This is a genomic window from Pseudomonas sp. 91RF (genome assembly GCF_003576265.1).
GTDB lineage: Bacteria > Pseudomonadota > Gammaproteobacteria > Pseudomonadales > Pseudomonadaceae > Aquipseudomonas > Aquipseudomonas kribbensis.
Genome location: NZ_QWFC01000026.1, coordinates 56,097 through 99,569, shown reverse-complemented (window position 1 = coordinate 99,569; position 43,473 = coordinate 56,097). Strand labels below are relative to the sequence as shown.

General features: G+C 62.1%; 40 protein-coding genes (1 of these 40 cut by a window edge). 20 read left to right on the top strand and 20 right to left on the bottom strand.

Annotated features, from left to right (window positions below):
- The first annotated feature begins 132 nt into the window (after window positions 1–132).
- Window positions 133–492 carry a DUF6124 family protein gene (locus DXT77_RS14165; protein WP_119428041.1) on the top strand — a complete coding sequence of 120 codons (360 nt, stop codon included), beginning with the start codon at window positions 133–135 and terminating at the stop codon, window positions 490–492.
- Window positions 493–564: 72 nt separating this feature from the next.
- Here the strand turns inward: DXT77_RS14165 and DXT77_RS14160 are convergent, their stop codons facing one another.
- Entirely contained in the window at window positions 565–2,262 is a 1,698-nt protein-coding gene (locus tag DXT77_RS14160) for an AMP-binding protein (protein ID WP_119428040.1), read from the bottom strand.
- 201 nt (window positions 2,263–2,463) lie between these two features.
- On the opposite strand from DXT77_RS14160, the gene DXT77_RS14155 reads away from it, so the two are divergent.
- Genes DXT77_RS14155 through DXT77_RS14140 form a run of 4 tightly spaced genes read left to right on the top strand, consistent with a single transcriptional unit; the run spans window position 2,464 to window position 8,025 of the window.
- Entirely contained in the window at window positions 2,464–3,627 is a 1,164-nt protein-coding gene (locus DXT77_RS14155; protein ID WP_039767508.1) for an isovaleryl-CoA dehydrogenase, read from the top strand.
- A 12-nt stretch (window positions 3,628–3,639) separates the two neighbouring features.
- Window positions 3,640–5,247 carry a carboxyl transferase domain-containing protein gene (locus DXT77_RS14150; protein ID WP_119428039.1) on the top strand — a complete coding sequence of 536 codons (1,608 nt, stop codon included), beginning with the start codon at window positions 3,640–3,642 and terminating at the stop codon, window positions 5,245–5,247.
- Between the two features lie 13 nt (window positions 5,248–5,260).
- Complete coding sequence (locus DXT77_RS14145; RefSeq protein ID WP_085712437.1) at window positions 5,261–6,076, top strand: gamma-carboxygeranoyl-CoA hydratase; 816 nt, start codon at window positions 5,261–5,263, stop codon at window positions 6,074–6,076.
- Window positions 6,076–8,025 (top strand): acetyl/propionyl/methylcrotonyl-CoA carboxylase subunit alpha, encoded by a 1,950-nt coding sequence (locus tag DXT77_RS14140; RefSeq protein ID WP_119428038.1) that lies wholly within the window; start codon window positions 6,076–6,078, stop codon window positions 8,023–8,025. Before DXT77_RS14145 ends, DXT77_RS14140 begins: the two co-directional genes overlap by 1 nt.
- 39 nt (window positions 8,026–8,064) lie before the next feature.
- Here DXT77_RS14140 and DXT77_RS14135 read toward each other — a convergent pair whose 3' ends face one another.
- Window positions 8,065–8,721 carry a LexA family transcriptional regulator gene (locus tag DXT77_RS14135; protein WP_119428044.1) on the bottom strand — a complete coding sequence of 219 codons (657 nt, stop codon included), beginning with the start codon at window positions 8,719–8,721 and terminating at the stop codon, window positions 8,065–8,067.
- A gap of 129 nt (window positions 8,722–8,850) precedes the next feature.
- Between DXT77_RS14135 and DXT77_RS14130 the strand changes: the two genes are divergently transcribed.
- Window positions 8,851–9,189 (top strand): DUF6124 family protein, encoded by a 339-nt coding sequence (locus DXT77_RS14130; protein ID WP_119428037.1) that lies wholly within the window; start codon window positions 8,851–8,853, stop codon window positions 9,187–9,189.
- A gap of 151 nt (window positions 9,190–9,340) precedes the next feature.
- Here the strand turns inward: DXT77_RS14130 and DXT77_RS14125 are convergent, their stop codons facing one another.
- Window positions 9,341–9,559 (bottom strand): hypothetical protein, encoded by a 219-nt coding sequence (locus tag DXT77_RS14125; protein WP_119428036.1) that lies wholly within the window; start codon window positions 9,557–9,559, stop codon window positions 9,341–9,343.
- A 97-nt stretch (window positions 9,560–9,656) separates the two neighbouring features.
- Between DXT77_RS14125 and DXT77_RS14120 the strand changes: the two genes are divergently transcribed.
- Both DXT77_RS14120 and DXT77_RS14115 read left to right on the top strand, forming a co-directional pair.
- On the top strand, window positions 9,657–10,808 hold the full coding sequence (locus tag DXT77_RS14120) for a M14-type cytosolic carboxypeptidase (protein WP_119428035.1): 1,152 nt from the start codon (window positions 9,657–9,659) through the stop codon (window positions 10,806–10,808).
- Between the two features lie 150 nt (window positions 10,809–10,958).
- On the top strand, window positions 10,959–12,167 hold the full coding sequence (locus DXT77_RS14115) for an MFS transporter (protein WP_119428034.1): 1,209 nt from the start codon (window positions 10,959–10,961) through the stop codon (window positions 12,165–12,167).
- A gap of 9 nt (window positions 12,168–12,176) precedes the next feature.
- On the opposite strand, the gene DXT77_RS14110 is transcribed toward DXT77_RS14115, so the two are convergent.
- The gene (locus DXT77_RS14110; RefSeq protein ID WP_119428033.1) at window positions 12,177–12,722 is read right to left on the bottom strand and encodes a cytochrome b; all 546 of its coding nucleotides are present in this window, start codon (window positions 12,720–12,722) and stop codon (window positions 12,177–12,179) included.
- Window positions 12,719–13,813, bottom strand: coding sequence for a catalase family peroxidase (locus tag DXT77_RS14105; protein WP_119428032.1), 1,095 nt, complete (start codon window positions 13,811–13,813; stop codon window positions 12,719–12,721). The genes DXT77_RS14110 and DXT77_RS14105 overlap by 4 nt, the downstream gene beginning before the upstream one ends.
- A gap of 157 nt (window positions 13,814–13,970) precedes the next feature.
- Between DXT77_RS14105 and DXT77_RS14100 the strand changes: the two genes are divergently transcribed.
- The gene (locus tag DXT77_RS14100; RefSeq protein WP_119428031.1) at window positions 13,971–14,477 is read left to right on the top strand and encodes an RNA polymerase sigma factor; all 507 of its coding nucleotides are present in this window, start codon (window positions 13,971–13,973) and stop codon (window positions 14,475–14,477) included.
- Window positions 14,474–15,226: an anti-sigma factor gene (locus tag DXT77_RS14095; RefSeq protein ID WP_119428030.1), complete on the top strand. Its 753-nt coding sequence runs from the start codon at window positions 14,474–14,476 to the stop codon at window positions 15,224–15,226. Before DXT77_RS14100 ends, DXT77_RS14095 begins: the two co-directional genes overlap by 4 nt.
- Before the next feature lie 5 nt (window positions 15,227–15,231).
- Here DXT77_RS14095 and DXT77_RS14090 read toward each other — a convergent pair whose 3' ends face one another.
- The 7 genes from DXT77_RS14090 to DXT77_RS14060 form a co-directional block, all read right to left on the bottom strand.
- Entirely contained in the window at window positions 15,232–16,203 is a 972-nt protein-coding gene (locus DXT77_RS14090; protein WP_119428029.1) for a spore coat U domain-containing protein, read from the bottom strand.
- Window positions 16,200–18,557: a fimbria/pilus outer membrane usher protein gene (locus DXT77_RS14085; protein WP_119428028.1), complete on the bottom strand. Its 2,358-nt coding sequence runs from the start codon at window positions 18,555–18,557 to the stop codon at window positions 16,200–16,202. The genes DXT77_RS14090 and DXT77_RS14085 overlap by 4 nt, the downstream gene beginning before the upstream one ends.
- A gap of 108 nt (window positions 18,558–18,665) precedes the next feature.
- Window positions 18,666–19,448 (bottom strand): molecular chaperone, encoded by a 783-nt coding sequence (locus DXT77_RS14080; RefSeq protein ID WP_119428027.1) that lies wholly within the window; start codon window positions 19,446–19,448, stop codon window positions 18,666–18,668.
- Between the two features lie 23 nt (window positions 19,449–19,471).
- On the bottom strand, window positions 19,472–19,972 hold the full coding sequence (locus DXT77_RS14075; protein WP_119428026.1) for a spore coat U domain-containing protein: 501 nt from the start codon (window positions 19,970–19,972) through the stop codon (window positions 19,472–19,474).
- 4 nt (window positions 19,973–19,976) lie between these two features.
- Entirely contained in the window at window positions 19,977–20,513 is a 537-nt protein-coding gene (locus tag DXT77_RS14070; protein WP_119428025.1) for a spore coat protein U domain-containing protein, read from the bottom strand.
- 19 nt (window positions 20,514–20,532) lie between these two features.
- Entirely contained in the window at window positions 20,533–21,066 is a 534-nt protein-coding gene (locus DXT77_RS14065; RefSeq protein WP_119428024.1) for a spore coat U domain-containing protein, read from the bottom strand.
- A gap of 72 nt (window positions 21,067–21,138) precedes the next feature.
- Entirely contained in the window at window positions 21,139–21,660 is a 522-nt protein-coding gene (locus tag DXT77_RS14060) for a spore coat U domain-containing protein (RefSeq protein ID WP_119428023.1), read from the bottom strand.
- Window positions 21,661–21,945: 285 nt separating this feature from the next.
- Here DXT77_RS14060 and zapE point away from each other — a divergent pair, with 285 nt between their 5' ends.
- Window positions 21,946–23,076 carry a cell division protein ZapE gene (gene zapE, locus DXT77_RS14055; RefSeq protein ID WP_119428022.1) on the top strand — a complete coding sequence of 377 codons (1,131 nt, stop codon included), beginning with the start codon at window positions 21,946–21,948 and terminating at the stop codon, window positions 23,074–23,076.
- A 64-nt stretch (window positions 23,077–23,140) separates the two neighbouring features.
- Window positions 23,141–24,454, top strand: coding sequence for a leucine-rich repeat-containing protein kinase family protein (locus DXT77_RS14050; RefSeq protein ID WP_119428021.1), 1,314 nt, complete (start codon window positions 23,141–23,143; stop codon window positions 24,452–24,454).
- A 128-nt stretch (window positions 24,455–24,582) separates the two neighbouring features.
- On the opposite strand, the gene DXT77_RS14045 is transcribed toward DXT77_RS14050, so the two are convergent.
- On the bottom strand, window positions 24,583–25,287 hold the full coding sequence (locus DXT77_RS14045) for a YebC/PmpR family DNA-binding transcriptional regulator (RefSeq protein WP_085712455.1): 705 nt from the start codon (window positions 25,285–25,287) through the stop codon (window positions 24,583–24,585).
- Window positions 25,288–25,506: 219 nt separating this feature from the next.
- Here DXT77_RS14045 and DXT77_RS14040 point away from each other — a divergent pair, with 219 nt between their 5' ends.
- Complete coding sequence (locus DXT77_RS14040) at window positions 25,507–26,913, top strand: type VI secretion system Vgr family protein (RefSeq protein WP_119428020.1); 1,407 nt, start codon at window positions 25,507–25,509, stop codon at window positions 26,911–26,913.
- Window positions 26,914–26,916: 3 nt separating this feature from the next.
- Here the strand turns inward: DXT77_RS14040 and DXT77_RS14035 are convergent, their stop codons facing one another.
- Both DXT77_RS14035 and DXT77_RS14030 read right to left on the bottom strand, forming a co-directional pair.
- A complete protein-coding gene (locus tag DXT77_RS14035) occupies window positions 26,917–28,314 on the bottom strand; it encodes an FAD-dependent oxidoreductase (RefSeq protein ID WP_119428019.1) in 1,398 nt (465 codons plus the stop codon).
- 66 nt (window positions 28,315–28,380) lie between these two features.
- Window positions 28,381–29,706 carry an MFS transporter gene (locus DXT77_RS14030; protein WP_085712458.1) on the bottom strand — a complete coding sequence of 442 codons (1,326 nt, stop codon included), beginning with the start codon at window positions 29,704–29,706 and terminating at the stop codon, window positions 28,381–28,383.
- Window positions 29,707–29,994: 288 nt separating this feature from the next.
- Between DXT77_RS14030 and DXT77_RS14025 the strand changes: the two genes are divergently transcribed.
- Window positions 29,995–30,867 carry a LysR family transcriptional regulator gene (locus DXT77_RS14025; protein ID WP_119428018.1) on the top strand — a complete coding sequence of 291 codons (873 nt, stop codon included), beginning with the start codon at window positions 29,995–29,997 and terminating at the stop codon, window positions 30,865–30,867.
- A gap of 106 nt (window positions 30,868–30,973) precedes the next feature.
- Here DXT77_RS14025 and DXT77_RS14020 read toward each other — a convergent pair whose 3' ends face one another.
- Window positions 30,974–31,834, bottom strand: a complete 861-nt coding sequence (locus DXT77_RS14020; protein ID WP_119428017.1) for a LysR substrate-binding domain-containing protein — start codon at window positions 31,832–31,834, stop codon at window positions 30,974–30,976.
- Window positions 31,835–31,947: 113 nt separating this feature from the next.
- On the opposite strand from DXT77_RS14020, the gene DXT77_RS14015 reads away from it, so the two are divergent.
- The 3 genes from DXT77_RS14015 (at window position 31,948) to DXT77_RS14005 (ending at window position 34,686) form a co-directional block, all read left to right on the top strand.
- Complete coding sequence (locus DXT77_RS14015) at window positions 31,948–33,057, top strand: 2-aminoethylphosphonate--pyruvate transaminase (RefSeq protein WP_119428016.1); 1,110 nt, start codon at window positions 31,948–31,950, stop codon at window positions 33,055–33,057.
- Between the two features lie 57 nt (window positions 33,058–33,114).
- Window positions 33,115–33,942: a phosphonoacetaldehyde hydrolase gene (gene phnX, locus DXT77_RS14010; protein WP_119428015.1), complete on the top strand. Its 828-nt coding sequence runs from the start codon at window positions 33,115–33,117 to the stop codon at window positions 33,940–33,942.
- Window positions 33,943–34,131: 189 nt separating this feature from the next.
- Window positions 34,132–34,686, top strand: coding sequence for a cytochrome b (locus DXT77_RS14005; RefSeq protein WP_119428014.1), 555 nt, complete (start codon window positions 34,132–34,134; stop codon window positions 34,684–34,686).
- On the opposite strand, the gene DXT77_RS14000 is transcribed toward DXT77_RS14005, so the two are convergent.
- Window positions 34,677–35,591: a 1-aminocyclopropane-1-carboxylate deaminase/D-cysteine desulfhydrase gene (locus DXT77_RS14000; protein ID WP_119428013.1), complete on the bottom strand. Its 915-nt coding sequence runs from the start codon at window positions 35,589–35,591 to the stop codon at window positions 34,677–34,679. The two genes, DXT77_RS14005 and DXT77_RS14000, sit on opposite strands and share 10 nt — an antisense overlap.
- Before the next feature lie 41 nt (window positions 35,592–35,632).
- Window positions 35,633–37,669: an NADPH-dependent 2,4-dienoyl-CoA reductase gene (locus DXT77_RS13995; protein WP_119428012.1), complete on the bottom strand. Its 2,037-nt coding sequence runs from the start codon at window positions 37,667–37,669 to the stop codon at window positions 35,633–35,635.
- Window positions 37,670–37,874: 205 nt separating this feature from the next.
- On the opposite strand from DXT77_RS13995, the gene DXT77_RS13990 reads away from it, so the two are divergent.
- Both DXT77_RS13990 and DXT77_RS13985 read left to right on the top strand, forming a co-directional pair.
- The gene (locus DXT77_RS13990; RefSeq protein WP_119428011.1) at window positions 37,875–39,005 is read left to right on the top strand and encodes a carbon-nitrogen hydrolase family protein; all 1,131 of its coding nucleotides are present in this window, start codon (window positions 37,875–37,877) and stop codon (window positions 39,003–39,005) included.
- Between the two features lie 3 nt (window positions 39,006–39,008).
- Window positions 39,009–40,049, top strand: coding sequence for an AraC family transcriptional regulator (locus tag DXT77_RS13985; RefSeq protein ID WP_119428010.1), 1,041 nt, complete (start codon window positions 39,009–39,011; stop codon window positions 40,047–40,049).
- A gap of 315 nt (window positions 40,050–40,364) precedes the next feature.
- On the opposite strand, the gene DXT77_RS13980 is transcribed toward DXT77_RS13985, so the two are convergent.
- Both DXT77_RS13980 and DXT77_RS13975 read right to left on the bottom strand, forming a co-directional pair.
- Window positions 40,365–41,237, bottom strand: a complete 873-nt coding sequence (locus DXT77_RS13980) for a DUF2242 domain-containing protein (protein WP_119428009.1) — start codon at window positions 41,235–41,237, stop codon at window positions 40,365–40,367.
- Between the two features lie 92 nt (window positions 41,238–41,329).
- The gene (locus DXT77_RS13975; protein WP_119428008.1) at window positions 41,330–42,229 is read right to left on the bottom strand and encodes a LysR family transcriptional regulator; all 900 of its coding nucleotides are present in this window, start codon (window positions 42,227–42,229) and stop codon (window positions 41,330–41,332) included.
- A gap of 121 nt (window positions 42,230–42,350) precedes the next feature.
- On the opposite strand from DXT77_RS13975, the gene DXT77_RS13970 reads away from it, so the two are divergent.
- On the top strand, window positions 42,351–43,473 hold the 5' portion of the coding sequence (locus tag DXT77_RS13970) for an MFS transporter (RefSeq protein ID WP_119428007.1). 83 nt of this gene lie beyond the right edge of the window; 1,123 of the gene's 1,206 nt are visible here — the first part of the coding sequence; its start codon is at window positions 42,351–42,353; its stop codon lies beyond the right edge, outside the window.

The following is a 43,473-nucleotide window of genomic DNA, read 5'->3' as shown; positions in this document are numbered from 1 at the left end:
ATCGGTGAATTGCTCAAGCAGCTCTTTCGGGATTTTCGGCAGCTCTCGCAACGCGGGTTTCTTTTTGGTTGGCATACATGCACCTCTTGCTCATGTTATGCCCGAACACAAAATTTCTGACACCCCCAGCTGATGTCCACGACCGTCATTCCACCGTTAGAAGACCCGGTGTCCCCGTACGAATTTCCCGATTCAAGAAAACTCCACGACGCGGCCGAACGCGCCCTCGACTATTACCTGACACCCGCAGCCCGGATCATGGCCACGCCCTACACCCCAAACGACATGTTCATGGTCAACCCGCAAACCGACACGGAGTCTTTGCTGGCCAACGCCTGCGAATCCCTCGCGTCAGCCACGGTCATGCTCGGTGACTTTGCCGGCCTGCTGGAAGGGCCGAACCGCAAGACCCTGTTGGGCATTGCGCAAGTCGTGATGTTGGGGGAATTGGCAGTTAATCAGGCGTTGGAAAATTTAGAAGCGAAGCAATAAGCGATGCTTTCGAAGCCAGGGTCTGCGCCCTGGCTTCGAAGGCTCTGATCGATATAGAAAGTTGAAACTGTGTCAGCCCTCGTTGCTACGCAACTCCTCAATACTGATTTCACGCATCCGGAATTTCTGGATCTTTCCCGTCACCGTCATCGGAAACTCCTCGACGAACTTGAAATGACGCGGTGTCTTGAAGTGGGCGATGCGCTCCTTGCACCACGCTTGCAGCTCTTGTTCGGTGGCGCTGTGGCCAGGATGGAATTTGATCCAGGCGACGATTTCCTCGCCGTAACGCGAGCAGGGAATGCCGATCACCTGCACGTCCGCCACCGCCGGGTGAGTGAAGAAGAACTCTTCCAGTTCACGCGGGTAAATGTTTTCGCCGCCACGGATGATCATGTCTTTGTTACGGCCGGCGATGCACACGTAACCCTCGTCGTTCATGCTCGCCAGGTCGCCGGTGTGCATCCAGCCTGCTGCGTCGATAGCTTCGGCGGTGGCATTCGGGTTGTTCCAGTAGCCGAGCATCACGCTGTAGCCACGGGTGCACAGCTCGCCAACGGTGCCGCGTGGCACCGGGTTACCAGCCTCGTCGATGATTTTGCTTTCGAGTTGCGGCTGGGTGCGACCGACGGTGGTGACGCGCAGTTCCAGTTCGTCCGATGGGCCGGTCTGCAGGGACACGGGGCTGGTTTCGGTCATGCCGTAGGCGATCTGCACTTCACTCATGTGCATTTCGCTGATGACCCGGCGCATCACCTCGATCGGACAAGTGGCGCCGGCCATGATCCCGGTGCGCAGGGTCGACAGGTCGAACTCGGCACGTTGCGGCTGATCGAGCATGGCGATGAACATGGTCGGCACGCCGTACAGCCCCGTAGCCTTTTCTTCGGCGACGGTGTTCAGGGTCAGCAGCGGATCGAAGGCATCGTTGGGATAAATCATGGTGCTACCGTGAGTGATACAGCCCAGGTTGCCCATGACCATGCCGAAGCAGTGATACAGCGGCACCGGGATCACCAGGCGATCGGCGGCGGTCAGGCCGAGGCTTTCGCCGACCATGTAACCGTTGTTGAGGATGTTGTAGTGACTGAGGGTCGCGCCCTTGGGGAAACCGGTGGTGCCGGAGGTGTACTGGATGTTGACCGGTTGATCGAAGTGCAGGCTGTCGCTGCGTTCACGCAATTGTTCTGGAGAGACACTGGCGGCCAGATCTGCCAGTTGCGACCACGGGAGAAAACCCGAAGGCGGCTGCGGATCGAGGCTGATCAGACCGCGCAGCTCCGGCAGGCGCTCGCTGTGCAGTTCGCCGATGGATTGCTCGGCCAGTTCCGGCAGCAAGCCTTGCAGCATGCCGTGATAGTTCGAAGATTTGAAGGCGCCGGCGCAGACCAGCCATTGGCAGCCGGATTGCTTGAGTACGTATTCGAGTTCGGAGCTGCGGTAGGCCGGGTTGATGTTGACCAGAATCACGCCGAGCTTCGCGGTGGCGAACTGTGTGATGCACCACTGCGCACAGTTCGGCGCCCAGATGCCGAGCCGGTCACCGGCCTGCAAACCCAACGCCAGCAGCGCTCTGGCATGCACGTCCACCGCGTCGGCCAGTTGCCGCCAGGTGTAACGCAACTGCTGATGGCGCACCACCAGCGCCTCGCCGTCCGGGTACTGCGCGACGGTCTCGTCGAACTTCTGCCCGATGGTCATCGCCAGCAAGGCTTTGTCCTGGGAACCACGGGTGTAGCTGCGCTGCGGGTTTGCACTGGGTTGATCCATGACGACCCCTATTGTCTTTATTAGTGGGTGTTGGACCGGAGCCATATAAGCTCCGACCGCTCAGAACTGGCCCTACTCTCGCTCAAGTTGACGTTAACGTAAAGGGTGATTGACAGCCATTCGTCACAGGCTTACGTTAACGTAAAGGTGAGAGCCAAACCGCCGCCCTCCCCGCCCTACAAAAAAGCCAAAAGGTGACCCATGAGCTACCCATCCCTGAACTTTGCCCTCGGTGAAACTATCGACATGCTGCGCGATCAGGTTCAGTCCTTTGTCGCCAAAGAGATCGCCCCGCGCGCCGCGCAGATCGACAGCGACAACCTGTTCCCGGCCGATCTGTGGCGCAAGTTCGGTGACATGGGCCTGCTCGGTATCACCGTTCCGGAAGAGTACGGCGGTGCTGGCCTGGGTTACCTGGCGCACGTCGTGGCGATGGAAGAAATCAGCCGTGGCTCGGCTTCCGTGGCGTTGTCCTACGGCGCCCACTCCAACCTCTGCGTGAACCAGATCAACCGCAACGGCAACCACGAACAGAAAGCCAAATACCTGCCGAAGCTGATCAGCGGCGAACACGTCGGCGCACTCGCCATGAGCGAGCCGAACGCCGGTTCCGACGTGGTCTCGATGAAACTGCGCGCCGATAAACGGGGCGACCGTTTCGTGCTCAACGGCAGCAAGACCTGGATCACCAACGGCCCCGACGCCAACACCTACGTGATCTACGCCAAGACCGACCTGGAAAAAGGCCCCCACGGCATCACCGCATTCATCGTCGAGCGCGACTGGAAAGGCTTCAGCCGCAGCAACAAGTTCGACAAGCTCGGCATGCGCGGTTCCAATACCTGCGAGCTGTTCTTCGATGACGTCGAAGTGCCGGAAGAAAACATCCTCGGCGTACTCAACGGCGGCGTGAAAGTGCTGATGAGCGGCCTCGATTACGAGCGCGTCGTGCTGTCCGGTGGCCCGACCGGGATCATGCAGTCGTGCATGGACCTGATCGTGCCGTACATCCACGACCGCAAGCAGTTCGGCCAGAGCATCGGCGAGTTCCAGCTGATTCAGGGCAAAGTCGCCGACATGTACACCCAGCTCAACGCCAGCCGCGCCTACCTCTACGCCGTGGCCCAGGCCTGCGAGCGCAACGAAACCACCCGCAAGGACGCCGCCGGCGTGATCCTCTACACCGCCGAACGCGCCACGCAAATGGCCCTCGATGCGATCCAGATTCTCGGCGGCAACGGTTACATCAACGAATTCCCGGCCGGCCGTCTGCTGCGTGACGCCAAGCTGTACGAAATCGGTGCCGGCACCAGTGAGATCCGTCGCATGCTGATCGGTCGCGAACTGTTCAACGAAACCCGCTAAACGGAGCTGTCCATGGCTATCCTGCATACCCAGCTCAACCCTCGTTCAGCGGAGTTCGCCGCCAACAGCGCGGCGATGCTCACACAAGTCGACGCCCTGCACACCCTGCTCGCCCAAGTGGCACAGGGCGGTGGCGCGAAAGCTCAGGAACGGCACACCTCGCGGGGCAAACTGCTGCCCCGTGAACGGATCAACCGCTTGCTCGATCCGGGCTCGCCGTTTCTGGAAATCAGTCAGTTGGCCGCCCACGCCGTTTATGGCGAAGACGTGCCGGCCGCCGGCGTGATTGCCGGCATCGGCCGCGTGGAAGGCGTCGAATGCATGATCGTCGCCAACGACGCGACGGTGAAAGGTGGCTCGTACTATCCGCTGACCGTGAAGAAACACCTGCGCGCCCAGACCATCGCCCAACAGAACCGCCTGCCGTGCATTTATCTGGTGGACTCGGGCGGCGCCAACCTGCCGCGCCAGGACGAAGTGTTTCCGGATCGCGAGCACTTCGGGCGAATCTTCTTCAACCAGGCCAACATGAGCGCCATGGGCATTCCGCAGATTGCCGTGGTCATGGGCTCCTGTACCGCCGGTGGCGCTTATGTGCCGGCGATGGCTGACGAAGCGATCATGGTACGTAATCAAGCGACGATTTTCCTCGCTGGCCCGCCCTTGGTGAAAGCCGCGACAGGTGAAGTGGTCAGCGCCGAGGACCTCGGCGGGGCCGATGTGCATTGCAAGACTTCCGGGGTCGCCGACCATTACGCCGAAAGCGACGAGCACGCCCTCGCCCTCGCCCGCCGCAGCGTCGCCAATCTCAACTGGCGCAAGCTCGGCGAAGTGCAGCAGCGCACGCCGATTGCGCCGCTGTACGCCAGCGATGAGTTGTACGGTGTGGTGTCGGCGGACGCCAAGCAGCCGTTCGATGTGCGCGAAGTGATTGCGCGGCTGGTCGACGGTTCGGTGTTCGATGAATTCAAGGCGCTGTTCGGAACGACCCTGGTGTGCGGTTTCGCCCATCTGCACGGCTACCCGATCGCGATCCTCGCCAACAACGGCATCCTGTTCGCCGAAGCCGCGCAGAAAGGCGCGCACTTCATCGAACTGGCCTGCCAGCGCGGCATCCCGCTGCTGTTCCTGCAGAACATCACCGGCTTCATGGTCGGCCAGAAATACGAAGCCGGCGGCATCGCCAAACACGGCGCCAAACTGGTGACCGCCGTGGCGTGCGCCAAGGTGCCGAAATTCACCGTGATCATCGGCGGCAGCTTCGGCGCCGGTAACTACGGCATGTGCGGGCGGGCCTACGATCCGCGTTTCCTGTGGATGTGGCCGAACGCGCGGATCGGCGTGATGGGCGCCGAACAGGCGGCCGGCGTGCTGGTTCAGGTCAAGCGCGAGCAGGCCGAACGCAGCGGCCAGGCCTTCAGCGCCGAGCAGGAAAGCGAGATCAAGCAACCGATTCTCGACCAGTACGAAGAGCAGGGTCACCCCTACTACTCCAGCGCACGGCTGTGGGACGACGGTGTCATCGACCCGGCGCAGACCCGCGATGTACTGGCCCTGGCCTTGTCCGCGTCGTTGAACGCACCAATCGAACCGAGCCGCTTCGGCGTGTTCCGGATGTGATCGGGAGAACCTCATGAGCGATTTCAACACCCTCGAATTGCAGAGCGATCCACGGGGTTTCGCAACCCTGTGGCTCAGCCGCGAAGAAAAGAACAACGCGTTCAACGCCGAGATGATCCGCGAACTGATCCTGGCGCTGGACAAGGTTGCCAGCGACGCCAGCCTGCGTTTCCTGCTGGTGCGCGGACGCGGCAAACACTTCAGTGCCGGCGCCGATCTGGCCTGGATGCAGCAATCGGCCGAACTCGATTACCACACCAACCTCGACGATGCCCGGGAACTGGCGGAGTTGATGTACAACCTCGCCAAACTGAAGATCCCGACCGTGGCCGTGGTGCAAGGCGCGGCGTTCGGTGGAGCGCTGGGTCTGATCAGTTGCTGCGACATGGCGATTGGCGCCGATGACGCACAGTTCTGTCTGTCGGAAGTGCGCATTGGCCTGGCGCCTGCGGTGATCAGTCCGTTCGTGGTGCAGGCCATCGGCGAGCGCGCGGCACGGCGTTATGCGCTGACGGCCGAGCGCTTCGGCGGGCAGCGGGCGCGGGAAATCGGTTTGTTGTCGGAAAGCTATCCGGCGACCGAGCTTGAGCAGAAAGTCGAACAATGGATCGACAACTTGCTGCTCAACAGCCCCGCCGCCATGCGCGCCAGCAAGGATCTGCTGCGTGAAGTCGGCAACGGCGCACTGACCCCGGCCCTGCGTCGCTACACCGAAAACGCCATCGCCCGCATCCGCGTCAGCCCGGAAGGCCAGGAAGGTCTGCGGGCCTTTCTGCAGAAGCGTCCGCCGAGCTGGCAAGCCGCAACCACCACCAAGGAGCCGCGTTGATGAGCGCACCTGTCCTCACCACCCTGCTGGTGGCCAACCGTGGCGAAATCGCTTGCCGGGTCATGCGCACCGCCAAGGCGCTGGGCCTGACCACCGTCGCCGTGCACAGCGCCACCGACCGTGAAGCCCGGCACAGCCGTGAAGCGGATATCCGAGTCGATCTGGGCGGCAGCAAAGCGGCCGACAGCTACCTGAAAATCGACAAACTGATCGCGGCGGCCAAGGCCAGCGGCGCTCAGGCGATTCATCCGGGTTATGGCTTTCTTTCGGAGAACGCTGGTTTTGCCCGCGCCATTGAAGCGGCCGGCCTGATCTTCCTCGGCCCGCCCGCCTCGGCCATCGACGCGATGGGCAGCAAATCCGCCGCCAAGGCGTTGATGGAAACTGCCGGCGTGCCGCTGGTGCCGGGCTATCACGGTGAGGCCCAGGATCTGGACACCTTCCGCGATGCTTGCGAGCGCATCGGTTATCCGGTGCTGCTCAAGGCCACTGCCGGCGGTGGCGGCAAGGGCATGAAAGTCGTTGAGGATGTCAGCCAACTGGCGGAAGCGCTGGCTTCGGCCCAGCGTGAAGCGCAGTCGTCGTTTGGCGATTCGCGGATGCTGGTGGAGAAATACCTGCTCAAGCCGCGTCATGTGGAAATCCAGGTGTTTGCCGATCAGCATGGCAACTGCCTGTACCTGAACGAGCGCGACTGCTCGATTCAGCGTCGGCATCAGAAGGTCGTTGAAGAAGCTCCGGCACCGGGGCTGAGCCCGGAGTTGCGTCGAGCCATGGGTGAAGCGGCAGTGCGTTCGGCGCAGGCCATCGGTTACGTCGGCGCCGGCACGGTGGAGTTTCTGCTGGACGCTCGCGGCGAATTCTTCTTCATGGAGATGAACACGCGGTTGCAGGTCGAACACCCGGTCACCGAAGCCATCACCGGACTCGATCTGGTGGCCTGGCAGATTCGTGTCGCCCGTGGTGAGGCGTTGCCGATCACTCAGGATCAGGTGCCGCTGAACGGGCATGCGATTGAAGTGCGGTTGTATGCGGAAGATCCGTCGAATGACTTTTTGCCGGCCACCGGGCGTCTGGAGCTGTATCGCGAATCCGCTGCAGGGCCGGGGCGCCGTGTGGACAGTGGCGTTGAGGAAGGCGACGAGATTTCGCCGTTCTATGACCCGATGCTCGGCAAGCTGATTGCCTGGGGCGAAGATCGTGAGCAGGCGCGGTTGCGGCTGCTGAGCATGCTCGATGAGTTCGCGATTGGCGGGTTGAAGACCAACATCAACTTCCTGCGGCGGATCATCGGTCATCCCGCGTTCGCGGCGGCGGAACTGGATACCGGGTTCATTCCGCGCTATCAGGAGCAGTTGCTGCCAGCGCCTGCTGCGCTGAGTGATGAGTTCTGGGAGGCGGCGGCGCAGGCTTTTGCGCAGAGCTTGCCGGGGACGGCTCGGATGGATGATCCGGCTTCGCCTTGGGCAATTCATAGCGGTTTGCGCGCCGGGTTGCCTCGTGAAATCACTCTGCATTTGAGTTGCGAGGGACAGGATCGGGCGTTGACGCTCGGTGCTGGCGGCAGTGCAAAACTGATCGGCGAGCAACTGGTGATCGAGCATGACAGGCTGCGTCGCCAGTTACGTGCGATTCGTCGTGGAGAGGTTCTGTATCTGCAATGGGACGGCGAATTGCGGCGTATTGAAACGTACGACCCCATCAGCGCTGTCGAAGCCAGCCACAGTCATCAGGGCGGTCTGACTGCACCGATGAACGGCAGCATCGTGCGCGTGCTGGTTGAGACCGGACAATCGGTTGAGGCCGGTGCTCAACTGGTGGTGCTGGAAGCGATGAAGATGGAACACAGCATTCGCGCGCCCCATGCTGGCGTTATCAAGGCGCTGTATTGCCAGGAAGGCGAAATGGTCAGCGAAGGCAGCGCACTGGTCGAGCTGGAAGAAGCTTGAGAGGTGGATCGATCCTACGCCTGGCGAGGATCGATCTGACTAGTATTTGGCCGATGCCTGAACCACGACACCGATAATTCGGCACTCGTCGGTAAACAAGGCCTTCGGCCAGGTCGGATTGAGCGGTACCAGGTAACGCTGGCCGCCCTCTTCGATCAGTTTGCGGAAAATCGCCTCGTCGCTGTCCGGCCACTGGACGATCACCAGTTTTCCGGGTTCTGCCTCCAGTGCCGGGTCCACCAGGATCAGCATCCCCTCGCCGATGCTCTGCCCGGTAGGCGCGGTCATCGAGTTGCCCACCACCGTGAGCCAGAACGCCGGGCCACGGGCGTGGTAATCCGTCAGTTCGAAACGTCGCTTGTCCTTGCCGCTCGAATAGGCCGGTTGGGCTTCACGGGCCTCGATGGGCGTCTTCCAATCGCTGACCGGGTAGCGGAAGTAAGGGTTGTACTTCTGCGCCAGCGGCATTTCGTCGTCCTTGTCGACTTGCGGTTCGCGGATCACCACCGCGACTTCGAGATACTCCATGCCCAGCGCTTTCAGCACGCGGTTCATCTGCGTGATGCCGGGCTCACGGCGTTTGTTCAGCCAATGGCCGATACCGCCCTGAGACATACCGACGCGCTCGCCGAGTTCGACTTGAGTGACGTTGAGTTCACTCATTTTGGCCTTGACCAACTCAATCCATTTATCCATGTGCGGCACCATACGTGCCTGCCTTCGGCCGGCAAAACACATATTGTAGTATTTAAATTCTGGTCACAAATACTCTAGGTACTATTCTTGAGTCACGGATTTGAATCGACCAAGGAGTGACCTTTCACCATGAATATCACCAGCAACGACCTGCCCGACCTTCAAATGGATACCACTTTCAAGTCTCCACAGGGGTGCGCTGCCGCACAGCGGGCATTGGACTATTACTTGAAACCGGCTGTGTCAGAACAGGGAGTGGAAGAACGTTTTTTCGGCGTGAACAGTAATTTGAGCGGCGAAGAATCCCTGGTCCACGCCTCGGATTTGCTGCGATGTGCGGCGGCCACGGCGTTCAAGGCCGCAGACGGCTTGCAAGGCGTCAATCGGGATCTGGCGTTTTCGGTCGTGCACATGGTGGACATGGCACGGGCGATGGTCGATCACTCGCTCGATGGCGGTGTTCGCTGAAGACGGACAGGAAAGAATTTTCCAATCGCGCAGATAAAAACGTTTGACTTGCAAATGATAATGATTATTATTGCAAGCAACTGGTCGCGAGATCAGTCGATGGACCAGAGACCTTAGGTCGGTCTTCTGGACTATCTCCTCATCAGGCTAATCACGGTTTTTGACCCGGCTTTTTGCCGGGTCTTTTTTTTGCCAGTTTTCTGGCTTTTGGCTTCAGGCTAATGAAGTCTTTGGGTGCTGCAAATTCGGTGGCGCGGATAATATCAAAAGAACATCGCTTGGCAAGGGAACCCCGTCCGCATTGGGGAAAAGTAATGCCAATTAGCACTTGAGAATCAATCGCACAGCTACTAAGCTGCACCCGCGTCATGGAAGACGCCCCCCGCCACACCCCGCAATTTCCCTCGGTTTCACCCCTGTCTTGCGTGTAAAGTAGCCGCCATAAAAATCATATTCAGGAACCGATTATGACCGTGGCCAAATCTTCGTTCGACATCAGCGCCAACTTCGACAGCGGCAACATCCAAGTCATCGACATCAGCAACCCGCTCAACCCGGTTCTGGCAATTCGGCCAGATACCCGCAGCGCCCATTTCCAGTGGTTCCACTTCAAGGCCAGCGGCCTGCATGTTCATCAGGAACACTGGTTCCGCCTGGTCAACGCCAGCCAGTCCTCCTACAACAAGGCCTGGACCGGCTATCAGGCCGTCGCTTCCTACGACCACGTCAACTGGTTCCGCATTCCGACCCAATTCGAAGGCGACAGCCTGCGCTTCTGCCTTGAAGCCGAGCAGACCCACGCCTGGTTCGCCTACTTCGAACCTTACAGCCGCGGTCGTCATGACTGGCTGATCGAACAAGCGCTGAACAAGGCCGGTACCGAACTGTTGGCCACTGGCAAAAGCGTCGAGGGTCGCGACATCCAGCTGCTGCGCAAAGGCACCGGCGCCGAAGGCCGACGCAAGATCTGGATCATCGCCCAGCAGCATCCCGGCGAACACATGGCCGAGTGGTTCATGGAGGGGGTGATCGAGCGTCTGGAACATCACAACGATCCAGTGCTGAACAAACTGTTGGAAAGTGCCGATCTGTACCTGGTGCCGAACATGAACCCGGACGGTGCCTTCCACGGCCACCTGCGCACCAACGCCATGGGCCAGGACCTGAACCGGGCCTGGCAGAACGCCAGTCAGGAAGTCAGCCCGGAAGTCCTTTTCGTACAGCAGCAGATGGAAAAGTACGGCGTCGATCTGTTCCTCGACGTACATGGCGACGAAGAAATTCCCCACGTATTCACCGCCGGTTGCGAAGGCAATCCGGGCTATACGCCACGAATCGAGAAACTCGAAGAGCACTTCCGCAGCCATCTGAAACACACCACCAAAGACTTCCAGACCAAGTACGGCTACACCCGCGACGAACCGGGTCAGGCCAACATGACCCTGGCCTGCAACAGCGTCGGACAGAAGTTCGACTGCCTGTCGTTGACTCTGGAAATGCCGTTCAAGGATCACGACGATGCGCCGAACCCGCTCACCGGTTGGTCGGGCCAACGCTCGAAACAATTGGGCAAAGACGTGCTGACCACCATCGCCGACATGGTCGACACCCTGCGCTGATCCCCCCTGTTTTTCGCCCCATGAAAGATCGCAGCTCTGTCTGCGATCTTTTTTTTTGCGCTGCACTTTTACCCAATCAGGTTGCAAAACAAAACCAGATTATCTACCGTCATTCCAGTTTCCATTTGAAACCAGAAAAGGAATCAGGACATGAACGCGCAAAATCTCGGCAGCGGTGTTGTGCTGTTGTTCGCCATTGCCTGCGGCCTGGCTGTGGGCAACGTGTATTACGCCCAACCGTTGCTGGACGCCATGGCCGACGCCTTCAACCTGTCGCCCGCGAGCATCGGCATCGTCATCACGTTGACCCAGGTCGGCTACGGCATCGGGCTGGTTTTGCTCGTGCCGCTCGGCGATCTGCTCAACCGCCGACACTTGATTGTCACGCAAACCCTGCTGTCGGCCGCAGCCTTGCTGATGATTGCACTGGCCACCAACAGCATCTGGCTGCTGATCGGCATGACCCTGACCGGCCTGCTTGCCGTCGTCACTCAGGTGCTGGTGGCCTATGCCGCAACCCTGGCCATTCCGACACAGCGAGGACACGTCGTCGGCGTGATCACCAGCGGCATCGTGGTCGGCATCTTGCTCGCGCGCACCGTGGCGGGCGGGATGGCGGATCTGGCCGGCTGGCGGGCGATTTATCTGTTATCGGCTGGGCTGACGCTGGTCATGGCGCTGTTGTTGTTTCGCGTGCTGCCCAAGGACGAGAGCCCGCAACCGGCAACCTCCTACGCCGCGTTGATTACCTCGGTGTTCAGCCTGTTTCGAGAGGAGCCAGTGCTGCGGCAACGGGCGATTCTGGCCCTGCTGACCTTTGCCAGTGCCATGGTCCTGTGGACGCCGATGGTTTTGCCGTTGGCCGCCCCGCCGCTGTCACTTTCCCACAGCGAAATCGGACTGTTCGGACTGGCCGGCGCGGCTGGTGCATTGGCCGCCGCAAGAGCCGGACACTTGGCGGATCGAGGTCTGGGGCAATGGGTCAGCGGCCTGTCCTTGCTGCTGATGCTCGGTTCCTGGCTGCCGATTGCGTTCACCCAATCCTCATTGTGGGCGCTGTTGTTCGGCGTGATCACCCTGGATCTGGGTTTGCAAGCTGTGCATGTCACCAGCCAAAGCATGATCTACAGCGTCCGCCCAGAGGCACAGAGCCGACTGACCGCCGGTTACATGCTGTTTTACTCGATTGGCAGCGCCCTGGGCTCAATCGCCTCGACGGCCATGTACGCCTGGGCAGGATGGCCGGGTGTCTGCTGGTTGGGTGCTGGAATCAACATGGCCGCGCTGCTGTATTGGTGGCAAACGCTGGCACCGCAAAAACGTGGCGAGCAAATGTGCTCACTCGCCACGCCGGATTAACGTCTGTGGTCAGTTGCGATTGCGTCCCCGCAGCATGCTGTCGAGCACCTCGTCACGGCGCACCCAACCATGGAACAGCGCTGCCGCCAGGTGCAGCAGCACGGTCAGAAACAACAGATACGCCAGATAACCGTGCGCCTTGCGCAACAGCGCAAACACCTGGGCATCTGCCGGCAGGATCGACGGCAATTGCAACGAATGACCAAGCATCACCGGATCGCCCGCAGCACTGATCATCGCCCAGCCCAGCAGCGGCAACACCAGCATCAAGGCGTACAGCAACAGGTGCGACGCCTTGGCTGCCATCACCTGCCAGCCCGGCAGATCCTCCGGCAGCGGCGGCTGACGCGTGCCCAGTCGCACCAGTATGCGCACGATCACCAGCAACAGGATCGCGATACCCAGCGGCTTGTGCAGGTTGATCAGCCATTCATGCCGCGCCGACACCGAAGTGACCATGCCGGCCCCGATGAACAACATGGCAATGATCATGACTGCCATCAGCCAGTGCAGCAGCCGCGCCAGCGGATTGAAATGCGTCGGTGGCGTTCTCATGGGCGTGCCTCCTGTTTGCCAGTGGGCAATTGACTGACTTCGCTGGTGCGACGCAGGTAGGAATCGGCGTAGCCGGCTGAACGAGCAGCGAGCAACGGGTCGTCGGAACCTTCAATCCCGGCAGGCAGGACCAGTGGGTCGTAGTTGATGTCGCGGCATTCACCGCTGAGTTGCGGCTGGGTCTTTTCCAGCACCAGGGTACCGGCGTTCAGCATTTTGCGACCGGCAGGCCAGACCTTGCTGGCGTCGTTCACCGGATCGTCAGCGTTGGCCAACGTAATGTTCAACTGAAAGCGCAGCGGCCCCTCGGCCAGACGTTGGACCAAGTCCTTTTCGAGAAAGTCGCTACCTTCCGGAGCCGTAGCGCCCGCTGCATCCTGGGCCAATGGCATCATGCTCCAGCGCACGGCCTGCTTCTTGCCGCTCGCGTCGACCAGATAGAACGCGTTGACACTGTTGTAGATCTCGGTCACGTAGCTGGCCGAAGGTTTGGCCGTCTTCACCCAGGTCAAAAACGGCACGGCTTCCGGGTGAGCAGCAAAAAATGCGGGGACTTTGGCGGGATCGGGTTTGCCGGTCGCCGGATCCGGCGATTGCGCTTGCTGCAACTGATAGAACGCTTCCGGGGTGCCCACCGGGAACACCGGCATGCTGTTCATCCCGGTACGCCACTGCTGGCCGTTGGCCTGGGTGAAACGCAGCGCCAGGCTGCGAATCGGTACGGCGCTGTCCGGGGCATAAGGATTACCCGCCGGCAGCGCGAATCGCCCGACTACCGGGGTGCGTGGCTCATTGAACACTTGTGCGACAGAGTAAGGACGCGCCTCGCCACTGCTTTCGAAATGGCCGATGACGCAAACACCCTTGGCGTGATTGCGACGAAACCCCGGATGCACGCCGTTGTTCTTTTCCAGCACATCGACCAACGCCTTGGGCGTCAGTCGTTGTGGGTCAAAGTTGCCGTGAACGTAGGCAAACGCCCCGGCCACGGCTGCGACCACGACGGCGATACCGCCGAGACGCAACACCAGGCTCGCGGCACTCAATGGCGGGCGTTGTGGCCCGCCGGGCGGTGAGTTGCGATCAACCATGAAAGACTCCAGGGCCATCGGCCACAAGTAGGAAGAATCAGCAAGACGCACGCCATCCGGATTTATTCCACGGCCCGGTATTTATTTTTCCGAACGTGGAATAACCTCGAATGCCGGGCGTCTTCCTAGTCCACAGCGTAGTGACCAGCAGAACTTCATGAGCGAATTCGACGAACAACTGAGAGAAATCATTCCCAGATTGCGGCGCTTTGCCGTGTCGTTGACGCGCAACGCCAGCAGCGCCGACGACCTGGTCCAGGCCAGCCTTGAACGCGCTCTCTCCAGTTGGGGTGACAAGCGCGCCGAGGGCGATCTGCGCGCGTGGCTGTTTTCGATCCTGTACCGCCAGTTCCTCGATGCGCACCGGCGCTCCCGTCGCTACGCCCGGATGCTCGAATTCTTCACCGGCCGCGATGACGCCGAACCCTCGGTGGAGCGCACCGTCATTGCCCGATCGACCCTGCAAGCCTTCGATCGCCTGCCCACCGAACAGCGCGCCCTGTTGCTGATGGTGTCGGTGGAAGGCTTGACCTATAAGGAGGTCGCCGAGATTCTCGACGTCCCCACCGGCACCGTGATGTCGCGCCTGTCCCGCGCCCGCCAGGCTTTGCGCCAGCTCAGCGACGGCGAAATCAGCAGCCCTTCCTTGCGGATACTCAAATGATCAGCCTGCCCCCCAGCGAGCGTGATTTGCACGCCTACATCGACCACCAGCTCAGCGACGCCGACCGGCGTGTGCTGGAAAACTGGCTGGCCAGCCACCCGGAAGACGCCGCGTTGATCCGCGCCTGGCAACAGGATGCCCAGCACCTGCGGGCGGCCCTCGGTGGCGCGTTGCAACAACCGGCCAACCCGGATCTGGACCCGGCGCTGATCCGCCAGCGGCTCAAGCATCGATCACGCCGGCGCTGGGCCAGCGCGGCCGTGTTGCTGATAGCGGTCAGCCTCGGTGGTGTCAGTGGCTGGCAGGCCCGGGAAATGACCCTCGTGCGCTCGATAGCGCCGATGAGCGATGCCCTGCAGGCGTACCGTCTGATCGCTCAGCAAGGGATTCTGCCAGCGGACTACAAGGACGGCGGCGCAGGTGACATGCAGCGTTGGCTCGACCGCTACTTCACGCAGGCCAACCGTCTGCCGGACCTGACGGCAGCCGGGTTTCAACCGGTCAGCGGCCGCCTGTTGAGTACCGATGAAGGCCCGGCGGCGATGGTCATGTATGAGGATCAAAACGGGCACAAGGTCAGTTTCTACGTGCGCCCGCCGGGGCCGAAAAATACCTTTCTGCCACGGGGTAGCCGTCGCGACGGGGATCTGCAGGCCGAGTATTGGTCCGGCGACGGTTACAACTACGCCATGGTCAGCCCGACCGATACCCCGGCGGCGCCGTTGCTCCAGCATACCGAACGCTTTTAGCCGGTTCAGAACCCGACATCCAGCACCACGTTGTCCAGATAGGTACCGGCGGGCGGCGTGGTCTGGTCGGTGTAGATCTTTGCGTTGTAGTTGAAGATCTGGCTGCCGGTGCCCAGTCCGTTACCGGGATTGACCTCGGCATCGGTGCTGGCTCGACGTGCTGCGCCGACACTGCCCCAGCGGGTGGTGCCGGCGCTTTTGAAAATGTCGTAGGCCAGATAGTTGCTGCCGGAAATCATTCGTCGTCGACCGCCGACGCTGACCGGGTTCTGCCCGTCGCCCAGACCCACGGTGTAGGCACTGCCCTTGGTGCACGCCAGATTGATGGTCTGCCCGGTCACCGGGGTAAACGCGCTGATCACCGGTGCGCTGCCGAAGGCAATGTTGGGCGCGGTGATGGTGCAATCGTTGGACACGGTCAGGTTGACCGTCAGGGTCGTGGTGCCACTGTTGATATCGCGGCCCAGGCAGAGTCCGCCGACCCCGATGCCCGAACAGTAATTCCAGTTCCAGAAAATGCTCAGGGTTTCGGTGTATACCCCGGCCGCCACATTGCTGCCAATCGTGGTGCCGAAGTACAGCGGCACGGTTTTCGGCACGGTGCCATTGAGCAACCCCAGTGCATCAATGATGCCGTTGCGGGCGAAATCGTAGGCCGTGCCCCGAGTCAGAGGGTAACTGGTGCTGTTGTTGGCGTAGATCGTATAGTTGATGACATCGCCGGTGGGCCCGAGCAGACCGCTTTGAGTCGAAGTCACCGTGGCCCAGAAGTGATCGTTGTTGGCCAACAGCGACAACAGCGAACCTGTACAGCTCAACCCGCCGTTGAGTGTGGAACTGGGTTGCGACGTGGTGCGAACCGCAATCGAACTGATCGTGCCGAACCCGGCCGGTGTGGTGGTGACCACCGAACACAGCGCCTGCGCCGCCCCCGGCAGCATCAGTGCCAGCCACAGACAGAGCCGTACCCACGTCATTGACACACCAGCGGCCCGATCAGCGGGATCTGATCCTGTTGCAGGTCAACCTTGAATTGCGCCTGACAGGTCTTGCCATCGGCCAGCGTCACCCTCAGTGAGTTCTGCGCCTGCAGATTTTCCAGATAGACCAGCCCGTCCCAGCCCACCACCGTGCGCGTGCCACTCTCCTCATGCAGCACACCGCTGCCGAGCGGCAGCTCCTGCTGCTGCGCATCCACCAGCACGATGCTCGCGGCAATCACCCGGCTCAGCGGAAATTCCAGCAGATAGCCACTGCCGCGGCGTACGGCAATGCGCTGTTCGACATTCGGGCTGCGCACGTTGGCCGGCAGGTTCAACGGATCGATTTCATATTTGCCACGGTAGTAGGCGCTGCTCCAGGGCACCAGCAAGTGGCCGTTGCGGTCAGTCTGGCCGACCTGCTGGTTTTCGTAACGCACCGGCACATTCGCGTAACCGTCGGTGCTGACCACGACAAAGGCATCGTCGATGCGGTTGGCCGCGAACACTTGATGGTCCATCCACACCAGCGAACCGCTGGCATCGGCCCACCGGGTTTCGGCCTCCGAAGTGCCGTAGACACCGGCCTGCAATTGCACCGATTGCAGACGCCACGTCACGTCAGCCTGACGATAATCAGGGCCGTCGCCGTTGGCATAACCGAGGTTGAAGCCCACCCCGCCCTCGGGCGGTACGGCTCGGCTGTAGTTGACGCGTTGTTGCGTCTGCCCGGTCTTGCTGCGTTCGCTGCTGATGGCGAGACTGCCGCGCAGGTCAAAGGGGATCACCAGTTGTGCCTGCACCGCCCAGTTGGCGTCGCCGATTTCGCGGTTGGCCGACAGGTAGAAACTGCTGTTGCGCCACAACGGTTTGCTCCAGCTCAGGTTGAGCAACCGCGTGCGGGAGTCGTCCGCCGCCCGGATATCGAAATAACCGACACCCAGACTGCCCCAGCGCTCAAGGTTGAGGCTCAGGGTCGCCTGCTCGCTGCGCTTGCTGAGGCTGGTGTAAGGACTGTCGACCACCGTGAGGTCAGCGTACTGGTCGCGCCGTTGCAACCGTTGCCAGGAAAAGCTGAAACGCTGGGCGCTGTACTGATAACCGAGGCTGTATTGCTGCCCGCCATCTCCGTCGAAACGGCTCTGGCTGATCGCACTGTTGAGCACCCCGAAATTGCCCAGCCGCAGATTGCCGCCGAGGCCGCCAAGGGTCAGTGAATCGGCCGCTTCGGCGTGGCTTTCCAGCGTGAAGCTGTCGCTGATGCCATAACGCAGGCTGCCCGATGTCACGCCCGGTCCGTAACTGAAGTCCTTCAGCCCGTAATCGCGACGCAGCGTACCGGCGCTGATCGAGAAATCGCTCAAGCCCTTCTGCAACAGGCTGCTGGTGACATAGAACGGCACGGTGGTCGATACCTGCCGACCCAGCGCATCGGTGGTCACCACCACCGCTTCGCCCGCACCGTTGATGAACGGAATATTGGTCAAGGTGTACGGGCCCGGTTGCAAATCGGTGCTGCTGGACTTGTAGCCGTTGATGAACAGATCCACCGAGGACGGCACCGCCGCTTCACCGGCGAACTGCGGCAGCGGATAGGTCACCAGATCCGGACGCACCGCAAAATCCCGGGAGAACTGCACGCCCCCCAGACGCACCGAACTGCTCCACGGCAAGGCGCCGCTGACCACGTCCCCCGCCTCGTAGGTCAGCATCCGTTCATCATCGGAATAGCGCCACGTGGTGTCGTAGCGCAGATAGCCATTGTTCAGCGTACTCACCGAATCCCCGGACAAGGTGCGCCGATACTGCCCGGTGTTGGAGAGCGTGCCCCAACTGTCGAACACTCGCACCTCGTTCCATGCCGCCAGATAAGTCCCGGCGTCATCGGTGTCGTTGAGGTACAGGTCATAGTTGAACAAAGCGCCGAAACTGCTCAGCGCCGGGGTACGTGGATAGACCTGACGATTGCCGATGAACTGCTCCGGCAGCCAGTCCGGCGGCACATCAAGCAGCAGTCGCTGGCCGACGCTGTCGTAGTCGCTGTGCAGCCCCGGCAGACCGTCGAGATCGACTTCGGTACCGGCACTCTCGGGCAGTGTCATGCCGGTGTCGCGCAACACGCTGGCCGGCAGGAACAGCCGCCCGCCGCGCTGCTCCACCGCCACTACGCGTCCGGTATTCATCTGGTTGACCACCAGTTCCAGAAACAACTGTGCATCGCTGACGGCCTCCATGCCGCTGGGAGGCGGCGGCAGTTCGCCGGCCCCGGATGGATGAATGAACATCAGGCAACACGCGCCGGTGACAAGCCACAACGGACGCTGAATACGGCGAGTCCATCCCGGACCCATTAGCGTGTTTCGTCCGTCAATGGACTGGTTCCTCCTGAAACCGCTGCTGCCCGCCGGCCAATCGCTAGCCCGACGGCCCCGCACTACCCGGCCCGCAGGCCGAAATCCTTACTTCGCCGGCGCGATGCTCTGCACCTGTGCCGCGCCATTGATCCGGCCCGCCAGTTCTCCCGTTGTTGATCCCGGTGCCGGCCAGCGCATGACCGCGCCGGGCAGCACATAACCCAACAGCCCCTCCGCCAACGGCTTGCTCTGCCCGCCCTGCTTGAGCGCGACATCGGTCAGCCGCGCATGCACCGCGCCTTGGTTGCGCACTTCCACATAGGGTTTGCCGTCGACCGAAACCGTGCGCCAGCTCAATTGCGGCAGGCCGATGCCCTTGGGATCACGCTGCCGGGTCGTGTCTTCCTTGCTCCACAGGCCGGCACCGTAAGCAAACAGGGGCACTGAATAGCGCATCTGGAAGCGAATGGCCGCAGCCGTCTTTCCTGCATCGGCGACAGGCGGCTGCGCCGAAGGAATTTCGTCGATGATGATCCTGTAGGCCAGTTCCTGGCCGGGCGGCACGTCTTTGGTCCGGGTCAGGCGCACCAGTTGTTTCTGCCCCGGCTCGATTTTCGCCACGGGCGGACTGCCGATCACGTCACGCTGGTTCTGGTATTGCTCCTGGTAACCGTTCTGGCTCCAGCCAAACACGCGGATCTGCAGATTCGCGGTTTCACTGCCACGATTTTCCAGCCACAACGCGCTGGCCTGCTGATCGGCTTCGAGCACCGGATCGATCGGCCAGATCAGCACCGAACTGGCCGCCTGCGCCTTGATCGCGCCGAGTGAAGCCAACACCAGCATTGTGCAACCCGCCCGCAACAGCCGCGACGAGACAACCCCCATAAACCTGCTCCTTGTGCCATTCATCACCACGACAGCTGCACCTGCAACACGTCGCTGTACGTCCCCGCGGGCACCGTGCCCGGCAATTGCGCCTGGCCGTAGATCGGCAGGCTGATGTTGTTGGCGTCGCTATAGGCCACCGCCACGGTCTGACCGATGCCCAGGCTCTGGCTGTAGGCCGCGTCGCGAAACAGCGCATACGCTACCTTCGCGCTGCCGCCACTGATCTGCATGCGGCGCCCGCCGCTGTTGTACTGGCCGCCATCGACCGTCATGTTCAGCGTCACCCCCGGCGTGCATTGCAACTGCACGCCACCGGTCAATGCCACTTGCACCGTGCCGGTGGCCAGGGCCGAACTCGAACCGAAATTCAGTCCGCCATAGTTCGACACGCCCCCCACCACCAGGCAGCCCGGTGTGATCGTCGCGCTGACCTGAAAGCTCTGGCTGGTCACCGCCGCCAGCGGCAATGGCACAGCCCCCGCGCACAGCAGTAGCAGCGCTGCACAGCCATGCCGGCCCATGGCACTAGAACGTCAGTTCAACGGAAATCGTGTCGGTGTAAGTGCCCGCCGGCAGGCCGGCCTTGCCCACCGCCTGACCGTAGAGGTTCACGGTCTGCGCCACACCGGTGCTGGCGGCGAGGTTGATCACGCCGTCGATAGCCAGCAATTGCGAGTGCCCGGCATCGGTGTACAAGTCGTAGGGCACATAGTTGGCAACACCGTCGTAAAGCGCACGGGTTCCACCGGGCGACAACCCGTCATGGGCACCGGCCCGCACCTTGACCGACGGCGTGGTGCCGGCCGAGCAGAGAATCGACAACGCCCCGCCACCACCGCCCAGCACCTGGCCGGTCGCGGTGGTGAACAGGCTGTTGGCGGTGCCGAAGTTCAGGGCACCGAAGTTCAGGCCTGTGGATCCGCCGGAACCGTTGACCTGGCAACTGCTGATCAGGATCAGGCTGGAAGTGATCTGACCGGTGACCGTGGTAGCGGCATTGACGCTGGAGGCCAGTGTCAGGCCGAGCAACGACAAACCTATCCTTGATGCAATCGTACCCATGGTGTCCTTCCTCTACGGTTTACCAATCGAGCGTCACCGTCAGGGTGTCGGTATAGACACCGGCCGGTACCGCACGGGTGTTCGCCACCACCGAGCCAAATACCGGGATGGGTATCTGCGCGCCGCTGGTGACAGCGAAATTGTGTTGTTGGCCGATGCTGTAGCTCTGGCTGCCCGAGGCATCGAGAAACAGTTGATAGGGGATGGTCTGGCGGCCATTGCTCAGGCGACGGGTATTGCCGTCGCCGTGAGTGCCGCCGTCGATGCTCACGGTGAAACCGGTCACCGAAGGGTTGCAGGTCACGTTGAGCCTGCCGCTGCTGTCGTTGGCCAGGCTGGCCTTGATGGGGGCGTTCCAGGTCGGGCCCTGCTGGCCGAAATCGAGTTTGCCGAAATCGCCTACCGGGCTGGCGGGGCTGGATGTATTGGTCACTTCGCAGCCGGCGATCAGGGTCAACCGGGCATGAATCTGCCCGTTGATGGCCGCCTGGGCATCTTCGGTGAGCAACAGCAATGCGCCTGCGGTGATGACCAGCCAGTGCCTGCCTGTCATTGCATCCCTACTCCTTCCGATCCCTGACCGCGTTCGTCATTGAACGCTCCTGCCGCACACGCTCCCGGCCGATCACCAGGTCACCGTCACCTTGACCAGATCCGAATACCGACCGGTTCTCGGCACCTCGGCCATCCGCTCGATCCGGCCGTACAGCGGCAGGTCCACCGAACCGCTGTCCGGCACCCGACCGCCGACCGGCACGTCCACCACCAGCGGCACTCGCCGCGCGGCGTCCTGGTACAAACGGTAAGGAATGGCTTTGCCACCCGCCTCGCCTGTCATGTAGCGCACTTCTCCGGTCCCGCCATGCAGTCCGCCATCGACGCGCAGCTGATACGGCGTGTCGGGATTGCATTCCAGACGCGGCAATCGCGCATTCATCAGCGCCGCCCCGAGTGGCCCGGCCGGATCGTCAAGGCGCGCGGCGCTGCCGAAGTCGAGCACGCCCAGTTGCTCGATACCGGCTCCGCGCTGCTGACCGATCAACTGGCAACCGCGCTGCACATCGACCCGCACTTCGACCTGCAGGTCGGCCGCCTGCACCGGTGTTGCGAGCCCGCCCAGCAATGCCCAGACCACCCTTGCATTCACCGTCCGATCCTTGATGGCGACAGCGTCTCTGCCGTTACAGTGTTTCAGGTTAGCAACGGACGCCGATTGCGCCAGTCAATTGGATCCACTGAACGTGCGGGATATGTTTCGAAAAGTTGTCGATCCGTTACCCCATGGCACTGAAAAAACCTGTACGTACCGCAGATTACTGTCCAGAAAGACTGTTGGCCGATAAAGCGCAGTGGAAGGCAAACTACCCATCTGGTTACACTACGCCGCCGCGCTCGGGGGGAGCCGGCCCGACGATGACGGAGTGACCTCACCGTGCCCGCCCGACCGCCCGAACGTTCGCGTCTGTCCCAGCGCCTTTCAGGGTTGCGCCGTTTGTTCGGCAAGCGAAATCTGGCCAGTGCCGGCCATTGCGCCAGCGCCCAGTCAATCCGCGATTACTTCCGGCTCAAGGCCCATGGCCAGGGTTATACCCTCAGCCACAGCCAGCAGCGGGTGATCGACTGCATGGCACAACAGGCCGGCCTGTTGTTCGGCCCTTCGGCGCAAACCCCGCCCAGTCTTTACCTGTACGGAGCCGTCGGGCGTGGCAAGAGCTGGTTGCTCGACGGTTTTTTTCAAGCCTTGCCGATCCAGCAGAAACAACGCCTGCACTTCCATGAGTTCTTCGCCCGCCTTCATCAGGGGATGTTCCGGCATCGCGAGCAGGAAGACGCCCTCGCTGCCACGCTCGACGAACTGCTGCTGGACTGCCGGGTGCTGTGCTTCGACGAATTCCATGTCCACGACATCGGCGACGCGATGCTCATCACCCGGTTGTACAAGGCCTTGTTCCAGCGTGGGATCCTGTTGCTGGTGACCTCCAACTATCCGCCGGAAGGCCTGTTGCCCAATCCGCTGTATCACGCGCGGTTCAAACCGGTGATCGACCTGATCAACGCGCGCATGCAGGTCATTGAAGTCGGCGGCCCCCATGACTACCGCAGCCAGGCGCGCAATCACGCGCATCAGTTGTTCACCCAGGGCCATTACGTCTGGCCGGCCACACCGGCACAACGACTGGCGCTGGATTTGCCACCACGGGATACCGCGCCGCAACCGATAACGGTTGGCAACCGGGTCTTGCAGGCACGTCTGTGCGAAGGCCGCCGCGTCGGTTTCACCTTCAATGACCTGTGCGAACAGCCCACGGCCGTGATGGATTATCTGGAACTGTGCCGGCGTTTCGACCACTGGATCATCGATGAGCTGCCGGAGCTGGACGAATGCTCGATCGCTGTCCAGCAGCGCTTCATCAACCTGATCGACGTGCTCTACGATCAGGACAAACACCTGACGCTGCTCGGGCGCCAGCCTCTGCATGAAAGCCTGGCCGGCAACGCCATCGATCTGGCTCGCACCCGCAGCCGGCTGGGGCAATTGGCGGAAGCGCGCGAACCGGCCTGATTTGCCGTTATCATGCCGGCCATTCCCGGCGTCACGACGCCCTCTCGATAGCGACCTTATTTACATGCACACCCTTGCTCAATTGCGCGCCGGCGAACTGTCGGGCATCACCCGGCTGGATCTGGTCGAAGGCTTGACCGAGTTCCCGCAAGAGATCTTCGACCTGGCCGACACGCTGGAGGTACTTAACCTGAGCGGCAACAAACTGAGCAGCCTGCCGGACGATTTGCATCGTTTGTCCCGTCTGCGGGTGCTGTTCTGTTCCGACAACCGGTTCACCGAGTTGCCGGAGTGCCTCGGTCAGTGCCAGGCCCTGAGCATGATCGGCTTCAAGGCCAACGGGATCGTCCGGGTGTCCGGCACCGCCCTGCCACCGCAGTTGCGCTGGCTGATCCTGACCGACAACCTCATCGAAACCCTGCCCGCCGAACTGGGCGAGCGCCCGCTCCTGCAAAAACTCATGCTCGCCGGTAACCGTCTGCGCGCGTTGCCGCCATCGCTGAGTCAGTGCCATCGGCTGGAATTGATCCGAATCGCTGCCAACCAGTTGACGGAACTGCCGCAGTGGCTGCTGACCCTGCCGAGCCTGACCTGGCTGGCCTACGCCGGCAATCCGCTGGAAACCGAAGCCGATGCCGCCGCGCTGGAAGCCACGCCGTTGATCGACTGGTCGAGCCTGCGTCTCGAGCAACGGCTGGGCGAAGGCGCGTCAGGGGTCATTTCCCGAGCGTCGTGGCAGCCGGTCGGCCAGCCTGAGCGTTCGGTGGCGGTAAAGCTCTACAAGGGCGAGATGACCAGCGACGGCTCGCCGCTGCACGAGATGAACGCCTGCATCACCGCGGGGCTGCACCCGAACCTGATCCGGGTCGAGGGCCGCATCGGCAATCATCCCGATGGCCAGCAAGGGCTGGTGATGCAACTGATCGATCCGAGCTATCGCAACCTCGCCGCGTTGCCGAGCCTGGCGTCCTGTTCGCGGGATATCTACACCGATGACTGCCGGTTCAGTGCCGATGTCGCCTTGCGCATCGCCAAAGGGATTGCGTCGGTTGCCGAGCATTTGCATGAACAAGGCATCACCCATGGCGACCTCTATGGGCACAACATCTTGTTGAACGATCAGGGCGATTGCCTGCTCGGGGACTTTGGCGCGGCGTCGTTCCACGCCACCACGGATAACCCGGAAACCCGCGCGCTGCAACGCATCGAAGTGCGTGCGTTCGGGATTTTGCTGGGGGAATTGCTGGCGCGCATCGACTCGGGTCTGAGTGCGGATCGGCGTGTGCGACTGGAGGCACTGGAACAGCGCTGCTGTCAGCCGGATGTGCTGGCGCGGCCGGGGTTCAGCGAGGTCGTTGAGGTGCTACAACATCAATGACCGCTGCGCGGTCAATCGCGAGCAGGCTCGCTCCCACATTTGATCTGAGTCGTCCCCATTTCCGGGTCGATACAAGTCAAGTGTGGGAGCGAGCCTGCTCGCGATTGCGGTGTTACTGACTCGACAGATCAGCCGGCCAGGCCGACGAACATTTCCTGCACGTCGTCGTGGTTGTCGAGGCCTTCGAGGAACGCTTCGACTTCTGCCATCTGCTCGTCGCTCAGGCCGCTGACCGGGTTCTTCGGCTGATAGCCCAGCTTGGCCGACAGCACGGTGAAACCTTGCTCCGGCAGGGCTTTCTGCACGGCATCAAGGTCAGTCGGATCGGTCAGGAACAGGGTCGCGCCCTCTTCGCCCGGCTCGAAATCCTGGGCGCCGGCTTCGATCGCGGCCATTTCAGGATCGGCGTCCGGGGTGTCCGGCGAGGCTTCGATCATGCCGACGTGGTTGAAGTCCCACGCTACAGAACCGGAAGCGCCCAGTTGACCCTTGCGGAACGCCACGCGGATTTCCGCCACGGTGCGGTTGATGTTGTCGGTGACGCACTCGACGATCAACGGAACCTGGTGCGGAGCGAAACCTTCGTAAGTCACGCGATGGTACTGAACGGTCTCGCCCAGCAGGCCCGCGCCTTTCTTGATCGCGCGATCCAGGGTTTCCTTGGGCATCGAGGCTTTCTTGGCCTGTTCGACCACCAGACGCAGGTGTGCGTTGGTGGCGGTATCGGCACCGTTGCGGGCAGCGATGGTGATTTCTTTCACCAGTTTGCCGAAGATCTTGCCCTTGGCGTTGGCTGCCGCTTCTTTGTGTTTAACCTTCCACTGTGCGCCCATTACTCACTCTCTTGATCTGTGGCGCCGAGACATCTATTGGCCGACGCGTGGCGCCAAGTTTATACGGCCTAAAGTCGGCAATCGACCAAAAATTCCGTCGCGTGTCGACATCTTCTACGCACCTTGTAGGGCGATTCTGAAAAACCGGTTTGTCATGACCATTTCGCACTGCGGTTTCGTACCCTCTGTAGCCCGTATTACCCGACAGAGCTCGTGCGAATGCTCAATGACAAGGAAAGTCCCTTCACGCTGACACTCACCGACGGTGGCCTGTGCCTGCCGGTATTGCGCTTCAGCGGCCACGAAGCGTTGAACCGACCCTACCGATTCGAGATTGAAGTCATTGGCCTGGCTCCGGCCCTGGCTCCCGCCAGTCTGTTGCATCGCCCGGCGTTCCTGCAGTTGAGTGAAGATCATGGCCTCCACGGCACCCTTCACAGCGCCGGTTGTGAACACCGCGGCGCCCACCGGATCGGTTACCAGTTGGTGCTGGTGCCAGACCTGCAGAAACTGGAGCAACAGCCCAGACGCCGGGTGTTCACCCGACTGAGCGTCCCGGACATTCTCGAACGCTTGCTGACAGAACATCGCCTGCCCGCGAACGGCTTCCGCTTCGATCTGACGGTGGGGTACTACCCGCCGCGCCCGTTCTGCATCCAGTACGACGAGTCGGACCTGGCGCTGCTGCATCGACTGTGTGAAGAAGAAGGCATCCACTATCACTTCGAGCACCGGCCGGATGGCCATGTCGTGGTGTTTGCCGATGACAGCCTGAACCTGCCGCAGCCCCCGATACCCGTGCCCTTCAGCCCGGAGAACGCGACACGTGCCCCCACCCTCGGCACGCTGTTCCTGCGTCACGACCCCGTCGCGGCGCCAGTGTCGCCCACCGTCCGCGAACGCGGGCAGCCCGGCAACGATGAGGAAGCGGCCAATCACGCGGTGACGGGCGTCATCCCCCTGCGAGGACTTCCGTCAACCGGTCAACGCTACGCCGATCAACGCAGCCGCCGACAGCTGGAACGCCAGCGCTGCCACTACCGCTGCATCGAGGGGCGCAGCGATTGCCTGCAACTGCTCAGCGGCCGTTTGTTGCAGGTCACGGATCATCCGGTGGGCGCGTTCAACGACCAGTGGCTGATCACCGAGTTGCGCCATCAGGGTCAACAGCCGTCGATTCTCGATCCGATGTCCACGCCCCGTCGTTATCACAACGATTTCACCGCACAGCCCTGGTCAACCGAGTTTCGCCCGCCGTTGCGACAGCCACGTCCGAGCATTCCGGGTTGTCACCCGGCGCAAGTGCTGGGCTCGCCCGGGCAACCTGCGCAACTGGATGATCTGGGTCGGCTCGCCGTGCGGTTATGGCCCGCGCTGACACACAATGCCGACACTGACGGCTTGTGGCTGACGATTGCCGTGGTCGGCAGCGGTGGCCGGATCCACAGGGAAGCGCTGCCCCGTGCCGGCAGCGAAGTGTGGGTGAGTTTTCTCGACAGCGACCCGGATCGGCCGATCCTGTGCCTGGACGTCAGCCAGCCTCGCCCGGCGCGTAAAACCCCGGAACCTTCCGACAACGGTCTGTTGCTCGACTGGCTGCTCAACCGCGCCCCGCCTTCGTCCTGATGTTCACCCCTTGTCGGCCTTACCGGCAGCGGCGGCGAATTTCGCCAGGCGTACATCGAGATGCCGTGGTCGCCGCCCATGGTCTTCGGCGCGCTCCTTGCGGCGAATGGCGTTGCGCACCATTAGCGAGCCGAGATAGCGGATCGGCTCCGGCGGGAAATATCCCAGCGGTCCGTTGACCAGCGGCGAACGCGTCCACGGGTTGTCGAGGCCTTGCACCAGCGAAGCGAGAATCTGTCCGCCCATGTGGCACGGCCCGACCCCGCTGCCGGAATAACCGAAACCGTAGAACACATTGCCGCTGGCACTCATCTGGCCGAAAAACGGCAGGCCGGTGACCGAGCGATCCGACGGGCCGTTCCACGTTGCCTCGACTTTCACATCGGCGAAGGCCGGGAAGAAATCGTCGAGGCTGCGCTTGAGCAACCCGGCGTAAGGTGATGGCTGGTCGAATACCGGCAGTATCCGCCCGCCATAAGCGAAGGTGTTGCCGCCCTTGCCGAGCATGATCCGGCCGTCCGGGGTGTTGTGGTAGTAGTGCACGAAGATCCGCGAATCGAGCACCGTCACGCCGCTGATCAAACCGATTTCCTGCAACAGCTCCGGGCGCGGTTCGGTGATCAGCATATCGCTGGAAACAATCGCCACGCTGCGTTCGAACTGCGGAAAAGCCCGGGCCATCCACGCATTCATCGCCAGCACCACACGGTCGGCGACCACGCTGCCACTGGCCGTCCGAATGCGCGCCGGACGGCCCTCCTCAAGCCCGGTCATCGCGGTGTTTTCATGAATCCTGACGCCGAGTTGCAGCGCGACTCGACGTAAACCACGCACCAGTTTGCCCGGCTGGACACTGGCGGCGGCCGGCGAAAACCAGCCTTCCAGATGCTTGTCTGAACCGGCCATTCGCTGCACGTCGGCAACGGGACGCTGGGTGAACGAGTTGATGCCGTTGCGCTCGAGCGCGGCAATCACCGCATCGGTCGAGCCGCATTGCGCGCGGTTGGTGGCGGTGTAAAGCGTGCCGTCGAGGCGGTAATCGGCATCGACGCCGTACTGTTCGCAGAACTCGCCGATGGCGTGGATGCTGCGCTCCGATTCCTTGACCAGCCGTACCGCCTCTTCGACGCCGAACAACCGTTCCAGGGTGAAATACTTCGCCGACCACGACAGCGCACAACCGCCGTTGCGTCCACTGGCGCCGGCGCCACAGATGTCGGCCTCGATCAGCAACACATCGAGTTCGGGGTTCTGTTGCTTGAGCATGATCGCCGTCCACAACCCGGTGTAACCGCCACCGACAATGCACACGTCGGTGCGCACTTCGCCTTGCAGCGGCGGGCACGGTTCGGATGTGTCGAGCTGCAAGGCCTGCTCCAGCCAAAACGGTCTCATGAACATTCTCCAGTCAGTCGGCCACGGCACAGCCTGCCGCGAATGCCGCAGCAGGCCGCGAGGCAAGGGTTTTCAGTTACGCAGGGGTTTGATGGTCAGGGCCCGATTGGGCACCGAGGCACGGGGTTCCATGACACCGACCGGGCGGCTGTTCCAGTGCGGAATCAGCACCAGCGCCGAGAACAACGCACAACCGGCGAACACGATAAACACCGTCACCGAATCGAAGTAACCCGGCAGCAAACCACCGAGCACCGCACCGACCGAACCGCAGCCGTTGACGAATCCGGCCGCCGTGGCGCCGGCCTTGGCCTTGCCGAAATCGATGGCGGCCGCGCCGCTGATCATCGAATCCGGGCCATACAGGGTCAGGCCCATCACGAACAGCAGCGCCACCACCAGCATCACGCTGCCGGTGTGCAAGGCGCCCATGAACAGCGCCAGAGTCACGGTCAGCGCCAGCAGGCTCAGCACACAGGCCGGCATGCGACGGGCGCCGAACAACTTGTCCGAGGCCATGCCGATCATGATCGGACCAAGCAGCCCGGCCAGTTCGAACGCGGTGGGAATGATCGCCGCCCCGACCTTGCCGACCGTGGGCATCTGTTCAAACACGATCACCGGGCCCCACAGCAGAATCGCGTAACGCGCCGGTTTCAGCAGGAAATACGCCAGACCCAGCACCAGCACCGTGCGGTTGCGCAGGATTTCCTTGAGCGGTTCCCAGACGCTGAGTTTGCTGTTGGCTTCGGCTTCCTCGGCACTGATGACCGGTTCCGGCTCCACGGCGGGCAGGCCGACATCTTCCGGTTTGTTTCGCTGAAAGATGAAGAACAACAGCGCTACCACGGCCACCACCGCCGCACTGGAAATGAACGCCGCGTGCCACGAACCGATCAGCGTGTAAGCCCACCAACCGGCGAACGGCGACGCCACCAGGCCGCCAAACGCGTAGCAGGAACTCCACAACCCGAGCACTCGCCCGCGCTGTTCGGCGGGGAAGAAACTGCCGAGGTTCTTGCACAATCCCGACCATCCGGTGGACTGCGCCAGCCCCTGAATCAGCATGCAGGTGGCGAAGATCGGCAAGGTCGCGAAACTGCCCATCACCAGCGCGGCAGCGGCGGAAATCAGCAAACCGCCAAGCACCACGACCCGCGGGCCGAAGCGGTCGGCGAGCATGCCCCAGGTGAACTGGCCGATGGCGTAGGCCGCCAGATAAATCGCGTCGAGGTTGGCCATGGCCATTTTGTCGAGCATGAAAGTGGGGTCTTCGGCGATGCCCAGTTTGGCCACCGAAAAGGCTTTGCGGGTGAAATAGAACGCGGCGTATGCGAGCCAGGTGACAGCGAAGATCTGCATGCGCCAACGCGCAATGGTGCCGATGTGCTTGTTCATTGTGGTTCTGACCTCAGGGTGTGAGTGTGCCGGCAGAATCGTTAAGTAAACGCCTGTGTTTTTATTGTTGAGCACTGCGATATCACCCCGTCCCTTCGGCGATACCGGTCAGATGAGTCCTGCTGTTGCACGCACAGGCTCATGGCCAGCGTCGCTGCCCGACCGGGCAGTCAGCGTTGGCGTGAGCGGATCAAAGCAATTACTGTTTAATAAATAAAATCGATTTATCGTATTTCACACATAAGCTCAGCTTGTTACTGAACGCCATCTGTCAATGAGGAATCAGCGATGTCGGTGTCCCACGCCCAGCTCAAAGCCTTTCACGCCGTGGCCGTGCACGGAAGCTTCACCAAGGCCGCCGAGCGGCTTTACCTGACGCAACCGGCGATTTCCGACCAGGTGCGCAAGCTCGAAGAACGCTTCGGTGTGCTCTTGTTCCATCGCAACAAACGCTCGGTGCGCCTGACGGATCTGGGCGAACGCCTGCTGGCAATCACCCAGCGCCTGTTCGTGGTCGAGGCCGAAGCCCAGGAGTTGTTGCAGGAATCCCAGGCCTTGCAGACCGGCAGCCTGATTCTGGCAGTGGACGCGCCGGTGCACGTGCTGCCGCAGATCGCCCGGTTCTGTGAGCGCTACCCGGGGATCAGCGTGAAGATCGAAACCGGCAACACCGATGAATCGCTGTTTCGCCTGTTCAACTATCAGGCCGATCTGGCGTTGCTCGGGCGTGATGTCAGCGATGAACGCCTGCTGTGCGTGCCGTTGCGCAATGATCCGATGGTGGCGTTCGTCTCGCGTAATCATCCGTGGGCCGAGCGCGAATCGATCTGCCTGGCCGACCTGGATGACACGCCGCTGGTGTTGCGCGAACACGGCTCGGTAACCCGCCAGACCCTGGAAGAAGAAATGGCCCGCGCCGGTTTCCGCATCCGTCCGGCGATCCAGGTGGAAGGCCGGGAAGCGGCGCGGGAAGCGGTGGTGGTGGGGATTGGCGTGGGCGTGGTGTCGGCGGCGGAGTTTGGCGCGGATTCACGGGTGTGCGCGCTGCCGATCACCGATTGCACCCGGCGGTTGACCGAGACACTGGTGTGCCTGCGTGAGCAGAGTTCGCGGCGGGTGGTGGCGACGTTTCTCGAGATGGTGCGCGAAAGCCTTGTGTAGTCAGTTCCGGCCTCATCGCCAGCAGGCTGGCTCCCACACTGGAGGTGCGGCGAATACAAATCTCCTGTGGGAGCCAGCCTGCTGGCGATTGGAGTCCACACGGATATCAAGTGGGGGCCAATCCAAAAAACGCCTGAATCAAGCGCAATTCCCGCCGCCGCTCCACGCAACCGATCATGTGCCGGTTCACCAGGCTTTCTCCCGCGATGGGAATCGCGACGACACGGGGGTCATGGCTGACCTCCACCGATGACACCACGCCAACCCCCAGCTCAGCCGCCACCGCTTCGGTCACAGCCTCACGACTGTCCAGTTCCAGCAACACCCGTGGATTGACCGATGCCTGGGCGCAGGCCTGATCGAAGGTGCGCCGAGTAATCGAACTCGGCTCGCGCAGGACCATGATCACCTGATCCAGCTCCTTGAGCCTGACCTCGCCGCTACGAGTCGCCCACGGATGCCCGGCCGGCACCAGCGCGCAGATCCGCGATTCGCTCAACGCTTGCAGGTGCAGGCCCTTACGCGGCTCGACTTCGGTCAACACCGCCACATCCGCATGCTCGGACAACAACGCCGCCAGGGTTTCCTGAGCGTTGCCCAAACGCAAATTCACCGTGATCCCCGGATACCGCGCCCGCAGGCTGGCAAGCATCGGCATGACCATGTGCGGGCCGTCCGCCGCGACCTCCAGACGCCCGGTCAGCAACTGCCGATTGGCTTCGAGCAACGCCTGGGCCTCTTCGGCCATGCCGAACATCGCCCGGGTGATCGCCGCCAGTTTGGTGCCCTCCTCCGTCAGCTCGACCCGCCGCGCCGTCCGTCGCAACAGGGTGATCTGGTAATGCTCCTCCAGCGCCTTGATGTGCCCGGTGACCGCCGGCTGGCTGATGAACAACCGCGCGGCGGCACGGGTGAAGCTGCCTTCCCGGGCCACGGCATCGAAGGCGCGGAGCTGGAACAGGTTCATGAATAACCCTCACTGATGGCTGGCATAACAACAAACAATTTGATTGATGATCCGCCGAATTGCAACGTATGCCCCGTAGCTTCATCCCACAGCGCTATCGCGAGGACACACGAATGAGTACTGCCGCACCCATCCTGCTCACTCCCGGCCCGTTGACCACCTCGGCCCGCACCCGTCAGGCGATGATGGTCGACTGGGGTTCATGGGATGACCGCTTCAATCAACTGACCGCCAGCCTCTGCGAGCAACTGCTGGCCATCATCAACGGTGCCGAAAGCCACCACTGCGTGCCTTTGCAGGGCAGCGGCACCTTCGCCGTCGAAGCCGCCATCGGCACCCTCGTCCCTCGCGACGGCAAGGTGCTGGTGCTGATCAACGGCGCCTACGGCAAGCGTCTGGCGAAAATCTGCGAAGTGCTCGGACGCTCGTTCAGCACCTTTGAAACCGCTGAAGACGAGCCGACCACCGCCGCCGACGTCGACCGCCTGCTGCGCGCCGACAACGCCATTACCCACGTCGCGCTGATTCACTGTGAAACCAGCACCGGCATCCTCAACCCGCTACCGGAAATCGCCCAGGTCGTCGAGCAGCACGGCAAACGCCTGATCATTGATGCCATGAGTTCCTTTGGCGCGTTGCCGGTGGATGCGCAGAAAGTCCCGTTCGATGCGCTGATCGCCGCCTCCGGCAAATGCCTCGAAGGCGTACCGGGCATGGGCTTCGTGTTTGCCCGCAAGGAATCCCTGGCCGCAGCCGCCGGCAACTCGCATTCACTGGCGATGGACCTCTTCGACCAGCACAGCTACATGAAAAAGACCGGCCAATGGCGCTTCACCCCGCCGACCCACGTGGTCGCCGCGCTGCACGAAGCCCTTCTGCAATACAACGAAGAAGGCGGCCTGCCGGCGCGGCATGCGCGTTACGCCGCCAACTGCCAGGCGCTGATGGAAGAGATGGGCAAACTCGGCTTGCGCAGCTTCCTGCCTGCCGCGATTCAGGCGCCGATCATCGCGACCTTTCACGCACCGAAAGATCCGCGCTACCAGTTCAAGGACTTCTACGAACGGGTCAAGGCCAAGGGTTACATCCTCTACCCCGGCAAGCTGACCCAGGTCGAAACCTTCCGCGTCGGCTGCATCGGCCACGTCACCCCGGCGCAGATGCGCGAAGCCGTCGCGGCGGTGGGTGAAGTGCTGCGCGAGATGGAAGTGCTCGACATCTGATTCACCCGGCCCGCTCCCTTATTTGAATTGCATTGCCAACACAGGATTCTGACCAGCATGAACTACAACAACCCAACCCAGCTGCAAGCCGCCATCCTCGACTGGGCCGGCACCGTCGTTGATTTCGGTTCTTTCGCACCGACCCAGATCTTTGTCGAAGCCTTCGCCGAATTCGATGTCCAGGTTTCCATCGAAGAAGCCCGGGGCCCGATGGGCATGGGCAAGTGGGATCACATTCGTACCCTGTGCGACCAGCCGCAGGTTGCCCAGCGTTATCGCAAGGCATTCGGCCGCACCCCGACCGACGAAGACGTGACCGCGATCTACAACCGCTTCATGCCGCTGCAGATCGAGAAAATCGCCGAGCACTCGGCGCTGATCCCCGGCGCACTGGAGACCATCGCCAACCTGCGCCAGCAAGGGATCAAGATCGGCTCCTGCTCCGGTTATCCGAAGCAAGTGATGGACAAAGTCGTGGCCTTGGCTGCCACCAACGGCTACATCGCCGACCACGTGGTAGCCACCGACGAAGTGCCGAACGGCCGCCCATGGCCGGCCCAGGCCCTGGCCAACGTGATTGCGCTGGGCATCGACGATGTCGCCGCCTGCGTGAAGATCGATGACACCGTGCCGGGAATCCTCGAAGGCCGACGCGCCGGGATGTGGACCGTGGCGCTGATCTGCTCCGGCAACGCGCTGGGCCTGGATTACGAAGGCTACCGTGCACTGGGCAGCGACGCCCTGGCCAGCGAACGCAAGCGTATCCACGCCCTGTTCGAAGGCTCGCGTCCGCACTACATGATCGACACCATCACCGACCTGCCGGAAGTGATCGCCGACATCAACAAGCGCCTGGCCAAGGGTGAGATGCCGCAAAGCAGCTGATAACGCCGCCTGCAGCAAACAAAAACGCCAGTGTCTGCCCGACACTGGCGCTTTTTTTGGGCAAACCCCTGATTTCGCGCAATGAAAGAGTTTTTAGACGCGGGCAATTCGGCCAAAGCGGATTACAGTTAAAGCATGCCGTCGCTCAAGAACGGCACGTTTCGACCCTGATCCGTGAGGAAATACCGTATGCCGTGGACAAGTTCCGAATCACGCTACAGCACCGTGTCAGTCCTGTTGCACTGGTTGATGCTGGTGTTGTTGGTGCTGGTGTATGCCAGCATGGAATTGCGAGGCATCTTTCCCAAGGGCAGTGGCGGCCGCTCGCTGATCCGCGAAGTGCATTACATGCTCGGCCTGACCGTGTTCGTGCTGGTGTGGTTTCGCCTGCTGGCCCGCAGCATCGGCCCTGCGCCGAAGATATTCCCCGCCTCACCGCAGTGGCAGACCGCACTGGCCCGGGTGATGCACTGGGCGCTGTACCTGTTCATGATCGCCATGCCAATCCTGGGCTGGCTGATCACCAGCGCCGAGGGCCATCAAGTGATGTTCTACGGTTTCGACCTGCCGTTGCTGGTGCACGAGGACAAAGCCTTCGCCAAGCAGGTTGAACACTGGCACGTGCTGATCGGCAACATCGGCTACTGGCTGATCGGCCTGCATGCGCTGGCCGGGCTGTATCACCACTACGTGGTGGGCGATAACACGCTGCTGCGGATGATGCCCAAGCGCAATCAGGGTTGACCGTCGAATCCACGCCGGCCCTGCAAGCCGCCGGTGTGGATGAAGATCAGGCGCGTTCCGCTCTTGAAACGGCTGGCCTCGATTTGCTGTTTGAGCGCGAGCAAGGCCTTGCCGGTGTACAGCGGTTCGAGGGGAACGCCGCCGGCCTGTTCGGTCTGCGCGATGAATTCAAGCAACGGCGCATCGACTTTGGCGAAGCCGCCACGGCTGGCGTCGATCAGCTCGTAGCCGCCGATATCACCGACGATCGCCTCGACATTGGCCGCGACGCCGTGATCATCGGGCACGGCCATTGCGCCGTACACCGGGTGTTCACCCGCCTCTGCCAGCACCAGTCCCGCGAGCGTGGTGCCGGTGCCGCAGGCCAGCCACCAACCGTCATGGTCGCCCCAACCGAGCTTGCCCAGTTGCTCACTGACTTGATCCTTGAGTGATGCGCAACCCTGTGCGCCCGGCAACCCGCCGCCACCTTCGGGCACCGGATGCAGCGTCGGGTATTGCGCCTGCCATGGCTCCCAGAAACCCGGCTCGTGCCGCGCCCGATAGCCGCCAAACCCGAGCCAGTGCAACTGCATGCCGAAATCCTGCAGATCCCTGACCGTCGGCGTGTCCTGCGGATGCCCGCGCAACAGCCCCACCGTTGTGAATCCCAGGCGTTTGCCCGCCGCGGCCAGTGCATGCAGATGATTGGAGTGCGCGCCGCCCAGGCTGATGATGCCTTCGGCGCCAGCACGGTCGGCGGCTTTCAGGTGTTCGACGAGTTTGAACCACTTGTTGCCGCTGATCAGCGGATCGATCCGGTCCAGACGCAAGATCGCGACTTCAATGCCGGCGGCAGTGAGCCAGTCCAGATGAAGGGGTTCGAGAGGGGCTGGGGCCAGCCAGTCGGTGGGAGGCAGAAACATGAAGGCCGGCTCTTTAAAAAGAGCCGGCATTCTAGGGTGGATCAGAGCTCGGCGGCCAGACGCGAACCCTGATTGATCGCACGCTTGGCATCCAGCTCGGCCGCGACATCGGCGCCGCCGATCAGGTGCACGTTCTGCCCGGCAGCCACCAGACCGTCGTGCAACTCACGCAGCGGATCCTGGCCGGCGCAGATGACGATATTGTCCACCGGCAGCACTTGCGGCTCGCCGGTTTCGCCGATGCGGATGTGCAGGCCTTCGTCATCGATCTTCAGGTATTCGACGCTGTTGAGCATCTGCACCTGCTTGTTCTTCAGACCGGTGCGGTGAATCCAGCCAGTAGTTTTGCCCAGACCGTCGCCGACCTTGGATTTCTTGCGTTGCAGCAGGAACACGTCACGGGCCGGTGCGTGCGGTGCAGCCTTGATCCCTGCCACGCCACCACGGGCTTCCAGATTGGTGTCGATGCCCCACTCTTTCCAGAACGCAGCACGGTCCTGGCTGGTGGCCACGCCTTCATGAACGAGGAATTCCGAGACGTCGAAACCGATACCGCCGGCGCCGATCACCGCCACGCGCTTGCCCACCGGTTTGCGCTCGAGCAGCACATCCAGATAGCTCAACACTTTGGCGTTCTCGACACCCGGAATCGCCGGCACCCGCGGCGCAATGCCGGTGGCAAGGATGACTTCGTCGTAACCGCCCTCGACCAGTTTTGCCACATCGGCGCGGGTGTTCAGGCACACCTCGACGTTGGTGGTCTGCAACTTGCGTTTGAAGTAACGCAGGGTTTCGTAGAACTCTTCCTTGCCCGGTACTCGTTTTGCGACATTGAACTGACCACCGATCTCGCTGGCGGAGTCGAACAGCGTCACCTGATGGCCGCGTTCGGCAGCCACGGTGGCAGCGGACAGGCCCGCAGGGCCGGCACCGACCACGGCAATCTTCTTGATCTGCTTGACCGGCAGGTAGTTGAGTTCGGTCTCGTGGCAGGCACGCGGGTTGACCAGGCAGCTAGTGAGCTTGCCGCCGAAGGTGTGATCGAGGCAGGCCTGGTTGCAACCGATGCAGGTGTTGATTTCGTCGGCGCGGCCTTCGGCAGCCTTGTTGACGAAATCCGGGTCGGCGAGGAACGGCCGCGCCATCGAGACCATGTCGGCATCGCCTTCGGCCAGGATCTGCTCGGCGATTTCCGGGGTGTTGATACGGTTGGTGGTGATCAGCGGAATGCTCACCGACCCGCGCAGCTTGGCCGTGACCTTGCTGAACGCCGCACGCGGCACTTTGGTGGCGATGGTAGGAATCCGCGCTTCGTGCCAGCCGATACCGGTGTTGATGATGGTCGCACCGGCCTGCTCGATGGCTTTGGCCAGGGTGACGATTTCTTCCCAAGTGCTGCCGCCCTCGACCAGATCGAGCATCGACAGACGGAAGATGATGATGAAGTTCGGGCCAACCGCTTCACGCACCCGGCGAACGATTTCCACCGGCAGGCGCATGCGGTTTTCGTAGCTGCCACCCCAGCGGTCGGTGCGGTGGTTGGTGTGGGCCGCGAGGAACTGGTTGATGAAGTAACCTTCGGAACCCATGATTTCCACGCCGTCGTACTCGGCGGTCTGGGCCAGTACCGAGCAGGTGACGAAATCACTGATCTGCTTCTCGATGCCTTCCTCGTCCAGCTCTTTGGGCTTGAACGGGTTGATCGGCGCCTGGATTGCGCTCGGTGCGACCTGTTTCGGGCTGTAGGCATAACGCCCGGCGTGGAGAATCTGCATGCAGATCTTGCCACCCGCCTCATGCACCGCACGGGTGACAATTCGGTGCTTGAGGGCTTCTTCCTCGGTGGTCAGCTTGGCTGCACCGGAGTACACGCCGCCCTCGTCGTTCGGGCCGATACCGCCGGTCACCATCAGACCGACGCCGCCACGGGCGCGCTCGGCAAAATACGCCGCCATCCGCTCGAAACCACCCGGCTTCTCTTCCAGGCCGGTGTGCATCGAGCCCATCAGGGTGCGGTTGCGCAGCGTGGTGAATCCCAGGTCCAGCGGGGCCAGCAGGTGCGGGTAAGTGGCGGTCATCGGTAACTCCACAGCGAGCGATCACGGAAAATGCGGGAGCTCTGCGTCCCCCGTCAGTCATGTTCGACAGCCTAAGAGTCGCATCGCTGTCACTCAATGACCGTAACTGACAAGTTATTGATCCAAATGCGCAGCGCCCCTTGGCAAGCGCAGGCATGGGCCCTACCCTAGTCCCACACTCTGTACCCGGCTGTTGTTGGATTTCATGCGCAAACTTCTGTACCTGACCTTTTCCATGGCGCTGGTCGCCGCGCTCACCTTCTACGCCATGTGGGCGGCTGACCGCCCGGCCGGTCATTACCTGTCGGACCTGCGGATCAAACTGGCGGTCGATCAGGGCACCCGCGCCGACCGTGGCAACCTGCTGGGGATTCAGCCGGAACTGTTCCCCACCGACTACCAAAGCTCCGAGCGCCTGCACCGCAAACTCGCGGCTTATTTGCAGCAGGCGCAGGATCAGGGTCTGCTCAATGACAAAACCATCGTGGTGCTGCCCGAGCATGTCGGCACCTGGCTGATGATCAGCGGCGAGAAAGACGAGTTGTACCAGGCGCCCACCCTCGAAGAGGCGATGAACTGGCTGGCCGCCAGCAACCCGTTGCAGTTCGCCCGCGCCTGGCTCACCGCCAGGGGCAGCAGCCGTCTGGATGACGCCCATCTGCGGATGAAATCACGAGACATGGCCAAGGACTATCAGTTGCTGTTCGGCGGGCTGGCCAGGGAATTCCATATCACTCTGGTGGCCGGCTCAATCGTGCTGCCCGAGCCGAACATCATCGACGGCCGGCTCAAGGCCGGCAGCGGCGCGCTGTACAACACCAGCGTGGTGTTCGGTCGTGACGGCGCCCCGCTCGGCCAGCCGCAGCGGCAGATGCGCCCGATCTTCGATCAGGATCAAGCGGCCGGCACCGGCGAGGCTTCACAGATCAACGTGGTCGACACCCCCGCCGGACGCCTCGGCGTGCTGATCGGCAACGACAGCTGGTATCCGGACAACTACCGCAGGCTCGACGAACAAGGTGCGCAACTGATCGCGGTGCCTGCGTTTGTCATTGGACATGGGGTGTGGGATCAGCCCTGGCAGGGTTACAGGGGTTTGAACGTCCCGGACTCGGTCAGCCTCAAACCGGGAGAGGTCAGCGAAGGCCAGGCCTGGCATCGCCTGACCCTGACGGCACAACCACCAGCGAGCCGGGCGATTGCCGGCATGAGCGTGTTCCTGCGCGGGCAGTTCTGGGACAAACCGAGTTCCGGGCAGAGCTTCCTCAGCAGCAATGGCCAGCAGTTCGCCGACGGTGAAGCCCGTGGCGCGCGCCTGCTCAATCTCTGGTTGTAGACCATGAAGCCGCTGCCGATGCGCCTCGGGGATCTGTCGGTGGGCTTCGTCCATAGCCTGGCCGATGCCGTGCGCAGCCATGACGCCGATCCGCAGCCATTGCTCGAACAATACGGCCTCGACACCGCACGACTGGCCGAGGCCGGCGCACGCCTGTCGATCCCGCGCTACATGCGCCTGGGTCACGGTGCAATCCAGTTGACCGGCGATCCGGCCCTCGGCTTGCGCATGGGCCAACTCAGTCGTCTGAGTCAGGCCGGACTGGCAGGCGTCACGGCAGCGCAGGCGCCGAACGTGCGCGAGGCCGCCCGCTGCCTGACGCGCTTCGAGCCGTTGTACGGCTCCAATTATCGAGGTCAGTCGAGTTTCCACGAAGACGCCAGCGGCGCATGGCTGCGTTTCTACTCGATCAGCCCGTACAACGCTTACAACCGCTTTGTGGTGGATTCGATCATCGCCGGGTGGCTGCATCAGTTGTCCAGCGTCAGCCCCGAACCGCTGCGCGCGGAACGAATCGAAATCGAGTTCGACACACCGGATTATCGCGACGCCTACGCCGTGCTCGGCGAATGCCCGATCCAGTTCGGCGCCGAACACAATCAACTGCGCCTGAGCCTCGCCAGCCTGGCCGCACGCAACCCGGAGCATTGCCCGAGCACCTGGAAACACCTGCTGCAATTGTGTGAGCGGGAACTGGAACAACTGACCCGCACCCGCAGCCTGCGTGAACGCATCACGCAATTGCTCGGGCCGTTGCTCAATGGCGGCCGGGAACCCGACCTGGAAGAAGTGGCGGCACGCCTGAAGCTGCCAACCTGGACGTTACGGCGCAAGCTGGCCGAAGAAGGCACGCAGTTTCGCGCGATCCTCAACGACACTCGCCGTGATCTGGCGATGACCTACATCCGCGACACTGAACTGGCGTTCGGTGAAATCGCCTACCTGCTGGGCTTTGCCTCGGCCGAAGCTTTCCAGCGCGCCTTCAAGCGCTGGAACGGCCAGACACCGGGCGAGTTCCGCCGCAGTCACCGCAAGACTGGCTGAAGCCTCAGAGTTCGGTGGCGTCTTCAGCAGGCTCCGGCGAATCCAGCTCGTAAGCCTGGAATTCAAGCAGTTCTTCTTGATAGTCATCCATCGTGTCATCCCCCTCACTGCTTTACTGAAATGGCCTGGAGCAAATGACCAGTGCCTCGAGCATAAAGTGCCCGTATGAAGGAAAAATGAAACACGGCCTTCATGAAATAAACGTAGCAGGCGGTCAGGGATTTATCGCGGGGATATTTTCAGAAGGTGTGAACCGACATTTCAGCTCACACAGGAATCGAAGCGGGAGCGACGTTGCGTCGCTCCTATAGCCGGTCAATGCCCGCTTGGCATCGCCGGGATCGGCTCGGACGGTGGCGGCAAGTCCGTCGGATTGGCCGGTGGCGTGATGACTTCCGGTGCCGGCGCTGATGTTGGAACCAGCTCCGAACCCTGAGCCGGGGTGATCGGCGCCGCCTCGGCTGGTGGAACGACCGGTTCCGAGCTGGCCGGAGTAGTCTCTGCGGCGGCAGGCGCCGGGGTCGTGGCGGGCTCGGCGGCCGGGGCGGGAGCCGGAGTCGGCTCGGGCGCTGGCGCCGGGGCCAGCGCGGCTGGCGCAGCCTTGGGTTCCGGTACGCCCAGATCGGCCTTCGGCTTCTCGGTGATGTGGGCGGCTTTCTTCGCTTCGGCCGGCAGGAACAGCTCGACCAGGGTGAAGAAGCGCTCGTAGAACTTCTGCGAGGACACGGTTTCGCTGGCCACCTTGACCATCGAGTCGTCAGAGGAGCCGATCGGCATCGACACCGAGCCCAACACGCCAACCCCGAGGCTGGCCGAGTTGTTGGTCTTCTTCAGCGCGTAGCGGTCTTGAAGGGCGTTGGCGAACACTGTCGCGTGGTGCGCGGAGCTGCCGTCATCGGTACACACCACGTTGAAGCTGATCTCCATGTGGGTTTCACCGGTCTGCTGGAAGCTCTTGTGCCCGCTGACCAGTTTCGGGTCGCTGCTGGTGATGATGTAGCCCTGGCTGAGCAACGCACGGCGCGCCGCTTCGCAGCTGGCGGCATCGGTGACCGGATAGTTGCGCGAAAAGGTGCCGGAGTCGTCGAAGTTCTCATGCTCGTAGATAGGCTTGTCCTTGGAGCAGCCGGCAGCGGCGGTCAGCAACAACGCCAACCCGAAAAAACGCACGGGAATAGAATTCAACATTAAACATCCTGAGGGAAAACGGTCCGGGGCGTATTGTGCAACAGATCGCTGCCCCGCGGCGTACGGATTAGTGTCTTAAAACAGTTACAACTCTACTGACCCTCGGCGACCGGAAAAAGTCGCGCCGACAGATGATCAATGAACACCCGCAATTTGGCGGTTGCATGGCGACTGGATGGCCATAGCACCCAGAACTGTCCGACATGCTCCAGATGCTCATCCAGCACTCGCTGCAGGCGCCCCTGCCTTTGCGCCTCATGAGTCATGAAGTCCGGCAGGCAGGCGATGCCCAGGCCAGCCAGTGCCGCATGGCTGACCGCTTCAATTGATGTGCTGACCAGACGTGTCGGCAAGCTCGGCTCGGGAACGCCCTCCTCGCGCTTCAGCGGCCAGGGTTCCAGTTTGCCCGTGGCGTGAAACGTGTGGCGCAGACAGGCGTGCTGCGCCAGATCGGCGGGGATCAGCGGCACACCGCGTTCGCGCAGATACCCGGGGCTGGCCACCAGCACCATGTGAAACTCCCCCAACGGCCTGGCCATGAGCCGCGAATCCCGAGGTTTGCCTGTGCGGATGACGGCATCGAAGCCTTCCTCGACAACATCGACCATGCGATCGGTCAGGTCCAGATCCAGTTCGATCTGCGGGTACAGCGCCATGAATTCATTCATGACCGGCATCACCAGTTCATGCACCTGGGGCAAGCTGACCCGCAACTTGCCATGAGGCGCCGATGCGGCATCACACAACTCGAATTCAGCCGCCTCGACCTCGGCGAGAATCTTGCGGCAGCGTTCGAGAAACAGCGCGCCTTCACTGGTGAGCGTAATGCTGCGGGTCGTGCGATGAAACAACCTGACCCCAAGCCGCGCCTCCAGCCGCGCGATGCTCTTGCCCACTGCCGAAGATGACACGCCTTGCAAGCGGCCCGCCTCGGTAAAACTGCGGGTTTCCGCCACCTGCACGAACACCGAAATACTGCCCAGACTGTCCATTCCTTCTCCCTGATTCATGACATTCCTGTCCGAGATGTTCGGAACCCTAACCTGTTTTTCCCGAATGCGCAGCGCCCTACCCTGTGGCATCCATCTCCCTCGGCAAATTGGATGCTGGCTCATGAACGATGCACAACTCGCTTCTGCAACGCTTGCCAACCCGGTCGAACCCGCAGAACGGTTACCGTTGGGTGCCCTGCTTGCTCTGGCCACCGCCGGATTCATTACCGTACTGACCGAAGCCATGCCCGCCGGCCTGCTACCGCAGATGAGCGCGGGTCTCGATGTCTCTCAGGCGCTGATCGGGCAACTGGTCACGCTGTACGCCATCGGATCGATGCTGGCAGCCATTCCGCTGACCATCGCCACCCGAGGCTGGCGTCGCCGACCGCTGCTGTTATCGGCCATTGGCGGTTTTGCCATCGCCAACAGCATCACCGCGTTGTCGGAGTGGTACTGGCTGACATTGATTGCGCGCTTTATTGCCGGCGTGTTTGCCGGGCTGCTCTGGGCGTTGCTGGCGGGGTATGCGAGCCGCATGGTTGCCCCGCATCTGCAGGGCCGCGCCATCACCGTGGCCATGCTCGGCGCCCCTCTCGCGCTTTCGCTGGGCATACCGGCGGGTACGCTGCTGGGTACTGTGGTCGGCTGGCGGCTGAGCTTCGCGATCATGAGCGCTATGACCGTGCTGCTGGTGATCTGGGTACGCTGGCAAGTACCAGACTTTGCCGGTGAGCGCATCGGAAAACGCCTGCCCCTGCGTCGGGTGTTTACCCTGCCTGGCGTACGATCCGTGCTGTTCGTGACGCTGTCCTACGTGGTCGCTCACAACCTTCTGTACACCTACATCGCGCCGTTCCTTGAACCCTCCGGGCTCGGTGCCGAAATCGACCGGGTTTTACTGGTGTTCGGTCTGGCGTCGGTGTTGAGCCTGTGGATCGTCGGCAGCCTGATTGATCGCTGGTTGCGGGAGCTGGTACTCATCAGCGCCACATTGTTCATGCTTTCCGCCGTAACCCTGGCTCTGTGGCGGGAAATGCCCGGCGTGGTCTATGCCGCCACTGCGGTATGGGGACTGGCCTTCGGCGCAATGCCCTCACTGCTGCAGACGGCCTCGGCGAAAACCGCGAAGGACGCTGCCGACACCGCGCAATCGATGCTGGTGACCCTGTGGAATGTCGGCATTGCCGGAGGCGGACTGGCAGGTGGCCTGTTGCTGGCGAATCCGGGCGTCAGTGCCTTTC

What these genes read in the sequence shown, in the direction of transcription:
- DXT77_RS14005 (WP_119428014.1), top strand. Translation starts at nt 34,132, where the DNA reads ATGCCGTGGACAAGTTCCGAATCACGCTACAGCACCGTGTCAGTCCTG.
- DXT77_RS14115 (WP_119428034.1), top strand. Translation starts at nt 10,959, where the DNA reads ATGAACGCGCAAAATCTCGGCAGCGGTGTTGTGCTGTTGTTCGCCATT.
- DXT77_RS14040 (WP_119428020.1), top strand. Translation starts at nt 25,507, where the DNA reads ATGCTCAATGACAAGGAAAGTCCCTTCACGCTGACACTCACCGACGGT.
- DXT77_RS14095 (WP_119428030.1), top strand. Translation starts at nt 14,474, where the DNA reads ATGATCAGCCTGCCCCCCAGCGAGCGTGATTTGCACGCCTACATCGAC.
- phnX (WP_119428015.1), top strand. Translation starts at nt 33,115, where the DNA reads ATGAACTACAACAACCCAACCCAGCTGCAAGCCGCCATCCTCGACTGG.
- DXT77_RS13975 (WP_119428008.1), bottom strand. Translation starts at nt 42,229, where the DNA reads ATGGACAGTCTGGGCAGTATTTCGGTGTTCGTGCAGGTGGCGGAAACC.
- DXT77_RS14135 (WP_119428044.1), bottom strand. Translation starts at nt 8,721, where the DNA reads ATGGATAAATGGATTGAGTTGGTCAAGGCCAAAATGAGTGAACTCAAC.
- DXT77_RS14150 (WP_119428039.1), top strand. Translation starts at nt 3,640, where the DNA reads ATGGCTATCCTGCATACCCAGCTCAACCCTCGTTCAGCGGAGTTCGCC.
- DXT77_RS14025 (WP_119428018.1), top strand. Translation starts at nt 29,995, where the DNA reads ATGTCGGTGTCCCACGCCCAGCTCAAAGCCTTTCACGCCGTGGCCGTG.
- DXT77_RS14105 (WP_119428032.1), bottom strand. Translation starts at nt 13,813, where the DNA reads ATGGTTGATCGCAACTCACCGCCCGGCGGGCCACAACGCCCGCCATTG.
- DXT77_RS14090 (WP_119428029.1), bottom strand. Translation starts at nt 16,203, where the DNA reads ATGACGTGGGTACGGCTCTGTCTGTGGCTGGCACTGATGCTGCCGGGG.
- DXT77_RS13995 (WP_119428012.1), bottom strand. Translation starts at nt 37,669, where the DNA reads ATGACCGCCACTTACCCGCACCTGCTGGCCCCGCTGGACCTGGGATTC.
- DXT77_RS14080 (WP_119428027.1), bottom strand. Translation starts at nt 19,448, where the DNA reads ATGGGGGTTGTCTCGTCGCGGCTGTTGCGGGCGGGTTGCACAATGCTG.
- DXT77_RS14050 (WP_119428021.1), top strand. Translation starts at nt 23,141, where the DNA reads ATGCACACCCTTGCTCAATTGCGCGCCGGCGAACTGTCGGGCATCACC.
- DXT77_RS14085 (WP_119428028.1), bottom strand. Translation starts at nt 18,557, where the DNA reads ATGGGTCCGGGATGGACTCGCCGTATTCAGCGTCCGTTGTGGCTTGTC.
- DXT77_RS14140 (WP_119428038.1), top strand. Translation starts at nt 6,076, where the DNA reads ATGAGCGCACCTGTCCTCACCACCCTGCTGGTGGCCAACCGTGGCGAA.
- DXT77_RS14065 (WP_119428024.1), bottom strand. Translation starts at nt 21,066, where the DNA reads ATGACAGGCAGGCACTGGCTGGTCATCACCGCAGGCGCATTGCTGTTG.
- DXT77_RS14100 (WP_119428031.1), top strand. Translation starts at nt 13,971, where the DNA reads ATGAGCGAATTCGACGAACAACTGAGAGAAATCATTCCCAGATTGCGG.
- DXT77_RS14160 (WP_119428040.1), bottom strand. Translation starts at nt 2,262, where the DNA reads ATGGATCAACCCAGTGCAAACCCGCAGCGCAGCTACACCCGTGGTTCC.
- DXT77_RS14070 (WP_119428025.1), bottom strand. Translation starts at nt 20,513, where the DNA reads ATGGGTACGATTGCATCAAGGATAGGTTTGTCGTTGCTCGGCCTGACA.
- DXT77_RS14030 (WP_085712458.1), bottom strand. Translation starts at nt 29,706, where the DNA reads ATGAACAAGCACATCGGCACCATTGCGCGTTGGCGCATGCAGATCTTC.
- DXT77_RS14110 (WP_119428033.1), bottom strand. Translation starts at nt 12,722, where the DNA reads ATGAGAACGCCACCGACGCATTTCAATCCGCTGGCGCGGCTGCTGCAC.
- DXT77_RS13985 (WP_119428010.1), top strand. Translation starts at nt 39,009, where the DNA reads ATGAAGCCGCTGCCGATGCGCCTCGGGGATCTGTCGGTGGGCTTCGTC.
- DXT77_RS14165 (WP_119428041.1), top strand. Translation starts at nt 133, where the DNA reads ATGTCCACGACCGTCATTCCACCGTTAGAAGACCCGGTGTCCCCGTAC.
- DXT77_RS14120 (WP_119428035.1), top strand. Translation starts at nt 9,657, where the DNA reads ATGACCGTGGCCAAATCTTCGTTCGACATCAGCGCCAACTTCGACAGC.
- DXT77_RS14075 (WP_119428026.1), bottom strand. Translation starts at nt 19,972, where the DNA reads ATGGGCCGGCATGGCTGTGCAGCGCTGCTACTGCTGTGCGCGGGGGCT.
- DXT77_RS14125 (WP_119428036.1), bottom strand. Translation starts at nt 9,559, where the DNA reads ATGACGCGGGTGCAGCTTAGTAGCTGTGCGATTGATTCTCAAGTGCTA.
- DXT77_RS14015 (WP_119428016.1), top strand. Translation starts at nt 31,948, where the DNA reads ATGAGTACTGCCGCACCCATCCTGCTCACTCCCGGCCCGTTGACCACC.
- DXT77_RS14145 (WP_085712437.1), top strand. Translation starts at nt 5,261, where the DNA reads ATGAGCGATTTCAACACCCTCGAATTGCAGAGCGATCCACGGGGTTTC.
- DXT77_RS14130 (WP_119428037.1), top strand. Translation starts at nt 8,851, where the DNA reads ATGAATATCACCAGCAACGACCTGCCCGACCTTCAAATGGATACCACT.
- DXT77_RS13990 (WP_119428011.1), top strand. Translation starts at nt 37,875, where the DNA reads ATGCGCAAACTTCTGTACCTGACCTTTTCCATGGCGCTGGTCGCCGCG.
- DXT77_RS14020 (WP_119428017.1), bottom strand. Translation starts at nt 31,834, where the DNA reads ATGAACCTGTTCCAGCTCCGCGCCTTCGATGCCGTGGCCCGGGAAGGC.
- DXT77_RS14045 (WP_085712455.1), bottom strand. Translation starts at nt 25,287, where the DNA reads ATGGGCGCACAGTGGAAGGTTAAACACAAAGAAGCGGCAGCCAACGCC.
- DXT77_RS13980 (WP_119428009.1), bottom strand. Translation starts at nt 41,237, where the DNA reads ATGTTGAATTCTATTCCCGTGCGTTTTTTCGGGTTGGCGTTGTTGCTG.
- DXT77_RS14000 (WP_119428013.1), bottom strand. Translation starts at nt 35,591, where the DNA reads ATGTTTCTGCCTCCCACCGACTGGCTGGCCCCAGCCCCTCTCGAACCC.
- DXT77_RS14035 (WP_119428019.1), bottom strand. Translation starts at nt 28,314, where the DNA reads ATGTTCATGAGACCGTTTTGGCTGGAGCAGGCCTTGCAGCTCGACACA.
- DXT77_RS14155 (WP_039767508.1), top strand. Translation starts at nt 2,464, where the DNA reads ATGAGCTACCCATCCCTGAACTTTGCCCTCGGTGAAACTATCGACATG.